This is a genomic window from Sporocytophaga myxococcoides (assembly GCF_000775915.1).
Taxonomy (GTDB): Bacteria; Bacteroidota; Bacteroidia; order Cytophagales; family Cytophagaceae; genus Sporocytophaga; species Sporocytophaga myxococcoides_A.
This window is the reverse complement of the sequence record NZ_BBLT01000004.1, coordinates 461,374-519,044: the sequence shown is the minus strand read 5'-3', so window position 1 is coordinate 519,044 and position 57,671 is coordinate 461,374. Positions and strand designations below refer to the sequence as shown.

The 57,671-nt window shown below is 35.8% G+C and carries 51 protein-coding genes; 30 read left to right on the top strand and 21 right to left on the bottom strand.

Annotation, left to right across the window (positions count from 1 at the left end; translation table 11 throughout):
* The first annotated feature begins 226 nt into the window (after positions 1-226).
* Both MYP_RS12360 and MYP_RS25030 read left to right on the top strand, forming a co-directional pair.
* Positions 227-1,924 carry a hydroxysqualene dehydroxylase gene (locus tag MYP_RS12360; protein WP_045463656.1) on the top strand — a complete coding sequence of 566 codons (1,698 nt, stop codon included), beginning with the start codon at positions 227-229 and terminating at the stop codon, positions 1,922-1,924.
* Positions 1,925-1,965: 41 nt separating this feature from the next.
* Positions 1,966-2,655 (top strand): transmembrane-type terpene cyclase, encoded by a 690-nt coding sequence (locus MYP_RS25030; RefSeq protein WP_052430144.1) that lies wholly within the window; start codon positions 1,966-1,968, stop codon positions 2,653-2,655.
* A 58-nt stretch (positions 2,656-2,713) separates the two neighbouring features.
* Here the strand turns inward: MYP_RS25030 and MYP_RS12350 are convergent, their stop codons facing one another.
* On the bottom strand, positions 2,714-4,174 hold the full coding sequence (locus MYP_RS12350; RefSeq protein ID WP_045463653.1) for a cryptochrome/photolyase family protein: 1,461 nt from the start codon (positions 4,172-4,174) through the stop codon (positions 2,714-2,716).
* Positions 4,175-4,377: 203 nt separating this feature from the next.
* Between MYP_RS12350 and MYP_RS12345 the strand changes: the two genes are divergently transcribed.
* Complete coding sequence (locus tag MYP_RS12345) at positions 4,378-5,268, top strand: sensor histidine kinase (RefSeq protein ID WP_045463650.1); 891 nt, start codon at positions 4,378-4,380, stop codon at positions 5,266-5,268.
* Between the two features lie 48 nt (positions 5,269-5,316).
* On the opposite strand, the gene MYP_RS12340 is transcribed toward MYP_RS12345, so the two are convergent.
* Positions 5,317-6,513, bottom strand: coding sequence for a hypothetical protein (locus tag MYP_RS12340; protein ID WP_045463647.1), 1,197 nt, complete (start codon positions 6,511-6,513; stop codon positions 5,317-5,319).
* On the bottom strand, positions 6,510-7,490 hold the full coding sequence (locus tag MYP_RS12335) for a DUF2157 domain-containing protein (RefSeq protein WP_045463645.1): 981 nt from the start codon (positions 7,488-7,490) through the stop codon (positions 6,510-6,512). The genes MYP_RS12340 and MYP_RS12335 overlap by 4 nt, the downstream gene beginning before the upstream one ends.
* Before the next feature lie 67 nt (positions 7,491-7,557).
* Here MYP_RS12335 and MYP_RS12330 point away from each other — a divergent pair, with 67 nt between their 5' ends.
* On the top strand, positions 7,558-7,818 hold the full coding sequence (locus MYP_RS12330; RefSeq protein ID WP_045463642.1) for a DUF493 family protein: 261 nt from the start codon (positions 7,558-7,560) through the stop codon (positions 7,816-7,818).
* A 204-nt stretch (positions 7,819-8,022) separates the two neighbouring features.
* Complete coding sequence (locus MYP_RS12325) at positions 8,023-9,450, top strand: MFS transporter (RefSeq protein ID WP_045463639.1); 1,428 nt, start codon at positions 8,023-8,025, stop codon at positions 9,448-9,450.
* A gap of 6 nt (positions 9,451-9,456) precedes the next feature.
* Here the strand turns inward: MYP_RS12325 and MYP_RS12320 are convergent, their stop codons facing one another.
* Positions 9,457-9,942, bottom strand: a complete 486-nt coding sequence (locus tag MYP_RS12320; RefSeq protein ID WP_045463637.1) for a nucleoside 2-deoxyribosyltransferase — start codon at positions 9,940-9,942, stop codon at positions 9,457-9,459.
* Between the two features lie 444 nt (positions 9,943-10,386).
* On the opposite strand from MYP_RS12320, the gene MYP_RS12315 reads away from it, so the two are divergent.
* Positions 10,387-13,263: a T9SS type A sorting domain-containing protein gene (locus tag MYP_RS12315; RefSeq protein WP_045463634.1), complete on the top strand. Its 2,877-nt coding sequence runs from the start codon at positions 10,387-10,389 to the stop codon at positions 13,261-13,263.
* A gap of 157 nt (positions 13,264-13,420) precedes the next feature.
* On the opposite strand, the gene fabF is transcribed toward MYP_RS12315, so the two are convergent.
* Positions 13,421-14,662, bottom strand: coding sequence for a beta-ketoacyl-ACP synthase II (gene fabF, locus MYP_RS12310; RefSeq protein ID WP_045463631.1), 1,242 nt, complete (start codon positions 14,660-14,662; stop codon positions 13,421-13,423).
* Between the two features lie 68 nt (positions 14,663-14,730).
* Positions 14,731-15,288: a TetR/AcrR family transcriptional regulator gene (locus MYP_RS12305; protein ID WP_045463628.1), complete on the bottom strand. Its 558-nt coding sequence runs from the start codon at positions 15,286-15,288 to the stop codon at positions 14,731-14,733.
* A 363-nt stretch (positions 15,289-15,651) separates the two neighbouring features.
* Here MYP_RS12305 and MYP_RS12300 point away from each other — a divergent pair, with 363 nt between their 5' ends.
* The 5 genes from MYP_RS12300 (at position 15,652) to MYP_RS12280 (ending at position 22,760) form a co-directional block, all read left to right on the top strand.
* A complete protein-coding gene (locus MYP_RS12300; RefSeq protein WP_045463625.1) occupies positions 15,652-16,233 on the top strand; it encodes an RNA polymerase sigma-70 factor in 582 nt (193 codons plus the stop codon).
* A 72-nt stretch (positions 16,234-16,305) separates the two neighbouring features.
* Positions 16,306-17,313, top strand: a complete 1,008-nt coding sequence (locus MYP_RS12295) for a FecR family protein (protein WP_045463622.1) — start codon at positions 16,306-16,308, stop codon at positions 17,311-17,313.
* A gap of 177 nt (positions 17,314-17,490) precedes the next feature.
* Positions 17,491-19,443 (top strand): STN domain-containing protein, encoded by a 1,953-nt coding sequence (locus MYP_RS12290; protein WP_156140536.1) that lies wholly within the window; start codon positions 17,491-17,493, stop codon positions 19,441-19,443.
* A gap of 52 nt (positions 19,444-19,495) precedes the next feature.
* A complete protein-coding gene (locus MYP_RS12285) occupies positions 19,496-21,874 on the top strand; it encodes a TonB-dependent receptor (protein WP_045463616.1) in 2,379 nt (792 codons plus the stop codon).
* Positions 21,875-22,142: 268 nt separating this feature from the next.
* Complete coding sequence (locus tag MYP_RS12280; RefSeq protein WP_045463613.1) at positions 22,143-22,760, top strand: RNA-binding domain-containing protein; 618 nt, start codon at positions 22,143-22,145, stop codon at positions 22,758-22,760.
* Between the two features lie 112 nt (positions 22,761-22,872).
* On the opposite strand, the gene MYP_RS12275 is transcribed toward MYP_RS12280, so the two are convergent.
* Entirely contained in the window at positions 22,873-24,084 is a 1,212-nt protein-coding gene (locus MYP_RS12275) for a PLP-dependent transferase (protein WP_045463610.1), read from the bottom strand.
* A 278-nt stretch (positions 24,085-24,362) separates the two neighbouring features.
* On the opposite strand from MYP_RS12275, the gene MYP_RS12270 reads away from it, so the two are divergent.
* From MYP_RS12270 to MYP_RS12255, 4 genes are all read left to right on the top strand, one after another.
* Positions 24,363-24,824, top strand: coding sequence for an SRPBCC family protein (locus tag MYP_RS12270; protein ID WP_045463607.1), 462 nt, complete (start codon positions 24,363-24,365; stop codon positions 24,822-24,824).
* Between the two features lie 70 nt (positions 24,825-24,894).
* Complete coding sequence (locus MYP_RS12265; protein WP_156140534.1) at positions 24,895-25,701, top strand: hypothetical protein; 807 nt, start codon at positions 24,895-24,897, stop codon at positions 25,699-25,701.
* Between the two features lie 33 nt (positions 25,702-25,734).
* A complete protein-coding gene (locus MYP_RS12260) occupies positions 25,735-26,799 on the top strand; it encodes a S41 family peptidase (protein WP_081990501.1) in 1,065 nt (354 codons plus the stop codon).
* Positions 26,800-26,853: 54 nt separating this feature from the next.
* On the top strand, positions 26,854-27,321 hold the full coding sequence (locus MYP_RS12255) for a hypothetical protein (protein WP_045463599.1): 468 nt from the start codon (positions 26,854-26,856) through the stop codon (positions 27,319-27,321).
* Positions 27,322-27,338: 17 nt separating this feature from the next.
* Here the strand turns inward: MYP_RS12255 and MYP_RS12250 are convergent, their stop codons facing one another.
* Positions 27,339-29,588 (bottom strand): PAS domain-containing sensor histidine kinase, encoded by a 2,250-nt coding sequence (locus MYP_RS12250; protein ID WP_045463596.1) that lies wholly within the window; start codon positions 29,586-29,588, stop codon positions 27,339-27,341.
* Positions 29,589-29,748: 160 nt separating this feature from the next.
* Here MYP_RS12250 and MYP_RS12245 point away from each other — a divergent pair, with 160 nt between their 5' ends.
* From MYP_RS12245 to MYP_RS12230, 4 genes are all read left to right on the top strand, one after another.
* Positions 29,749-30,309: a YceI family protein gene (locus tag MYP_RS12245; protein ID WP_081990500.1), complete on the top strand. Its 561-nt coding sequence runs from the start codon at positions 29,749-29,751 to the stop codon at positions 30,307-30,309.
* A gap of 105 nt (positions 30,310-30,414) precedes the next feature.
* Complete coding sequence (locus tag MYP_RS12240; protein WP_045463591.1) at positions 30,415-30,960, top strand: NUDIX hydrolase; 546 nt, start codon at positions 30,415-30,417, stop codon at positions 30,958-30,960.
* 202 nt (positions 30,961-31,162) lie between these two features.
* Positions 31,163-32,290 (top strand): CgeB family protein, encoded by a 1,128-nt coding sequence (locus tag MYP_RS12235; RefSeq protein WP_045463588.1) that lies wholly within the window; start codon positions 31,163-31,165, stop codon positions 32,288-32,290.
* 197 nt (positions 32,291-32,487) lie between these two features.
* Positions 32,488-33,120 (top strand): DUF4142 domain-containing protein, encoded by a 633-nt coding sequence (locus MYP_RS12230; protein ID WP_156140532.1) that lies wholly within the window; start codon positions 32,488-32,490, stop codon positions 33,118-33,120.
* 53 nt (positions 33,121-33,173) lie between these two features.
* Here MYP_RS12230 and MYP_RS12225 read toward each other — a convergent pair whose 3' ends face one another.
* Complete coding sequence (locus MYP_RS12225; RefSeq protein ID WP_045463586.1) at positions 33,174-33,419, bottom strand: hypothetical protein; 246 nt, start codon at positions 33,417-33,419, stop codon at positions 33,174-33,176.
* 65 nt (positions 33,420-33,484) lie between these two features.
* On the opposite strand from MYP_RS12225, the gene MYP_RS25025 reads away from it, so the two are divergent.
* Complete coding sequence (locus tag MYP_RS25025) at positions 33,485-35,869, top strand: tetratricopeptide repeat protein (RefSeq protein ID WP_052430141.1); 2,385 nt, start codon at positions 33,485-33,487, stop codon at positions 35,867-35,869.
* Positions 35,870-35,919: 50 nt separating this feature from the next.
* Here MYP_RS25025 and MYP_RS12215 read toward each other — a convergent pair whose 3' ends face one another.
* Together MYP_RS12215 and MYP_RS12210 are read right to left on the bottom strand one after the other, a co-directional pair.
* Positions 35,920-36,228, bottom strand: coding sequence for a hypothetical protein (locus MYP_RS12215; RefSeq protein ID WP_156140530.1), 309 nt, complete (start codon positions 36,226-36,228; stop codon positions 35,920-35,922).
* A gap of 17 nt (positions 36,229-36,245) precedes the next feature.
* Positions 36,246-38,285, bottom strand: coding sequence for an OmpA family protein (locus tag MYP_RS12210; protein WP_081990499.1), 2,040 nt, complete (start codon positions 38,283-38,285; stop codon positions 36,246-36,248).
* Positions 38,286-38,476: 191 nt separating this feature from the next.
* On the opposite strand from MYP_RS12210, the gene lon reads away from it, so the two are divergent.
* The 5 genes from lon to MYP_RS12185 all read left to right on the top strand — a co-directional run bounded on the left by lon (position 38,477) and on the right by MYP_RS12185 (position 45,981).
* On the top strand, positions 38,477-40,987 hold the full coding sequence (gene lon, locus MYP_RS12205; protein WP_045463582.1) for an endopeptidase La: 2,511 nt from the start codon (positions 38,477-38,479) through the stop codon (positions 40,985-40,987).
* 40 nt (positions 40,988-41,027) lie between these two features.
* Positions 41,028-42,074: a type IX secretion system protein PorQ gene (gene porQ / locus MYP_RS12200; protein ID WP_045463580.1), complete on the top strand. Its 1,047-nt coding sequence runs from the start codon at positions 41,028-41,030 to the stop codon at positions 42,072-42,074.
* Positions 42,074-43,471 (top strand): ATP-dependent protease ATPase subunit HslU, encoded by a 1,398-nt coding sequence (hslU, locus tag MYP_RS12195; protein ID WP_045463578.1) that lies wholly within the window; start codon positions 42,074-42,076, stop codon positions 43,469-43,471. The genes porQ and hslU overlap by 1 nt, the downstream gene beginning before the upstream one ends.
* A 135-nt stretch (positions 43,472-43,606) precedes the next feature.
* A complete protein-coding gene (locus MYP_RS25020; protein ID WP_052430139.1) occupies positions 43,607-45,259 on the top strand; it encodes a PAS domain-containing sensor histidine kinase in 1,653 nt (550 codons plus the stop codon).
* Positions 45,256-45,981 carry an SDR family NAD(P)-dependent oxidoreductase gene (locus MYP_RS12185; RefSeq protein WP_045463576.1) on the top strand — a complete coding sequence of 242 codons (726 nt, stop codon included), beginning with the start codon at positions 45,256-45,258 and terminating at the stop codon, positions 45,979-45,981. Before MYP_RS25020 ends, MYP_RS12185 begins: the two co-directional genes overlap by 4 nt.
* 52 nt (positions 45,982-46,033) lie before the next feature.
* On the opposite strand, the gene MYP_RS12180 is transcribed toward MYP_RS12185, so the two are convergent.
* The 5 genes from MYP_RS12180 to egtB all read right to left on the bottom strand — a co-directional run bounded on the left by MYP_RS12180 (position 46,034) and on the right by egtB (position 50,901).
* Positions 46,034-46,657 carry a hypothetical protein gene (locus MYP_RS12180; RefSeq protein ID WP_045463574.1) on the bottom strand — a complete coding sequence of 208 codons (624 nt, stop codon included), beginning with the start codon at positions 46,655-46,657 and terminating at the stop codon, positions 46,034-46,036.
* 61 nt (positions 46,658-46,718) lie between these two features.
* Positions 46,719-47,603 (bottom strand): cysteine synthase CysM, encoded by an 885-nt coding sequence (cysM, locus tag MYP_RS12175; protein ID WP_045463572.1) that lies wholly within the window; start codon positions 47,601-47,603, stop codon positions 46,719-46,721.
* 44 nt (positions 47,604-47,647) lie between these two features.
* Positions 47,648-48,475: a serine O-acetyltransferase EpsC gene (gene epsC, locus MYP_RS12170; RefSeq protein ID WP_045463570.1), complete on the bottom strand. Its 828-nt coding sequence runs from the start codon at positions 48,473-48,475 to the stop codon at positions 47,648-47,650.
* Between the two features lie 145 nt (positions 48,476-48,620).
* On the bottom strand, positions 48,621-49,598 hold the full coding sequence (gene egtD / locus MYP_RS12165; RefSeq protein ID WP_045463567.1) for an L-histidine N(alpha)-methyltransferase: 978 nt from the start codon (positions 49,596-49,598) through the stop codon (positions 48,621-48,623).
* 7 nt (positions 49,599-49,605) lie between these two features.
* Positions 49,606-50,901: an ergothioneine biosynthesis protein EgtB gene (gene egtB / locus MYP_RS12160; protein WP_231570036.1), complete on the bottom strand. Its 1,296-nt coding sequence runs from the start codon at positions 50,899-50,901 to the stop codon at positions 49,606-49,608.
* A gap of 282 nt (positions 50,902-51,183) precedes the next feature.
* Between egtB and MYP_RS12155 the strand changes: the two genes are divergently transcribed.
* On the top strand, positions 51,184-51,426 hold the full coding sequence (locus tag MYP_RS12155) for a YgaP family membrane protein (RefSeq protein ID WP_156140528.1): 243 nt from the start codon (positions 51,184-51,186) through the stop codon (positions 51,424-51,426).
* 11 nt (positions 51,427-51,437) lie between these two features.
* On the opposite strand, the gene MYP_RS12150 is transcribed toward MYP_RS12155, so the two are convergent.
* Together MYP_RS12150 and MYP_RS12145 are read right to left on the bottom strand one after the other, a co-directional pair.
* Positions 51,438-51,935: a hypothetical protein gene (locus MYP_RS12150; RefSeq protein WP_045463561.1), complete on the bottom strand. Its 498-nt coding sequence runs from the start codon at positions 51,933-51,935 to the stop codon at positions 51,438-51,440.
* Positions 51,936-52,139: 204 nt separating this feature from the next.
* Positions 52,140-52,559, bottom strand: coding sequence for a hypothetical protein (locus MYP_RS12145; RefSeq protein ID WP_045463559.1), 420 nt, complete (start codon positions 52,557-52,559; stop codon positions 52,140-52,142).
* An 88-nt stretch (positions 52,560-52,647) separates the two neighbouring features.
* Between MYP_RS12145 and MYP_RS12140 the strand changes: the two genes are divergently transcribed.
* The 3 genes from MYP_RS12140 to MYP_RS12130 all read left to right on the top strand — a co-directional run bounded on the left by MYP_RS12140 (position 52,648) and on the right by MYP_RS12130 (position 53,977).
* Entirely contained in the window at positions 52,648-52,854 is a 207-nt protein-coding gene (locus MYP_RS12140) for a hypothetical protein (protein ID WP_045463555.1), read from the top strand.
* Positions 52,855-52,938: 84 nt separating this feature from the next.
* Positions 52,939-53,193 carry a hypothetical protein gene (locus MYP_RS12135; RefSeq protein WP_045463553.1) on the top strand — a complete coding sequence of 85 codons (255 nt, stop codon included), beginning with the start codon at positions 52,939-52,941 and terminating at the stop codon, positions 53,191-53,193.
* A gap of 64 nt (positions 53,194-53,257) precedes the next feature.
* Positions 53,258-53,977, top strand: a complete 720-nt coding sequence (locus MYP_RS12130; RefSeq protein WP_052430138.1) for a DsbA family protein — start codon at positions 53,258-53,260, stop codon at positions 53,975-53,977.
* Between the two features lie 16 nt (positions 53,978-53,993).
* On the opposite strand, the gene MYP_RS12125 is transcribed toward MYP_RS12130, so the two are convergent.
* From MYP_RS12125 to MYP_RS12110, 3 genes are all read right to left on the bottom strand, one after another.
* Positions 53,994-54,626 carry a hypothetical protein gene (locus MYP_RS12125; RefSeq protein ID WP_052430137.1) on the bottom strand — a complete coding sequence of 211 codons (633 nt, stop codon included), beginning with the start codon at positions 54,624-54,626 and terminating at the stop codon, positions 53,994-53,996.
* Between the two features lie 52 nt (positions 54,627-54,678).
* Entirely contained in the window at positions 54,679-55,152 is a 474-nt protein-coding gene (locus MYP_RS12120; protein WP_045463551.1) for a DUF4112 domain-containing protein, read from the bottom strand.
* Positions 55,153-55,695: 543 nt separating this feature from the next.
* Complete coding sequence (locus tag MYP_RS12110) at positions 55,696-56,844, bottom strand: baeRF3 domain-containing protein (RefSeq protein ID WP_156140526.1); 1,149 nt, start codon at positions 56,842-56,844, stop codon at positions 55,696-55,698.
* Positions 56,845-57,132: 288 nt separating this feature from the next.
* On the opposite strand from MYP_RS12110, the gene MYP_RS12105 reads away from it, so the two are divergent.
* Positions 57,133-57,666: a hypothetical protein gene (locus MYP_RS12105; protein ID WP_045463543.1), complete on the top strand. Its 534-nt coding sequence runs from the start codon at positions 57,133-57,135 to the stop codon at positions 57,664-57,666.
* Positions 57,667-57,671: the final 5 nt, after the last annotated feature.

The window sequence follows — 57,671 nt, the reverse complement described above, 5'->3', positions numbered from 1 at the left end:
ATTATCCAATTATAGTTTATGCTGTGTCGAGAAGGTAGTATAACATAATTGCAATTCCTCCTATTATATATAATACTGTAATGTGAAATATTTCTTGAATTAAGTCCCTTTTTTAATCTTGTCGATTTATTGAAGTGCTTCATCTAGTTTTTGAGGCTAATACAGGTAACTTCTAGTCTTTTCGATCATCCCCATCGTATTAGAAGTATTTTAAATCTGAATTTTTATGGATCCCAAAAAGAAAAGTGTCATCATTCTTGGGGGAGGTATAGGAGGGTTGAGCGCTGCTCATGAATTAATCAACAGAGGGTTTAATGTCATTGTATTTGAATCAAAGGACATTCCGGGAGGAAAAGCAAGAAGTCTTCCTGTGTTAAACTCGGGTAAAGATGGTCGGAAAGATCTCCCAGGGGAACATGGTTTTCGCTTTTTCCCAAGGTTTTACAAGCACATCATCGCCACTATGGAAGAAATTCCATATGGTGATAATAAAAACGGTGTAGCTGATAATCTTGTGGATACCACTCGTATTCAAATGGCAAGGTTTGGAAAAGAACCGGTTTTGATGCCGGCCAGGTTTCCGAGGTCTTTGCGTGAATTTATTCAGATACTTGCCGATGGTCTCGATCTTAACCTTGGTCTTTCCACTGAAGAAAAGGCCCTGTTTGCAAAAAAGGTCTGGCAATTAATGACGAGTTGTAAAGAAAGAAGAAAGCATGAGTATGAAAGGATCAGTTGGTGGGAATACCTGGATGCCGATCAGCAATCTCCTGCTTATCAAAGTATTTTTGCAAAGGGCCTTACTCGTACCCTGGTGGCTGCAAGGGCAGAAGAGGCGAGCACCAAAACCGGTGGAGATATCTTTATCCAGCTTTTATTTGATATAGCTAAACCTGGCATTAGCTGCGACAGAGTGTTATGTGGTCCTACAAATGAAGTATGGATTGATCCCTGGCTTGAATCCCTGAAAATGAAAGGTGTTGATTACAGGTTAAATTCAAAGGTGCTAAGCATCAATTGCGCTGATCATGCAATTAAAAGTGTCACCATTTCCTGTGATGGAAAGCAGCAAGAGTTTACTGCAGATTATTATATTTCGGCAGTACCTGTAGAAGTGATGGTGACCCTGCTTAACGATGACCTCTTAAAGATTGACCCTACATTAAATTACCTCAAAACGCTCAGTCAAAATGTTTCATGGATGAATGGAACACAGTTTTATCTTAATACTAATATTGATTCAGTTCCTGGTCATTCCATATATATAGACACACCCTGGGCTCTGACTTCCATCTATCAATGCCAGTTCTGGAGAAAATTCAATATTGCTGAGCATGGCGATGGAAAGGTCAAAGGTATATTATCTGTAGATGTTTCGGACTGGAATACTCCTGGTATACTTTATAATAAACCAGCCAAAGAATGTTCGAAAGAGGAAATTATTAAAGAGATCTGGGAGCAGTTAAAAAGAAGTCTGAATGTCAATGGTAAGGAAGTTCTGAAGGATGAATATATTCATTCATCATTTATTGATCCTGATATTGTTTTTGAAAGTCCTATGCGTAATGAAGAGCCGTTATTGGTCAATTGTACCAATTCCTGGGATTTGAGACCATACGCATACACTCAGGTTTCCAATCTTTTTCTGGCATCTGATTATGTAAAAACCAATACGGATCTTGCTACTATGGAAGGTGCCAATGAAGCTGCAAGGAGAGCTGTCAATAGTATATTGGATGCATCCGGAGTAAAGGCGCCAAAGTGTAAAATATGGGACCTGCATGAACCTGCCTTATTTGCCTTGCTTAGATGGAGAGATTTGCAGCGATATAAAAAAGGATTGCCATGGTCGCATCAACAGCCATTTTTAATTAAAGTACTTCATAAAATAAGGTTCTGGTTCTATGAAAAATCAGGGCGATAACATGTGAATTTTTTAATTAACCATTTAAATCTTTTATAATTATGGAAAAGCTTTTAAATCTTGAAGTGTATAGTCCCTTAGACTTAAGCTTGTTTGGCATATGTTGTATTTTTTGGTTTCTAGTTTACATCAATGTAATTATAAATATCATTAAATATAAGGTGGTGGAAATCCCTGTAGCTGCGGTGGTAGCCAACTTTTCATGGGAGCTGCTCTGGAGCTGGTGCTTTCATACCAATCTGGGAGAACTCTTTCAATGGGGGTACAGGATATGGTTCTTTATGGATATATTTATCATTTATAGTATTTTTAAATATGGCTATAAGCAATTTCAGCTTGAGCCCTTTAAAAAACAGTCTGTAGTAATTACAGCATTTGGACTCGCGTTTTGGATGATTGGTTTGTACTTCCTGATTCCAGAGCATGATACAGACGGATTTGGAGCTTTTTCTGCTTATCTCATCAATACATATATGAGTGCATTTTACTGCTATCAGATTATCAGGCAGCCTGAATTCGGCATTTCTAAAGCAAATGGCTGGTTTAAAATGATTGGTACTGCAGGTTGTTCAGCGATGATTTATAATCATTTCTGGAATATTCCCGGCTATAAAGGATTAATGGCTTTATGTGCCATTACATTATTCCTTGATCTGTTGTACATTTACTTGCAGTATAGTTTGGTAAGAGAGAGAAGTAAAGATGGTAAGATCAGCTTCATTCCTGCATAAAGGAGTAAAAAGTAAAAAGTTGAAAGTTTAAAGTTAAAGTTCTTTCAACTTTTTACTTTCAACTTTCAACTCCCAAAAACTTATCCGTCTTTTCATAAAACCCCTTAATAGTCTGCTTATCCTTTTTCTCAAGTTGTCTCAGCATTAAAGTCATTCTTGGATTCCTTTGGAATTTCTTTTTATGTAAATCAATAAATCTCCAATATAAACTGTCCCAGATATCTGCCCATGGTCCGCGGGGATAATCGCTCATTTTTAATATATAGTTCGAACCGGAGATATATGGTTTGGTAGTAATAACCTGGCCAGCAGCAAACTGGCTCATCCCATATACATTAGGTACCATTACCCAATCGTAGGCGTCAATATACATTTCCATAAACCATTTGTAAACTTCATCCGGATGTGTTTCGCAGAGAAGCATAAAGTTTCCCATTATCATAAGACGTTCTATATGATGACTATAGGAGTTATTAAGAACATTTGAAATAGTATGATCTACCGGCAAAATTCCTGTAGATGCATCCCAGAAAGATAAGGGTAATTTTCTTTTATGATTAAAATAGTTTTCTGTACGAATTTGATTTCCTTTAAGTTGATATACAGCTCTCATGTACTCTCTCCAGCCAATGATTTGTCTGACAAAACCTTCTAATGCATTGATGGGAATCTCATATTGATGTTCCATGACCTTGTCCAAAACTTCTTCCGGAATTAGCAGGCCTGAATTGAGGAGTGGGCTTAAGACTGAGTGATAGACAAACGGATGTTTGGATGAAATAGCATCCTCATAAGTTCCAAACAAATTTAGTCTTTGACTAATAAAGAACTCCAGCCATGTTTGTGCTTCTCTATGGGTGACGGGGTATAAGAAAGGCATTGCAGTTCCCGGATTAGCACTGAAATTTTTTTCTACATAATTAAATGCCTCCATTACAAATTCATTTGGCTGAGGAAAATGAATTGTTGGAGGTGTGTGATTTTTAGGAAGTCTTTTTCTGTTTTCATTATCAAAGCTCCATTTACCTCCTCTTGGCTTTCCATTATCAATCATTAAATCAAGTCGTTTTCTTTCATGCGAATAAAAATCAGCCATATGAAATTTATTATCGGAAAAATAGTCTTCAAGATTTTTCTTGGTATTGAGAAACATGGGCGAATTTTCCACAACTGTTTTGATTCCATTAATAGATGCATTTTTTTCTATTCGTTTTGATAGCCACTCATCTGTAGGATCTATATAAGTGATCTGACTGATTTTATTTTTTACCAACTCTTTAAATATTTCTTCAGTATCAGGAAATTTTATCTGGTCAAAGTAAATGCAATTGAATCCCTTTGATAAGAGTTGTCCCTCATAAGCTTTCAAGCTGGCTCTGTGAAATATAAGTTTTTGTTTATGAAACTTATATTGGTTAAAAAGCAAAGGCTCTTCTATTAAACAGATAAGCTGGTTCTTCTTTCTGTGAAAGTTAATTTCAAATAACTGGTGAGGAAATATTAAAAAAGCTTGATCCATAGTGTTTTTAAAAGTTATAAAGGGACAATATGATGTCGGATAAATTCGTTATTTTTGTAATTCGGAATTACATTCCTCTCTGCTTACACTGGTGACGGGGGAGTCCGTCACCTCTTTTTTTCTGTTTATCCACATTTTTTAATATATTTTGAATCCTTTTCCCGACAAAACCAGTAATTAGGAGCATTGGTTTAAAGATAAGTATGAAGGAAACCCAGACTTTTGATTATCAGCAATTTTTAGAAATACAAAAAGAAAACGCAAGGCTTAAAGAACATATAACCAATCAGGAGAATATGTTTGGAATGACTTTGCGTAATATGGGTGGTCTTAATCAGGAACTCAAGTTTGCAAAAGAGAAAATTAAAGAACAGAATCTTCTTTTAGAAAAGATAGTTGCTGATCGTACAATTGAGCTTCTTGCAATCAATAACCAGCTGAATGCCTTGTTATATCGGGCATCTCATGATATGAAAGGGCCGGTAAGCACTTCTGAAGGTCTTCTTAATCTTATTGAACTCACTAATGATCAGGAAGAGATTAAGGAAATGTCAAATTTAATGAGATTGACTTTGCGCAAGCTAAGCAGACTACTCGATGGACTTTCATTCCTTGGAAGATTAAAAACTGAAAAGAGTATTATTTCCAGAATAAATTTCGATACGTTCTTTTCTGAATTTAAAGAAAAACTTTACCAAAATCATTCTCACAGATTCCCTGTTATTAATGCTCAACTTCCGGAAAACAGAGATTTCAATTCAGATCCGGACATCCTAAATGTAATCTTCAGAGAGGTATTTGAAAACAGTATCATTTTCGGAAGAAATGCTTTGATTGAAATTACCTTTGTAATGGATATAACACATGACCACATTACTTTTTCAATTACAGATAATGGATATGGAATTAGAGAAGGTGTGCTTAGTCTTGTTACAGAAATGTTTTTCAGAGGAAGTGAAAAGTCTGAAGGTAGTGGAATGGGCTTGTTCCTGGTACAAAGCGCAGTAGAACATTTACAGGGAGAGCTCTTTATTTCAAGCGGAGAAAAAAAGGGGACAACAGTAAAGATTGTTATCCCGAATAGTACTTTCTGATTGTTGATCTAATATGTATAATCTTCTAATGGAAGAGAAAGGAATGTATTAAAACTTTCCTCCGGAACCACCACCTCCGAAATTACCTTCTCCAAATTCAAAACTATCTTGTTGTGCTGAGTCTTTGCCCATTGTCTCTGCAATTACCAGTGCTTCTGCATCAGATAAGTTGAATTTGATTTCTAAATCCTCTTTATTTATTGTTAATCCTATTTTAGGTGTTTTTAAAAGCTTGGTTACAAACCAGGCAATACCAATCATAATGACTCCTGCAAGTGTAATTGTTATTTCATGATGGCCAAGACTGAAATAGTATTTAAAAGTAAATACTGCAAAAGCAATAAGAAGTATCCCCAGCTGAAGTTGTAATCTGTCTTTATGGGTTACACCAGAATATATGTATAGCAAAGGTATTGTAGCTGTAGTGATATAGAATAACCAGGCCAAGGGTATTTGCTTACTTGTATAATCATCATTTAGCAAGGCATTAAGCTCTCTCACGACAAAATAATTGACAGAAAGATATAGTATGAGTAAACAAAGAAATTCAAGAACATTAAAATTATCTTTCCATATTATCCATTTTTCAACTTTAGCGTATTTTTTGATAAGCAGGTATATAAAGAAGGTTGTAAGCCCTATCACAAAAGGGCATATTGCTTTACCTATATTTCCGGTATTGGATACCAGGTAGAAAATAAGGTAAATCAGTACTCCAAATGCTAAGACTGTGATCAGGCGGTCTACATAATGGATGGCAAAAAAAATGAGAACGGGTAGAGAAATTGTAAGTACTTGAATAAGGTTATCACTTTCATTATAGTAAGATTCACCAGCGCGGTTTAAAATATCTATAAATATAGCTATTGAAGAAATAAAGAGACCAACTGTAGCATATTGCAATGCATCATCAACTCCTGCCCTGAAAAACTTTTTTTCTTTTATTGCCATTTCGCTTGTGAAACCTGTGAGTATTGCATAAATCAATGTTCTCAATAGCCCGAAATCTGAGGTGCTGTCAGAAAATGTTATCAGAGTGATAAGACCAAGGCTAGCGCTTATTAAAATTGAGGTAAAGAGGAATAAGCCTGTTCTGATAAAGAAATTAGGAGTATAGAGATCATTTATGTATGTTCCTTTTATCTTTTCAAAGGTGTGTTCGGAAAATAATTGTTTTTCTTTCCATATCTTAGCCTGCTCGAGAAGTCTGAGATTTTTCAGCGATTTTTTGTTATAAATAATCATATTTTTAACAGACTTTTGTGATTTTTAATTAGTAAAACGGCTAAGGCACAACTACCGATGAAATAGAAAAATCCAAAGTAAGCTAATTCCAGGCCTGCTCCGGCTTTAAACATAAAATAAAAAATAATATAGGTTATGCCTATATATAAATATATCATGATGAAAAGCAAGAAATAGTAAGATTCAAGTTTTCTCGCCTGGAAATAATAGACTCCTCCAATTGAAAATAAAATAAGTATAAATAAGAAGTGGTTGATTTCTGAAAACAGACCAGCCAATGCGGCAATAAAGAGGATGTGTATTGCAAAGTTGAGATAAGTAAATGCAAAATGGTTTTTCAGATTGATTCTCTGAAGTCCAAAGACCAGGGCATTAAGGAAAGAACCAAGACCTAAAGCAGTCCATATGTAAGAGTGGTCAGAAAAGTTATCCAGTCCATCAAATACTTCTCTGGGAGTTACGGCTATTCCTGCCCATCCTGCAAGACCTGTCACTCCCATGCTTAATACACCTTTATGATCGAACCTGTAAGCAAGCAGGAAAAATAAAAGAGTTGGGATAATTGTGGCAGTGCCATATTGATTTCCGAATATGGTGTATTGAATCTGTAAATAAGTTTCAAGTGATAAAAAAAGGAGACACCCGAGTAATAAAATATAATCATTCCACGGCGAGGAATTCATTACTTCATTAAAGGAAAAAGGCTCACTTTTTCTGAAAGTGTAATAGAAGCAGGCCATGCAGGCAAGTCCAATAAGAGAAATAATGGAAATGTGACCGATAGTGTCAATGTTGAGATAGATAATAAGGCCTGCGCCAGCTGAGAAAAGTAATACACCCAGGTATAAAAATGTTTTTACTTCCCAAAAGAGCGAAAAAAGCTTGTCTTGCTCATAATTTTCGATCTTTTCTTTGTCTTCGTTGGATATAATTCCATCAGTAAGCAAAGTATTTAAAATGAATTTTCTTTCAGGCATGAGAAAGTTTTACGATTTTTAGCATGCTTTTTGGAACGCAATTTTAATAGTTCCAGTTACCAAATTTATGGAAGATAAGAAATTTAAAGGATTGCAGGAAAGGCTAGAAAAATTGTCATGGCCATCTATTTATATGTTCAAGTTTATTGTTCCTACAGAAAAAGAAAAGGAGTTAGTTGATATTTTTGAGGGGCGTATAACAGAAAAAAAATATTCTCAGAAAGGGAACTACGTCAGTGTTACATCTACATTTGCTGTTGAATCAGGCGATTCCGTATTACACTATTATAAAGAAGCATCCAAAATTGAAGGTGTTGTGGCATTGTAAAATTGTACAATATTGATTCTTTGAAAGTAGCGTCCTTAATTGATGCAATTCCAACAAGCTGTCTGATTAAAGATGGCTTTTGTTTTTATCCCCAAAAGTTTCAGGATTTATCCTTTAAATTTATCTATTTCCTGTCTTGGTAGTTATTGTATGGAGGAAACGTTTTAGCATATTTTCTCAAATCGGGAGGAGTAATTTTTTTAAATGACAGATATCGGAAAAATACCGGAAAATAAATACAAGAATAAGTGGCTTATACTTGCCAATGTAGCATTCGGGGTTTTGATGGCTACGCTTGACGGAAGTATTGTAAATATTGCCCTTCCTACAATTAAGACAGAGCTTCAGGCTGGCAGTGCTGTTCAATGGATTGTAATATCTTATTTTCTTACTACTACCGGTACCCTGCTGATCATGGGCAGGATCTCTGATATCATAGGGGCGAAGCCAATATATGTTTCAGGTTTTATAATATTTACAATTGGCTCTTTGCTCTGTGGTATTGCTCCCGGAATATGGTATTTGACAGCCTTTAGAGTAATTCAGGGAATAGGAGCATCTATGTTGTTTGCTGTCGGTCCAGTGATTATAGCAAATGTTTTTGAACCCAAAGATCGTGGGAAGGCTTTAGGTTTAATCGGTACCATTGTCGCAACTGGTAATAGTCTTGGTCCCGTGTTGGGTGGAGTCTTGCTGGGATCATTGGGATGGAAAAGTATTTTTTTTGTAAATGTTCCGCTGGGCATTATTGCTGTTTTATTTACACTCAGAAATATTCCCGGCGGAGCCGAAAAGAAAAAAGAGTACTTTGATTATCCAGGAGCATTGTTGTTTCTTGCAGGAGCGATATTGTTTCTGATCGGACTTTATCTCGGGCCATTGGATAATTTCGGATGGAATAACAAAACTGTGATAATGAATATTATAGCAGGGGTACTACTTCTAACCTTTTTTTTCTTTTGGCAGAAAAGGGCACCGGTCCCTATGCTCAACTTTACTTTATTTAAAAGGAAAAACTATAGTTATTCAATTATATCCGCATGGTTGGCTTTTACATCTACAGGGGCAAACTTTTTTATTTTACCATTTTACCTTCAACAAATTTTGAACTACCCTCCTGAAAAGGCCGGTTTTATATTGCTTGCGGGTCCGGCAACACTAGGAATTGTAGCCCCTATAGGAGGTTTCCTTTCTGATAAAATCGGTCCGCGATTTATTGCAACTGTAGGGCTTTTGATTACAGCTACTGGTTATTTTTCATTTACTTTTATTACAGAAAACTGGGACTGGCATCAGATTGTATGGAGGAGCGCTTTGATCAGCCTTGGATTTGGATTGTTTCAATCACCCAATAGTTCCAGAGCTTTAAATTCAGCTCCAGCGCACCTTCGAGGTGTTGGAAGCAGCGCACTTGCTTTTATGAGAAATTTAGGGCTTTTGATGGGGGTATCAATAGCAGCGGCTATCTGGTATTCATTTAGAAAGAAAATAGCTTATTCATCAGGTATTGAGGAGTTAAGTAACCATGCTCAGGTTTATGGAATGCACTTTGTTTATTATGCTCTGACGTTTTTTGTACTTAGCGCTGCTGTTTTGTCTTACCTCAATATTCCGGAATATGCAGAGGATTAATGACAATTAACCTAAAGCTTCGATACATTCTTCAAAAGTCCTGAAAATTCTGCCTCCTGACTGAACAATGGCATAGTGTATCATGAGGTTTACGCAATGACCAAAATCTTCTATTTCACTATATTCCGGCTGTTTGGAGATATCAAACATTTTTTTTGTTGTTTCCGGAATGGTACATTCAGGTTCAGTACAGTAGGCATATATTTTTTTCTTTTTACCAAATGCCATCCCGATTTCAAAAGCGGTACCATCGTCCATGCAGGCTCCGCGAAAGGGATCGATGTTCGCTACAACAACATCAGCCATTTCTATCATTTGAATATTTCCATTGAATATCTGTTCACACACCAGCTCGGCTTTTGTCGGATCTATCTGATTGTCTAAAGGTATCAAGGCTTTATGCCCTTTCTGTGAAAGAAAATTATTTAATTTTTCAAAATGCTCTTTTGCATTTTGTCTGAAGACATCAGGTCCGGCAAGGTAGATTTTCATATAGATAGTATAAGAAATAGTAAGGCAAGATAAAGTAAATTTTTTCCTTGTAAGTGAATTGTTTAAATGGATTTTCTGAAAATTCCTTATCCTCGTATTATATAGCCAATTTAATTTATGTGCTTTCTGAATAGTTCTGGATTACAATTGCTTTGTTTCCGAATTGAATAAAAAAAAGATGATTCTAGAAAGCTTGCAAAAGTCTTTTTAACCAACTAGTTATATTTGAGAGTTAAGAAGGATGAAAAAAAGATATGATTTTTTTGTCATAGTTATATTTAATATCAGAATAGTTAAATATTTTTAGAAGATAACTGATTACTTATTTTCCTTTTGACAGTATTTAAGAAGAGTTATTAACTCGTCATTATTTTGCATTTATTGAAGAAAAGACCGCATTCTTCCGAATACACAATCAAATCATTTATAATAGCTTAGAAATTAATGAACAAGCATCTTGCTTTTCTGAGAAATTATGGTCTGTTGCTACTGCTAGCAGCTCTCTCATGTATTCAGCCTTTATCGGCTCAAACACCTTTGGTACTGAACCAATATGCTAAGGTAATTGATTTTCCATCCTGCAGTCCATGTCTTAATCCTTGTAATAAGGTGATTGTTGATGATGTAGCACAATTTGTTGTTGGTGATGAAGTACTTCTTATTCAAATGAAAGGTGCTGATATAAGTTGGTCTCAGGATACTACATTTGGGGACATTATAACTTATGGTAGTACAGGTTTCCATGAAGTACTTTCTATCGCAGCTATAGATGCCGTAACCAAGCTCATAACATTCGCTAATACGATAGGAGGAAATTATTCTGTTGATGGAAAGGTACAGCTTGTCAAAAAGTTTATATCCCCTGGAAATTATAATGTTCCTGTCGGAGGGATTTCATGCGCCCCATGGGATGGAAATAAAGGTGGGGTTTTGTTTATGGAGGTAAACGGGACTTTGTCCCTTTCGGGAAGCATAGATGTTACAGGAATGGGCTTCAGAGGAGCGGTAAACCCTAACAGCAATCTAAATATTACCGAATGTGGAACAGGAGGACCTGCAGGTGATGAATTTGCGAATGGTATATTTTTTCTCGATGGTGCTAACCTTCAATGGGCAGGAAGAAAAGGTGAAGGTATAGCGGAGTTCAGAAATCCTCAATATGAACTTGGAACAGGTAACCTTGCGAATGGCGGTGGAGGTGGATTGAATCACAATGCTGGAGGGGGAGGAGGTTCTAATATGGGAGCAGGAGGAAGAGGAGGGAATTCCTATATAGGAATATCCAATGAAATTTGTGGTGTAATTTCGAATGGATCAGGTGGCATTGCTCTTGATAGAATGGGTGGTTTGCGCCTGTTTCTTGGCGGAGGTGGTGGTGCAGGACATGAGAATAACCACAGAGGAAACTCAGGTGGTGATGGAGGGGGGATCATTGTGATCAAGGCAGACAAGATTGAAGGTAATGGAAATAAAATTATCTCCGATGGTTTTATCGGATTCAACTATGATCTTATTCAGGGGGGAAATGGTGAAAATGATGGAGGTGGAGGAGGTGGAGCCGGTGGTTCTATTAAAATAGAATGTAATGATTTGGGTACCACAGCGCTTACTATTCAGGCTAGAGGCGGAAATGGGGGAAGCCTTACCGCACAGGAACATGGTCCAGGCGGAGGCGGTGGGGGAGGCCTTGTGTGTTTTAATGCCTCTTCAATTGCTAATCCGTTGGTAAAAGTAGTTTCAGAAGGAGGAAATCCTGGAATTACCATAACAGACTCTTCTGCGTATGGAGCGCAGGCAGGCTCGCCTGGTATAACTGGTTTTTCCTGTACTACTATTTCTTCTCAACCTCCGAAAGTTATTCTGTTTTCAGCTGGTAGTGATCAAACTCTTTGCAATCCTGGGGTAGCAGTTCTTGATACCAAACTGGAAAAGACAGGAACTACCTTTACCTGGTATAAAGACGGAGTGGAACTGACAGCAGAAAAAGATTCGGTATATACAACAAATGCTCCAGGTATATATGTGGTGAAAGTGACAACAGCCAATTGTTCTTCTACAGATACTGTAGTGATCAAAAAAATAGGAAATGAGGTGCCCGTAAATCAGTATTTCTGTGATAACGCTGGTCCTGCAACAGTAACGCTTGAAGTAGGGAATCCGGAAACAGCTGCTAAATATGGCTGGTTTTCCGAGCAGACTGGAGGTTCGCTTGTACACGTGGGAAACAGCTATACTGTAACGGGACTAACCAAGGATACAGTTTTCTATGTTGTAGATACTGTAAAAGTAACTACTGTTTTCGGGCCTACCGGAGCAGGAGCAGCTCAGGAGTATTATATTGCCGATGGAAGTAACAATGATATTACAATTCAGGAAGAATTAAGAAAGTTTAATGTTACAGCCCCTATAAAGCTCAAATCAGTAGAAGTAAGAGCAGCTTTGAATGCTGGTGGTTGCGGGTATAACAATACATTTACTAGAAGTATTACTATTCAGCTTTTTCAAAATGGAATTGCTACGGGACAAACTGCAACAGGCACAATACAATGTGATGTTCCGACAAAAGTTGTTTTGAATTTTGACATTCCTCCTGGAAATAATTACGAATTAAGAATTGAAGATATAGATAAAGCATTTTTTAAGATCAGCGATGAAGAAGAAGGGTATTCTATTCCTGTTGTAATGACCATACTTCCAAATCAGAAGAAATCAGGAGCATTCTTTAACTGGGAGATAGAATACGGTGCTCCATGCGGAAGAATGCCAATCTGGGCTAAAAAGAGCTGTCCGCTTCCTTTGATGCTCTTATCATTTAGAGGTGTTAGTCTGGATGGTAAATCAAATCTTTATTGGTCTACAGCATTAGAGAAAAATGTTGAAGGTTTTATAATTGAAAGCAGTAGTGATGGATTCTATTTTGAATCCAAAGGGTTTGTATCGGCTAGTGGTCTTGGTCATTACCAATTTCAGGATGCGAATTGGGAAAAAAGTCTTTATTACAGACTTAAAATCGTAGATAAAGATGGTTCTTTTGCATACAGTCCTATCATACATCTGAAGGGCGGTAATGAAAAGTTTTTTAACCTTTTTCCAAATCCTGCTTTTGAAGTGTTGTACCTTCAAATTGTGACTTCCGAAAAATCATCTGTGCTGGTTGAATTAACAGATGTTGTAGGAAAACAAATTTTAACAAAAGAGCAAAGTTTTGAAAAAGGAGTTAATACACTTTCCTTTAACATAACCTCATTACCAACCGGAGTTTACTTCCTGAGCATATTAACGCAAGAAGGGATTGAGGTAAGAAAGTTTGAGAAGAGATAAAAAAAATCTATGAAAGTGGAATTAACCTTGAAGATTTAAGAATAGATATTTCTTGATAACAAGCGTCTCCCCTTGATCTGAATGTTTAAATATCTAACAATTAAGTTGACTTAATAAAAGAAGAAAAGTAAAAACTTTCTTCTTTTATTAATGAGCTTTATTCTGCAAATCTTCTGAATATTGCAATAGCATTATGCCCTCCAAAACCAAAGGTATTGCTCATAGCCACTTCTACATTGCTTGGTTTATACTTACCTGTTATAATTTCTACGTCCGATGATAGATTAATTTCAGAAAGATCATTTGTATTGATAGTCGGAGGAATAATATTTTCCTCAATACTTTTAATTGCTATGATAGCTTCCACGGCTCCAGCGGCTCCGAGCAAATGACCCGTCATTGATTTGGTAGCACTTATATTTATCTTTTGTCCATTGAATAATCTGTCAATTGCTGCAAGTTCGCTCGGATCTCCCAGTGGTGTAGAGGTCGCATGGCAATTAATGTAATCCACTTCTGAAGGTGAAATGCGTGCGTCTTCCAAAGCATCCTTCATGGCAAGGTAAGCACCGATTCCTTCCGGATGAGTAGCTGTAATATGATAAGCGTCCGCTGCAAGTCCACCTCCAATGATTTCTGCATAGATTCTGGCCCCTCGCGATTTCGCATGTTCCAGTTCTTCAAGAATCAGGGTGCCACTGCCTTCTCCGAGTACAAAGCCATCTCTTGTTTTATCAAAAGGTCTGGAGGCCTTTGAAAATTCTTCATTATTTTCAGATAAAGCTTTCATCGCATTAAAACCACCGATACCTGCGTCAATAATGGGAGCTTCAGAACCGCCGGCTATAATGATATTTGCTTTTCCTAACCTCAAGTAGTTAAAGGCATCGATGATTGCATTTGTTGATGAAGCACAGGCAGAGACTGTTCCGAAATTTATCCCACGCAAACCAAACTTTATGGATATATACCCCGGCACGATATCCGAAATCATTTTGGTGATGAAAAAGGGGTTAAACTTAGGTAATTTGCTTTGAGCATATGCCAGCACTTCTTCCTGAAAAGTGACAAAGCCACCAATTCCTGAAGACCATATTACACCTACTTTGTCTTTATTGATTGTGTCAAAGCTGATTCCTGCATCTTTTATAGCTTCCTCTGTACTGGCAATTCCATATTGACAAAACAGGTCCATTTTACGGGATTCTTTTTTATCAAGAAAATCCAAAGGATTAAAGTTCTTTACTTCACAGGCAAATTTTGTCTTGAAGTGCGTGGTGTCAAATCTTGAAATATGGTTAGCTCCGCTTATACCTTGCTTTACCGAATTCCAAAAATCGTGGATAGAATTACCGATTGGAGTAATCGCTCCCATACCTGTTACTACAACTCGCTTCATATGAGTGGATTTTAATTTAAATTGTAAATTATACTTATTAGTAAGTAAGTATGTTTTGTAAATTTTTTTTATTGTCGGTTTAGTTCATTAATAATTGCATTTTTAACACTTTTGAAACTTGCCGGCCCCAATATTTTGGCCATTTGAGCTGCTGCCATAATGGAAGTGATGATGAGCAAAGCCCTGGTTCGGGGATCTCCTTTAAATGTCAGACTTCCTTTCTTAAGTCCTTCTTCCATAACGGCTGATAACCAGTCTCCGACAATGCCTACGAATACAGTAAGTTTCTGCTGGATTTTTTCATCAATAGTATCCCAGTCTGTAGCAAGTGTTCCTACAAGACAGACTTTATTATTTGTCTGAATCTGCTCATATATATTGAGAAATGCTTCTACTTTCTCAGGTTCGGAAAGAGGGTTTACAGCTTTTATAAAATGATCAATTTTCTGAATATGGAGATCTATAACAGCAACCCCAAGGTCGGATTTGGAAGGAAAGTGATAATGTATGGCAGCATTTTTTACAGATAAGACCTTTGATATGTCATTGTAGCTGAATGCATTATAACCTCTTTTTCTGATCAGGTCATCTGCAATATTTATAATAGACTCTTTAGTGGAAGTCATTTTATTGGTTTTGTTATTACAAATATACTACTTACTAGTAAGTAAGTGGCAATAAGATCTAAATATTTTTTAAATAATAATTTAGAGAAAGATGAGTAATATTTATGTATTGCCAGTGCCTCTTTACCTGCAAGTGTATTGCAACCTTTAAACCTTTGATAATCTTTACAATGGTTGATCAAAACATTAAAGGGAAAAAGAATTAAATGTGCTGTTAGGCAGCTTTAATTCATATATTTTAAATTAACATAATCGATATATTACTTTGTAACAACTTCCCGGAATATTGATTAAAAGAATCATACATCTGTAGTTGGAAAATCAAATTAATATTTCCGACCTTTAGGCCGAGTTTAGTTTAGCATGTCTGAAAGCATAAATAAAGTAGGTACAAAAGAAAGTTTTTCTGATCCCGAATCTTTTGAAAGGATTTTCAGAACATACTACGCTCAGCTTTGTCGCTCTGTTTATAGAATAGTCCAGGATAAAGACGCAAGTGAAGATATTGTGCAGGAGGTCTTTATGAAAATCTGGACCAAAAAGGATGAACTCTCCATTCATCTTACAATAAAATCTTATCTCTTTGCTGCAGCCTACAACAGCTCATTTAATTATTTAAAACAGCAGAAAAAATTTTCGGATACGGAAGAGGAAACCTGGATTAATATTGCCGGCAGTGATAGAGCAGACCAATCTCTTCATTCAGGGGAGCTTGACGAGCATATCAATCAGGCGATCAATAGTTTGCCTCCGGCCTGCCGTTCTGTTTTCATATTAAGCAGGTACGAAGAACTTAGCTATAAAGAAATTGCTGAAACTTTACAGATTTCAGTTAAAACGGTTGAAAATCAAATGGTAAAAGCTTTGAAAGTCCTCAGGGAAAAATTAGCTCCTTTTCTGAAAGATGCTATCCTGGCTTTGATTTTTGTGCTAAATATTTTCTAAAAAAATTTAAGTTAGCGTAGGGGTAATTTAAAATTCAATTGTCATAGTATCAGATTGGCCAATTAATTAAAGATGGAAAGAGAACATCAGGAACTTATTCTTAAGCACTTAAGGAAAGAATCTTCGGGTTTCGAAGAACAATTGCTTTCCGAATGGCTGCAGGAAAATCCTTCTAACAGAAAGGAATTTGAAGAGTATGTCCGGACGTGGGATTTTTCCGCTAGAGCCACTGTTGACTTTGAACCCAATGTTGACGCTGCCTGGATGAAGTTTAAAGCAAAGGCCGGTTTTGAGCCTCAGCAGACAGCTCCGCAGAAAGAAGTAAAAGTCGTCAAGCTCTTCGATTATAACCTTATTTTGAAAGCTGCAGCAGTTTTATTGGTATTTGCCGGCATTAGCTATGTATCAATGAAGTTGTTTAATCAAAAGGAGATACAACAAATTTCTTTTGAAGCAGGAAATGAAAAAAGGGAACTACAACTTCCAGACAGCAGCAAAGTGTGGCTGAATGCGCACAGTAAAATTTCTTATGCCGACGATTTTAAAGGCGATATGAGAAAGGTAAAACTTGAAGGAGAAGCCTTCTTTGAAGTAAAGCGAAACGTTGAAAAACCATTCAGTGTAGAGGGATTATCATCTGTCACTCAGGTACTGGGTACTTCATTTAATGTTAAAGCAATAGCAGGTCAGGCCGATGAAGTAGAGGTCGTTACCGGCAAAGTCTCTTTCGCATTGAAAAATAACGAAAACAGGAAAGTCATTTTGACTCCTGGGATGAAAGGCAGAGTAGATAACAATAATGTTGTTTCAGACAAAATTGATAATCCGAATTTCCTGGCATGGAAACAAGATAAGCTCGTCTTTGAAAACAGTACTCTTGAAGAAGTAGCATCTGCTGTTGAATCTTATTTCGGGACAAAAGTGGAATTTGCGAATCCGGAACTTGGCAATTGCAGATTTACTGGAACTTTTGAAAAACCTAAATTGCAGGAAGTACTGGATGTAGTTTCTGAATCAATGAGTCTAAGTTCTAAAAGGGAGGCTAATGGCTTTATCCTGGAGGGGTCAGGTTGTCAGTAAACAATCAACAAAGCATGTTAACTACTTGTTTTGGTTAATGTCGCGCAGTTAAAAAATCATTTAATTTATTAATTCATTTCACTAATGAGGCTTATTCAAATCCTTATCATACTATTACTTTGTCTTAACTTTTCCTTACAGGCGCAGTCATCGCTAGATACAAAGGTTACGCTTAAGATGAAGGCCAAGCAAAGCGAAATTCTGAAAACCATTACCGAAAAATATGGAATCAGGTTTTCTTATTCGAATAACATGGTTTCGCTTGACAAAGATGTGTCTTTGAATGTTCAGGGTAAATCTCTAAAAGAAGTTCTGGACCTTCTCTTTACTGACCATAATGTAAATTATTCTGTAGTTGGAAATCAGATTGTGCTGAAGAAAAAAGCTGTAAAGAAAACTGCTGACGCCTCTGCTGATTCAAGAAAGGGCGCTTCTTCATTCGTGATCGTGGAAAATGCGAATTCTATTACCCTTAATAGTGTATCTAATGAAAAGGAAGAAGAAATATCGGAAGATGACTTTGAGGAGGTACAATCGGATAGCAGTGACAAACTTGAAGAAACCCTTATGGTATCTTCGGACACAACTGTAAAGGCTCCCGTATTGAAAGCTAAGAAACCTAAGGGAGATGATGTTGTAAGTCTTCGGAAGCAATATTTATTGGAGAAAAGACGATTGAGAGATGAATATTTGACCAAAATGGACAGCTTGACTTCAAGGGGAAATAAGGAAACAAAAGAGGACTTTAAAAGCAGCTTTAAAACGATTTCTCAGAAACTTAGGGAAGAGTTAAACGAAATTGCTGATAGTATAGAAAACAGGGCGCCAGTAGGCGTGTGGAAGCGCTTACAAAAGTTTGACAATACTTCTGATTCTCTCTCTGGTAAAGAGGGTCAGAATTCTGACTCTGCAACTTATACGACGGTGCCGCTTTCAGTAACCTTTGTTCCTCCAATGGGTACCAATGGTATGCAGGGTCCGAAAATTGTAAACAAAACTTCATTAAATATCCTGGCAGGTACTTCCAGGGGATTAGATGGATTTGAAATTGGAGCTCTTGTAAATGTTGAAAAAGAATTTGTCAATGGAGTTCAGATTGCCGGTTTGTCAAACATCGTGGGAAAGAATGTTAATGGAGTTCAGATTGCTGGCCTTACCAATTCATCTTCCGGATATGCTGAAGGGGTGCAGGTAAGTGGTCTTACGAATGTAGTCAAAGACAGCATGTATTGCTTTCAGTTTGCTGGACTGGTAAACAGTTCGGGAGGAAATAGCCTTGGGGGACAATTTTCCGGTTTAGTGAATTTTAGTAACGGGTACATGTATGGTCCCCAGTGTGCAGGATTAGCAAACGTTGCCAATGGCATGATGACAGGACCTCAGTTGGCTGGCTTCATTAACGTTGCAAACGGAAGTCAGAAAGGTATTCAGAGCGCCGGATTCATGAATGTCGCAAAACATAATTCAGAAGGTTGTCAGCTGGCTGGCTTCATGAATACTACCGGTGATTTAAGAGGAGCACAGGCTGCTGGTTTCATCAATGTCGCAAAAAGAGTAAAAGGTGTTCAGATAGGGGTGATTAACATTGCTGATACTGTTGCTGGAGCTCAGATTGGTATTCTTAACATAGCAAAGAAAGGTTATCGCAGATTAGAGATCTGGGGCTCAGAAAGCTTATATGGAAATATCGCTTTCAAAATGGGAGGATCAAGGAGCTTTTATAACATCTTTGCAGTTGGCGCACAAATATATGATGGAGGCAAGTTAAGAACAGGCTATGGGATAGGATTTGGTTCAGAATTAAAGGCTAGTCAGACAATATGTGTAAATATAGATGCTATATCTTACAATATCAATGAAGACGGACTATGGACCAATAAGCTCAATTTACTGAATCAGCTTAGAGTAAATGTTGGGATAGCATTAGGAGAAAGAACTACAATCTTCTTTGGTCCTACTTTTAATGTAATGGTGTCTCAGATTTACAATGCTGATAAAAACGAATATGGCTCCAACATTGCTCCGTGGACAGTTTTCAATGAGACCTATGATGGTCGTGTTGATAAAGGACGCAAAGAGAATACGAATGTGAAAATGTGGCCAGGATTTAATGCCGGTATCAGATTTTGATTTTTAGGTACAACCAGTAAACTCAAGTAAAACATTTTAAAAAATTAAGACTATGAGACTAATTTTTAGCCTTATAATGGCTTTGCTATGCCTAAACTTTTCAGCAAGAGCACAACAGGTAACTCAGACAATAAGAGGAACCGTGAAAGATAAGCACCTTCAAACCCCGTTGCCAGGGGTAAATATAGTAATCACAAGTACAGATCCTCCAATGGGAACTGCAACTGATGAAAATGGTAAATTCAGATTTGATAATGTTCCTCTTGGAAGACATGAAATAAAGATAATGTATGCCGGATATAAAGAAGGTATCTCTGCAAATATCCTTGTTACATCGGGAAAAGAGGTTATCCTGAATATGGACATGGAAGAAGAAATTGAGAATGTAAAAGAAGTTGTTGTAGTCGGACAGAAAGATAAATCGCAAGCCAACAACCAGCTTGCAGTAGTTAGTGCAACGAACCTTCGTACAGAAGAAATTAACAGATTTGCCGGATCCAGGCAGGATCCCAGCAGAATGGCATCTAACTATGCCGGAGTTGCCGGTGGAGGAGATCAAAGGAATGACATCATTGTAAGAGGAAATTCTCCAATTGGAGTATTGTGGAGACTTGAGGGAGTTGATATTCCCAATCCAAACCACTTTACTTTTACAGGTAACAGCGGTGGTGCATTCAGTGTATTGAACAACAACCTGCTTGCAAATTCTGATTTCCTTACCGGTGCCTTTCCTGCAGAATATGGTAATAAAACTGCGGCTGTATTTGATGTGAAGCTGAGGAATGGAAATAATGAAAAGAGAGAACATACATTTCAGGTTGGACTGAATGGACTGGAGTTCGCTACAGAAGGTCCTATATCAAAGAAATCAGGAAGTTCATATTTGGCAAGCTACAGATTACTCTCTTTTGAGGCATTGAATAAAATCGGGGTAGGCTTTGGCGTAAACGGTGTACCACAGTTCCAGGATTTTGCCTTAAAAATTAATGTACCTACAAATAAAACCGGAACCTTCACATTGTGGGGGATTGGGGGGAAGAGCAAAATTTATATCAAAGATCCTGAAATGGAGATCGATCCTACAGATCCCTATAAGTTTACTACAGATAATTTTTCATCAGACATGTATGCTGCTGGTATTTCCAATTCACATAATATAACTCCTAAAACAACTGGTAAGGTAATAATTAGTGCCTCAGGAAGTCGAATCAAAGTGATAAGTTCAAAAATATACGATGTCAAACCTGAGTTTTTTGAATTTGATATGTCAAATTTAGAAGGACAGTACATTGCAAACTATACCATTACCCACAAGCTTAGCAGAAGAAATCTTGTAAAAGGAGGAATCATTTACAGAAGTATTTTCTACAACAACAACTCAAAGTATTTCGATGATTCTGACAGTTTATTTAAACAAGGATTACAGCAAAAGGGTAGTACAGAATTATTTCAGTCATTTGCACATTGGCAATTCAGAGTTACTGAAAAACTAACCTTAAATTCAGGATTGTACTATCAGCGCCTGACACTCAATGGCAGCCAGTCTTTGGAACCAAGATTATCTGCGACCTATATGGTTACAGAAAGGGACAGAATAAGCTTTGCAACAGGTCTTCATAGTCAGGCTCAGAACCTGTTTATTTATCAGTACAGATTCTATGATGAGAAAACAGGAAACTATAATCAGCCAAACAAGAATGTCGGATTAACCAAAAGTCTTCACTTGGTCGGAGGTTACCAAAGAGCTCTTAGTAAAAATCTGAAATTCAAAACAGAAGCTTATTACCAGCATATGTATAACGTGCCTGTCAGCATTTCCCATGAGAATGGTGCCGGAGTATATTCGATTTTAAATACCGGAGCGGAATATGGGTTCTATGTTCTTGACAGTACTGTAAACACAGGAAAAGGAAGAAACTACGGACTAGAGCTGACTTTGGAAAGGTACTTTAATAAAGATTTCTATTTCCTGACCAACTTGTCTATTTTAAAATCTGAATATCAGGGATCAGATGGAGTTTGGAGAAACTCGGCATTTAACATTGGGTATGTTGTAAATGCACTTGCCGGAAAGGAGTTCCATCTTGATGCAAATAATAAAAAGCTGATATCAGTTGATTTCAAAGTAACCGCCTCAGGAGGAAGAAGAATTATACCTGTAGATGTTCAAGCATCTCTACAAAAGGGTGAAGCAGTTTACGACTATAGCAGAGCATATGAAACTCAGTTAAAAGATTATTTTAGAACAGATTTGAAGATTTCATACCGACTTAACAAGGCAAAATCAAATCATAATTTCTTTATAGCTGCCGATAATCTGCTTAATACTCAAAACGTACTCACACAAGACTGGGATAATAAGGCGAAAGAAGTGAAAACTTATTATCAGCTTGGTTTATTCCCATATATGGGGTACAAGGTGCAGTTTTAAGTTATAAGTCTAAAGTTATAAGTCTAAAGTTATAAGTCTAAAGTAAAAAGTAAAAAGTAAAATTAAGGTTTAAAAGCCTGAAGACATGTCAGTATATTGAATTGTCTGCAGGCTTTTACGCATAAAGGAACTTATACTTTAAGTTTTTGCTTAAAATCATTAATATAGTATAATGAAATAAGGCGAAACTATCATGGATATGGCTACTTAAAAGTGCTATCCTTTAAATTTCTACTTTAAACTTTTAACTTTCAACTTATAACTTAATATGAATCTCAGGCAACAGATAAGGCAGGGGGAAAATGAAGTGCTTGATTTTAAACAAACCATTGGCAGTGTTCAAAAGATTGCCAAAACAATTGTAGCATTTGCTAATACAAAGGGAGGCAGGATAATGGTAGGGGTGAGGGATAATGGCAGTATCGCCGGCGCGAAGGCGGAGGAGGAACGGCACATGCTCGAAGGAGCGGCTTCTTTTTTTTGTAAACCGGAGATAAAAATAAATTTTACCGAAGAGGTCATTGATGGTAAAAGTATATTGATTGCAGAAGTTCCGGAGAGTGATGACAAACCTCATTATTCAAAAGGTGAAGATGGAAAATGGTGGGCTTATATCCGTGTCAAGGATCAGTGCCTGCTTGCTAGTAAGGTTATGCTGGATGTAATGAAAAGTGATACCAAAGGTTTTGACGCTCAGATTACAATTGGAAAAGCGGAGAAGATTATTTTGGAATATCTGGAACATAATGACAGAATAACTTTAAAGGCTTTTTGTAAAATAGCCAATATATCAAGGTGGAGAGCTAGCAGGATTCTGGTTAATCTTGTCCGGATGAAACTCATTAAAGTCCTTTCTCATGAAAAGGAAGATTATTATTCTTTATAAGGAACGAAGGTGAAAGTACTTTAGAGCAAAAATAAAAAAGAGGTTCGTTTAAACCTCTTTTTTGTTGGGGAATTATACAGCCACTTCTGGTTGAAAGAAGTTAAGAATTTATTTATATAATTTCATTTAGATTACTAGTCAATTGAAGGGCTTGCGCTTCGACAATAGGTCTTTTTAAATTGTTTAAAGCATTTTCAAGGGCAACTACTGTACTAATGGCGTCTTCTGAAGCCGAGAATATTATAAGCGGCCCGTTTTCATTCAATACTATTTTCAATTTTATTCCCGGGGTTTTCTCGTTGATTGATTTTACAAATGCTCCGGTTTGGGTTCTGTCTTTTAAATAAAACCCGATTCTGTTTCCGAATCCATTTCTCATATTAATAAATGCTGGTAAATAACTCTCAGAATTTGGCAAACCTGCATAAACGACTTTGGCAATATGGTCATTAGAGTTGAGATATTTAGCAATCTGTAATGCGTTCTCAGACCTTTGGGAAGCTTTTGAATAGATAGTTTCCAGTTTATGTATAAGACTTAAAGGATCATTGGGGATTTCGTATTTATTGTAATTTGATGCTGATTTTCTGAGAAGATCTATTAAGGTCACTTTTGAAGAAGCGCTTATGTTTTCAAGTCTGATCAAGCCATTGTCTAAAGTAAGGTAAGATATTTCTTCAGGGGAGGTTTTTATATTGAATTTTGACCAATCAGTATTTCCTTCAATAATAACTGCCTGAGGAGTGTTTGATGCGTTGTCGAAATATTCACCTGTACTTTCAATAACTATCGAAGCACCTTTGCTTAATGGTTTTATAAAATAACCAGCAACACCATGACTATTATCCACCACAACAGGTACGTTCTTTTCCTTCGCCACTGCAATGATTCTGGCAAAATCAGGAATGCTCAGATCATTTTCACCTATTGTTTCAAGAAATATGATCCCTGTTTTATTATCAATTAAACTTTTAAATGCCGGAAGACTATATTTTGATACTGTTTTAACCGCAATTCCCATAACCTGTAGCTTGGATTTTTCTTTTCCCTGGAAGGTAGATGGATTAACAGTTACTATATTTTGTCCTGCAGTTAGTAATGTTTTAAATAAAAGGAATTTGGCAGCATGAAGAGATTTCACCACTAAAGCATTTGTTCCACCTTCTAATGCTGCTATGCGTTGTTCAAAGAAAGTTACTTTGGGATTAGTGGTAGAATAATCCTGACCATATTCTTCAGCTTTTTCTGAAGGATTTAAATATTCCTCAAACAAATCAGAATTGTTTTCAGATAAAATGTATGGGTTGTTAAATGAGTTTTTCATGGCTATATCAGGATTAAATGATTACTTGATTTTATACTCTATTAAATCTATAGACTAAATTAGGTTATGGTGAAGTAAAATCCAAATCATTGAAGGAAAAAATTTTACTCCCAAATGCGGCTTTTGATTTAAGTATTTGAAATTCAGTTGTTTATTTAAAATGTGAAATTGGAAAAATGTTTGAAAAAAAGTTGAATACTGCAAAGTATACCATCAATAAAGCTTACTTTTAACATTTGAAGAAAACAAAACCGATAGTTTTACATTGAAATTACTGAATGAAAATATATACTTTAAACAGGGTTCAGATATTACCGGTTAAAATAGAGCGAGCCTGGGATTTCTTTACTTCTCCTCATAATCTTTCAAAAATTACTCCTACCTCATTGGATTTTAAGGTCTTGTCAAAAAACGATGGTCCTATACATCCCGGGATGATCATTCGTTATACAGTAACTCCGATATTAGGAATTCCTCTGAACTGGGTCACTGAAATAACCCATGTTGAGTATCAGCATTTATTTGTTGATGAACAACGGTTTGGCCCTTATGCTTTCTGGCATCATTTGCATAAGTTTAAAGAAGTGGAGGAAGGGGTTGAAATGGAGGATCTGGTACATTATGCTCTTCCGTTTGGTCTGCTAGGCGCTATCGCTCATGAACTCCTTGTAAAAAATAAATTGAATGACATATTTGATTTCAGAACTAAGGTGCTCAGAGAAATTTTCGGAGCTCCTTAATCAATAAATTCATTTTAAAGTCCGAATATTGACAGGCCAAACAATGTATAAGGCACTTTCTTATAATCAAATGAATCTGAAAAAAGCTCATTCCTTAGCGATTCTCCTAATATTCATGACTTTTGCAATATCTTCAAAAGGTCAGGAAAGCTTCAATAAAATTTCCGTTAGCAGTGGTTTAGTTGGGAGTACTTTAAAAGACAGAGTAATTTCTTCTTATGTCTACAAAAAGAAAAGTATTCCAGTAACAGGAGAATATTCTTATAAGGGATATAATTCTTTCCTTGGTGCTAGGTTATACTTTTTAAGCAGTAAACTTAAAACGGATGAGAATAAAGGTTTCTCTTATTCGGGCGATCTTGGGACTTTTATTCCTGATCAGGTTAAAGGCCTTACGCAAAGTCAGGTTAAATTTATGATGTTCCAGACCAGGGTATATTATCTTGGAAGAATACATTTTGATGACCGTTTCAGTCTCGGACTTGGTGGCTTTGCACAATTTGATGTCATCAACAAAAAATTTCTGGTTTTGGATTATGAAAATAAACTTAAAGACCGTTTCCTTTCTGTTGGTCCTCAGATTATGCCTGTTTATATTTCTGGTCAACACGAGTTTCAATATGCTCTTTCGGCATCAATTTTCAATACCGCTTCAAGAAAGTTAACTCCTGAAGAGGGCGAGGCTACTAAAGTTTCCGGGGCATCTTTATTCAAAAACTATTTTGGCCTTGAAAGCAGACTCACTTATAGTTATAGTATCTCCCAAAACATCGGATTCGACATTAACTATATCTTTTACTATTATCAATACAAGGAACCAAGAAAGGAGCAAATGGTCATTCAAAGCCTGACCTTAGGGCTTGCTATAATGTTCTAATATCCAAGTTATAAAAGCTAAAAAACTTATTCAGTGAAACTCATTCAAATAAAATATATTTATTCATTTCTGTTGTTGATTATATTTTTTTCGGCCTGTGAAAAAGCTTTGATAGAACCCAATAAAAGTTCCTCGGCAGAAAAAAACTTTGAAATCTTTTGGAACGATATCAATAATACATATCCCTTTTTCAGTTACGATAAGGTCGATTGGCAGTCTGTATACAATTCAAACAGACCCTTAGTAAATGCCTCAACAACAGACGATGAACTTTTTGAGATTTTTAAAAATATGCTGCGTCCTTTGCTTGATGGACATATTTCATTAAAAAAGCCTAACGGAGTAACCTGGGCAAATGAGAGGCATTATGAATATTCCTCTAATTTTAGTTCAAGTCTGGTGAGGGGCAGATATCTTAATAATAAGGTAAATTTTGTAACAGCTCCTGATTATTCAGATAAAAACAAAACAGATACTATCATAAGATACGGCTTTATAAACAACAATATTCTCTACTTTCATGTGGGCACATTTCTTACTAATCTTCCGGTCAGAGATACACTGAGAAATATAGTGAATAGAAATCCCCAACTGATTGGAGTGATTATGGATATGCGGAACAATGGGGGAGGTGTCCTTTCTTCTGCTCAAAAACTTGCCTCTTATTTTACAGGTACAACACAATTATATGGCTATCTCAAAAATAAAACAGGACCTCTCGATAATAATTTTTCAGATGCCTATGGACTCTATACTCAGGGAGATGGCCGTGGATCATTTGGCACTAAGCCAGTAGCCATTCTAACTAATCGTTATGACTTTAGTGCAACAGAGCACTTTGTAATGGCAACCAAAGATTTGCCTAATGTTACCTCTATAGGTGATACTACTGGTGGAGCCTTCAGCCCTATCATTCAAAGAAGTTTACCAAATGGAATTCAGTATACTGTTGTTTCCAGCATCACTACAGATAAGCATAATAATGTTTTTGAGAAAACCGGGTTGGCTCCGGAAATTTATAAAACACTTACTACTACAGATTTCCTTGCAGGAAAAGATCCGTTAATAGATGCAGCCATTAAGAATATAACAAAGTAAGCACTAATAAGCATCAGGCTTTGTTTTTAATGAAAGAATTATGAATTATTCGTTATGAACAGGGAAGATTTGAAAGAAGGGGTTTACGCAGGTTTGATTGCAGGTTTGTTTTTCCTTGTAATTCAAATGCTGTTAATGGCATTGTATCTGAAAACCAGTCCTTGGGTGCCACCAAGAATGATTTCTGCAATGATACTTGGAAAAGGAATTCTAAGTAATCGGGAATTTAATTTAGGAATAGTTTTGTTGGCCGGAATTATTCACTTTAGCGTCTCAATTCTCTATTCCCTTATTTTGGTTTTTCTTATTCGATTCCAGTCCCTGGTTACAGGAACTCTAATAGGTGTAGTTTTCGGACTCGTACTGTATTTTATACATTTCTACGGATTTGCCATGATTTTTCCCTGGTTTGCAGAAGGAAGAAATGTTGTAAATGCCTTTGCCCACATGGTTTTTGGAGGTGTTTCAGGATTTGTCTTTAAAGAACTTCAAATCAGTTACCATTCCAAAATGGAATCCTGAAATTTATCAAAGTGAGGTTATTGCCTATGAATAGTCTCACTTTGATTATTATCAATACAAGGAAGAAAAATCGAAAATCTACTTCCCTTATTTGGCTCACTTTTAACATCAATAGTACCCCCGACTTTATCAACAGAAGACTTTACTATATATAATCCTAGCCCTGATCCGGTAGATTTATCATGTCCTCTGTAAAACATTGTAAAAATTTTGTCTCTGATATCTTCACCTATACCAATACCATTATCTTCAATATCAATTCTTATACCATCAGCTTCATTACTCATGCTTATTGATATTCGAGGGGATTCCACAGACTGCTTGAAATCGATACTGTTTTCTATAAGATTATGGAGAATACTGGTTAATATGAATGGATCATAAAAAAAATCCTTAAAAGGAAGATTCTTATGAAATTCAATGTTAGATAGACCGGATTTATTTGTAAGACCATCAATGATTTCATTTACAAGATCTTCAGCAATAATGTGTTCTGGTTCCAATACTTTTTGTTTGATTTTTGCAAGATCAAGCAGGTTGGTTAAAGTATCGTTAAGTCGCTCTGTACGGTTCCTTATAAGTTTAATAAACTGCAATGTCTGATCTTCTTTGATTTCCATTTCGGCAACCATTGTCAGACCTATTATAGAAGCAAGAGGCCCTCTAAGGTCATGAGAAGCTTTATAGATATAAGCTTCAAGTTCTGCATTGGTTTTCTTTAGTTCGGATTCACTTTTTTTCAAAGCTTCTTCAAAATCTTTACGCTCTGTAATGTCTATCATCACGCCTTCCAATGAGCCGGAAAACCCACCGTTGTTAACTAGTCTTCCTTGTTCCCAAACCCACTTGATTTTGCCTTCTTTAGTAATAATCCTGTATTCCACAAGGTAATTGCCATCAGAATCTGTAGCACTTTGAACTTCTTCCCAGAGTCGTGCTCGATCGGCCGGATGTATAAGTTTCTGATATGAAAGTACATTGTTATAAAGAAGCTCATTTACTTCATATCCTGTGAGTTGTTTTACTCCATCACTAATGAATTCCATAGTCCAGTTTGGGTCGTTTTTGCATTTAAAAACAACACCTGGAATATTTGACATAATGCTTGAGAGCCGGTTTTGATTTTCAAGAAGCTGGTTTCTGACTTTTTCAAGTCCTGTAGTTTCTCTGGATATCATCAGCACACTGCATACTTCACCGGTGCTTGAAAATTCAGGTGTCAGTCTTATAGAAAATGAAATGATCCCCTGACGAGATTTGTAATCATTCTCAAACTCTAATGGGGTTTTTTCTTTTATTGAAGTACGCGCCTGCTTTTCGAAAATTTCATACTCCTGAGGATCCATCCCAAGTTCAAGGTAAGTTTTTCCAATAAAGGAAGATGGTTGGGATGAACTGATTTTTCCTATTGTTCTGTTGATATAAGTAATCTTCAAATCAAGATCGAGTCTTGCTATTATATCCGGAGAATTTTCAAGAAGTGTTTTTAGTTCCAGCTCATTTCTTAATCTGATGTTATCATTTTTGATTCTTTCAGTAATATCGATGCTAAGACCTACTATGGCCATAACTTCCTGGTTCTGTTTAACCGGTGTGATGATAGTGTAAAAGTGCTTTTCTTCCTGATTGATGAAAACGTTTTGTTCTCTCGTCACCGTTTCTCCTTTGCGTAATTTTTCAAAATCTGTTTTCCATTTTGTCGGAAACTCAGGAGATATGGTAAGATCTTTAAAATATTTTCCTTTCAGGTCACCAAAGTTTTGAATGGAGTGATTATTCTGTAAGATAAATTTCCCTTCAGCATCCAGAAGCCAATAGTCATACGGTGTGCTGTCAAAGGCAGTTTTTATAGTTTGTTCAAGCAGATCAAGTTGTTTTTTTACAGAATTACTCTCTGTAACCTCATTAATAATTACAAGCCCCCCTTCTACCTCTTCGCCACTTTTGATAGGAAAATATTTCGCGTCATAAGAAATATTCTGACCTAGTTCGCCCGAGATAAATATTCCGTTTTGAGAGATGGAATTTTTACCTTTAAGGGTCTCGAAAAACTTCTTTCCTGTTTCCTCCGGAAAAAGATGAGGAAGTACATCAAAAATAAATTTCCCTAAGCATTCTTCAGCCTTTTTGCCCGTCTTTTCCTCCATGGTTTTATTCCAGACCGTTAATTTTAATCCTGTATCAAAAGCTAATATTCCTTCGGAACTGCTTTTTATCAGAATCTGAAACATTTCTTGATTAAGATTCAGATTTTTTTCTTCGATCATATCAGGAAAACAATATGAATTTTTTAAATGATTAGGGCTATTAAAGGCTGAAAATAAAATATTTATTTAATTTCTTTTTACTTAGTTTTTATTATTTTGGTTTAACCTTGATAACAAGGCAGGACAGATAAGTGTTAGTTACTTAGAAAAGAATTGTCTTATGATGAATAAAAAAGTTATTTCCCTATTTCTTAATCCGTTTTTCTTCTTTTATTTATTATTAAACAATGTCAATGCCCAGACTTTTACAACAGAAAGCGGACATGCGGAATTTAAGGCAAAAGCTTCATTGAACAGTTATACAGGAAATTCAAACCAGCTCAAAGGAACAATTAATCTCAAGCAAAAAACTGTTTATTTCTCTGTCCCTTTTGAAAGTATAGATACAGGAATAAAAAAGCGAAATAAGCATATGAAGGAGTTGATTGAAACAGATAAATATCCCAATGCTGAATTTGAAGGAAAGATAATCTCAGATCTTAATGCAGAAAAAGATGGAAGTCAGAAAGTAACAGTCAAAGGCAATTTTAAAATGCATGGAGTATCAAGAGAAATAACAGTAGAAGGTTCTCTACGAAGAAATGGTGATAAACTGACAGCTGAAGCTGAGTGGAAGGTACTTATCACTGATTATAAAATTACTCCTCCGAAAATATTTGGAAATAAAGTACAAGATGAGCATACCATAATTATTAAAACTGATTTGGAAAAAAAAGATTAGCCTGTTATCAAAAGCGGATCGTATCAAATTTTCTGTCAATTTTATTTTTAATAAAAGCATTTTTTTTATGACATCTTTGTCAATGCTTATTTATATTATTGCACTATGATTGAGAAATGGAAAACACTGGCTTCTGAAATAGTATTTAACCATAAATGGTATAAACTGCGAAAGGATCTAGTTCAACTCCCTGATGGAAAAATTGTAGATGATTATTTTGTTAGTGTAAGACCAGAGGTAGTAATTATTTTTGCCCTTACTAAAAATAAAAAAGTTGTCCTTGTTAAGCAATATAAGCATGGGTCTGGTGAAATATTAATTGAGTTACCCGGAGGAATCTATGACCCTGAAACTGAAAGCCCGGAAGAAGCGGCTTTAAGGGAACTTAATGAAGAAACCGGATACTCTGGTAAAGTAGTAAAGATCGCAGAACTGATAGACAATCCAACGAAAGACACAAACAAGATTCATTTATATGGAGTAAAAAATGCTAATAAATCAGGAGATCAGCATCTTGATGAAACTGAGGCAATAGAAGTTCTTTTGGTATCGATTGAAGAGCTTAAAACAATGCTTTTTCAGGGAGAAATCAAAGTTTCAGGTTCTGTGGCAGGTGCAATGCTTGCTCTACATAAATTAAATATTGATTAAAAATTTTTAGATTGGCGCTTTTAACATTTTTTCTATTTGAAGGTTAAAACTTCTGCATACTTTATCTGAATAAAATAAAGCTAAAAAATCTGCAAGGTGGAACACTCTGATGTTTCATTCTGAAATCACACAGTGCATTGGTTGAGCCGGTGAAGTACGCCGCTCGTTTGGTCTAAATAAACATTTTAACATATAATATTATATGAAAATCGTAATGTTTTATCAATCCCTCATATCTGACTGGAATAACGGGAATGCGCATTTTTTAAGAGGAATAATTTCGGAGTTGAAATCCAGAGGGCATGATGTTAAATTATATGAACAGGATGGAAATACCTGTATACAGAATCTGGTATTAGAGCATGGGCAGAAAGCAGTTAAAGAGTTTTATTCTTTTTATCCTGACTTAAGTACCAACTTTTATAATCCCTTAAAATTAAACCTGGATAGTATTTTAAAGGAAGCTGATCTTGTAATAGCCCATGAGGCAAACGATCCTGAAATGATAGCAAGAATAGGTGAAGTAAAAAGTAAACATAAATTCAAACTTTTATTCCATGTTACCAATCACAGGGTTGTAACCGACAAGGAAGCCATAGAAAAATATAATCTAAGTAATGTAGATGGAGTGCTGGCACTTGGTGATGTTATAAAAAATATTTTTCTCATAGAGGGTTGGGCCAAAAGAGCCTGGGCATGGCATGAAGCAGCTGATACCCGGATGTTTTATCCGAGAAGTAAATCTTACGAAGGAGATCTTGTCTGGATCGGAAATTATGATGAAGAAAGAAGTGTTGAACTACAAGAGTTTTTGATCAATCCAGTAAAAGAACTGCAGCTAAAAGCTAAAGTTTATGGAGTAAGATTTCCGGAAAGTGTTATCAAAGCTTTTAAAGATGCAGGCATAGAATATGGAGGATGGCTGCCGAATTTTAAAGTGCCTGATGTATTTGCCAAATTTAGGGTTACAGTTCACATACCGCGCAGACCTTATGTACAGCTATTACCTGGTATTCCTACGATTAGACCTTTTGAGGCACTCGCTTGTGGTATTCCTTTGATTAGTGCACCATGGAGTGATTGTGAAAACCTGTTTTCACCAGGGAAGGATTACCTGGTAGCCAGAACAGGAAAACAAATGGTGTTACATCTTGCAGCTGTGTTGAACACAAGTATTAATGAAGCGCTTTCTATTTCAGGGTTGAGAGCGATTAATAAAAAGCACACTTGTTTTCACAGGGTAAACGAACTTGAAAAAATTTGCGAGGAGATAGGAATTGATAGATCCAGATTTTCATCTAGCAGACAAGAGATATATGTTGCTAAATAAATTGTTCTTGTTTTAATTGTTTAATTGTGAGAGAGCCTTTGTAAAGAAGGCTTTCTTTTTTTTAAGATCTTTATACCCAATATATTTTGTAATAGAATTGAAGTATAAGGGATGATAAAACTTTTTCTTTGAAAGCTTTAAACAATCAAGGATCATGACTGGTTAGTTGTTTGAAAAGAGAAAACTCCAAACAAAACATGAAAAAAATAATGATTTTTGCAGGTTGCCTAAGTATAATATTATATACTACGGCATGTAATTCAGGTAATGAAAAACAAACTGCCGAAGTGAAGCAGGCTGCCATTGAACCTAAAAAAGTGGTGGAAGTGACCGTAATGGACTCTAAAGAGTTTGTTGAGAAAGCTGCTAAAGGCGGAATGGCTGAAGTGGAAATGGGCAAACTAGCAGTTAAAAATGCCAAAGATAAGGAAGTTAAAAACTTCGCTCAGATGATGGTAGATGATCATACCAAGGCCAATAATGAGCTGAAGAAGATAGCTACCAAACAAAATATTACAGTGCCAACCTCTGTTGGAGAAGAGAATACCATGATGCTAAATGATCTGAAAAAGAAGACAGGTGCAGAGTTTGATAAAGCATATATCAAGCATATGGTAGATGGACATAAAAAAATGCTGGATCTTTTTGAGAAGGCATCTACAGAACTTAAAGATACTGAGCTGAAGAACTATGCTGCTACTAATGTTAAAACGATTCAGATGCATTATGATAAAGCTACTGCTTTAGAATCAAAGCTTAATGCGACAAGCAGCTCCAAAATGAACAAGATGGATGATAAAATGAACTCAGGTTCAATGAAGAGTCATTAACAAGTTTAGATTTACTTTTCTTAAAAACCTGTATTTTTTTAATACAGGTTTTTTTATTTGGGAAAATCACATTTTTTTTTAACCTCTTCGTATTCATCCTCAGTAATTGAAATAAAATGTCCCTGATTGTTTTCAGTCAAATCTCTGATATAATTTCTCTCCGGAAGCTGTGTAGCTTCAATTGTGTAAAACAGATATTTTTTACCTATTCGTTTAATCTCTTCAAAGTACTCATAAGAAGATATTTTATAATAAGTATTGTTATTTCCAGTCTTCTTGAATAAAGGAAAATTTACCATTATGATTCAATATTATTTAGCAATAAATTTACCTGTAAAAGGTTATTTTAGGTATAATTTAGTTTATGAGTATTGTTTTTGAAAAAGACAAAAAACAGAATTTAAACTTTGTTCTCTTTATTATCCTGATAGGATTTCTAACTTATTGGAGTTATGCTCCTGTTCTGAATAATAAATTTACAAATTGGGACGATCCTAATTATGTTACTGAGAGTCCATATATAAACCTTATAGAGAGGGGAGATTATAAACCCTATTTTACAGAAAATCATATGGGCAATTACCATCCATTTTCTCTGATTTCTCTGTCATTAGATTATCAATTAGATAAATATAATCCTTTACCCTATCACAGAACAAATCTTATTCTACATATTTTAAATTCTTTTTTGGTATTTCTGTTGATATACAGGTTGCTTGGAAATAGTTATACTGCATTTTTTACTGCATTATTATTTGGAGTTCATCCGATACATGCAGAATCTGTAGCCTGGATAGCCGAAAGAAAAGATGTACTGTTCACTTTCTTCTTCCTTATTTCATTATGGTTTTATGCAGGATTCGCTAAAGACAAGAATTATGTTTATTACGGACTTTCCCTGGTCTTGTTTATTTTTAGTCTGTTGTCAAAGGGAATGGCAGTTTCTCTTGCACCTACTCTGGTTTTGGTAGATTATTTTTATGAAAGGAATATAAAATCAACACGAGTAATTTTAGAGAAGGTTCCATTTTTTCTACTTGCTCTGTTTTTTGGCATTTTAGCTGTTTATGCCCAAAGTTTAGGTCCCGATACAGAAGGGATTCCTGATTATAACTTATTTAAGCGTTTGGTTTTTGCAGGATATGGATGCTCTCAATATGTTCTAAAACTTTTGTGGCCATATGATCTGGTTGCTTTTTATCCATATCCCAGAGCAGAGATACCATTTTACTACTATATTGCTTCTATTGCTGTCACAGTCTTTTTTACATGTCTAGTTATTTTCTTTAGAACTAATAAAATAATAATATTCTCTGTCTTTTTCTTTATACTGAATATTTTACTGGTACTTCAAATTCTTCCTGTAGGTAAGGCTCTTATGGCTGACCGTTATGCATATCTTCCTTCTATTGGATTTTTTCTTTTGCTGGTATTTGCTACTGAAAGAGCTCTGAGTTTCAAGAAGGGATACCTGGTTGCAGGTGGAATATTATCCTTTTATATTCTGTGTCTTGGAGTTTATAATTATAAACAAGTACAAGTTTGGAAAGACAGTGTTTCATTGTGGAACTATGCAATAGACCATATCCCTTCTGATGTGGCTTATAATAACAGAGGTGTTGAGTTTAACAGAAGCGGGGAGTACAACCAGGCGATTGAAGATTTTAACAAAGCACTGGAGTTCAATCCAAGTCACAAGGAAGCTTATAATAATCTTGGTGTAGCCCTTGCAAATCTTGGCAAAAATAAGGAAGCAATATCAGCTTATGATAATGCTTTAAAAATTCAACCGAACTATGTTAATGCACTTTATAACAGAGGAAATTCTTACGCAAAGCTCAACAAAGCAAAAATAGCTTTAAAAGACTATGATCAGGTACTAAAACTTGATCCTAAGTATTTATCTGTTTACAATAACAGGGGACTTGTCCTTAAAAGTCTAGGCAGACTAAACGATGCATTGAATGATTTTGATAAAGCTATCCTTCTTGACCCTTTTAACGCAGATGCTTACAGCAACAGAAGCTTGATTAAATATGCATTGAATGATATAAATGGGGCAATGGAAGACAATCAAAAAGCTATATCCATTAACCCTAATGTGACTGCTTCATACCTTCATAGCGGAATTGCAAAATGCAGGGTTAATGATTTTAAAGGTGCATTGGAAGATTTTGATAAGGCAATTGCTATTAACCCTTCTGATAAAGAAGTTTATCTTAACAGAGGTATCACATATTATCACATTCAGTCTTTAGACTTTGCTCTTAAGGATTACAATAAAGCTATTGAGCTGGATTCTTCATATGGTGAGGCATTATTGAATAGGGGAATATTAAAGGCTAATACAGGAAATATAAATGGTGCATTAAAAGATTATGCTAAAGCAATTGTATTTATTCCCGATAATCCTTTAGTATATGGCAATCGTGCCATCCTTAGATTTGCATCAAATGATTTTAAGGGTGTTATAGAAGACCTAAATAAAGCTATACTTCTTGATTCTGCTTATGCAGATGCTTATTGTAACAGAGGTCTTGCTAAGGCTAATCAGGGAGATAAGGAGGGGGCGATGAAAGATTATAACAAAGCTTTGGAGTTGAATAAATCTTTCGGACTGGCATACAACAACAGAGGTGTGTTACGCTATCAATCAGGAGACAAGAAGGGTGGATGTGAAGACTGGCATGAAGCACTTAAACTTAATTTTGAGGGTAGTAAAGCATTTATTCAGGCATACTGCAAATAGGTGGGAAAATTGGGTTCAAAAGTGAAATCAGTAACTACTTATTTTCTCTTTTATGAATTTAGAAAATAAGTAACGAACTCTAAAATCAATGTTTTGGCTGCTGGTTGAAGTTCTATAGAATTTGTGGCAAGATGAGAGGAGAAATCTGCGAGTAATTCATCTATCCGAAGAAGCTGATCTTTTCTTTCCAGATTTTTGTGAAAAGAAATATATTCAATGAAAAGATTTAATCTTAATACTTCCGTAGATTTTGGAATATCATCTGTATCTGCCTTTAAGTCCAGAAACTTTAATATCGCATCTTCCAGCTCTTGCTGAAAGAATTCATAAGGGGGCATATCGTCCAGAGATGAAGACATATCGTTATCAGGATATTTTATTTCTTTTCAGGTCTGATAATTTCAAATTCAACCCTTCTGTTGATTCTTTTATCTTCATCAGTCTTTTCTTCTATAATTGGCTTCTGGTTTCCGAAACCTAGCGCTTCAATTCGGTCAGGCTCAATTTGCCCTTTGGCAATGATATAGTCTTTGATAGCCTGAGCCCTTTTCTGAGATAATTTCAAATTTAGGTCAGAGTTTCCATCAGAGTCAGTATGGCCGGAAATTCTAAGCTTAAGAGTAGGATTGTCCAGGAGAAAATTTACAACCTTATCAAGATCAGGCCCCATTTCTGTAAGTATTTTGGAACTTCCTCCTTCAAACTCAATAGAGGCAAATTTCCATTTGTTATATTTCAGCCCTGGCGTATGAAGGTTTAAAGTGGTATCGCCATCCAAGTGGAATTTTTGCTCCACTCTAAAGAAATCTTCACCCTGAATCACCAGCAAGTAATCATTGTTATCGATCAGATCAAATTCAAATGATCCATCAGGCCTCATAAACTTTGGTGCTACTTCAATCCCATTTGTCAAATCGATAATAGAAACAATTCCTTTATAAGGATTACCTGTGGTAGTATCAATTAGAGATCCTGAAAATTTAATATTGGCAGTGGGCTGTGCTTCCATCGGAAGAGGAAAGCTGTATAGATCCAGATTCTTGGGGTCTATTACTTCAGTCTTAGCATAAAACAGATCTTTGGACTTTGGGTCAATTGTAAAATAATATTCTTCTCCTTGTCCATTTACAAGCGGACCTATGTTTTTAGGTTCACTCCATCTTCCGTTTTTCTTTACGGATTTATAAATATCCATTGTACGGAAGCTGTAATCTGTAGAATCAAGATCGCCGAAATTCAGCAGCTGACCATTTGAACTAAAATAAAATACATCGTGAGCAGCATGGTAAAAAGGGCTTACCTCGTTGCCTCTGGTATTGAATATTGGTCCCATATTCTGCGCAGGTGCCCAGCCTTTGGGAGTCTTATAGGTATAGTAAATGTCAGAAAGTCCAAATCCACCGATTCTATCAGATGCAAAGTAAAGTGTATCTTCAGTATGTGATAGGGTAGGATGCGAATCCCATGAAACACTGTTCACTTGTGGCCCAAGATTTTCAGGTACTGTCCATGTAGAATCCTTAAAGTAGCTGACATAGATATCACAGCTTCCCATACAGTCTCTACAGTCGTATTTATATTCTTCTACAATGCACCTGCTGAAGAAAAGCGTTTTGCCATCTCTGCTGAGGTAAGCAGAACCTTCATTACAATGAGAATTTATGACATTGGAAAAAGGATAAGATTCATCCCAGAAACCATCATAATTTTTGCTTACATACAATTCTTCATTTTCTCTGAAAGACAATTTTGTGGCACTCAGCTCCTTTTTTCTTTTTGTAAATACAAGTAAATCCTGCTCTGCATGGTAGCTTGGACCATAATCTGGGAATTTATTGTCATTCACAAGCTCTCCCATGTTAAGAAATACACTTTTTGGAGGTCTCAGTGTATCAATGGCTTTTCTATATTCCACAAGATCATAATAATACTGAAGCGGAACATAATATTCCTTTTTGTCAGTATTCAATGTGTCATAATGCAGTAATATTTTTCTGAGTTCTTTACCTCTATGGTGTTTGAGGATGATACGATAAAGGGATTTAGCTTTATGCACACTGCCGAAATGTTCATACAGCTGAGCTAGTTTCCACAGTAATACAGGATTTTGAGAGAAATTATCTATTCCGAAATTGCTTACATAGTTTTCAAGGACAGGAAGTAATGCCGCATAGTTTTTCTGGTCCTCTAGTTTCCGGATCAAAGCCAATTGCTTAGGATCTTGATAGAAGGGGATTTTGTTGAGATTTTTAAATTCAATGGAGAAATTTTCATCAATGGTTTTCAAAGAATCAGGATTTCCCAAAGAAATATCTCTTGTAGTATAATTTTTTTTATTTCTCTGTGCTGTAGCAGTTTGAAAACTAAAAAAAATAAACTGGGTTATGATTATGATTAATAAAATATGAGACCTCATTAAGCGCTTCAAAATAAATTCTGCCTCAGACACTAACGACAAAGTACATGATATATGATATAAAAATCAAGTTTGAAAACGAAATAATTGGCACGAGGGTTGTAAACATTTAATTCTGCATATTATTTTGCGAAAAACTAATAACTTGTGCCATCTTGGCAACAAAATCGTAAAAAGGGAAGGGATAGAAAATGAATAATAAAAAGAAGGAGAGCATATCAATTTTTTTACCTAAGTTTTTAGAAGGTGATACCGGGGAAATGATACCCCTCTTATCTCCTGAGGAAGAAGAGGAACTGAATAAAGAAGGAACACCTGATGAATTACCTATACTACCTGTCAGAAATACAGTATTGTTTCCCGGTGTTGTGATCCCGATTACGGTTGGAAGACAAAAATCGATAAGACTCGTAAAAAAAGCCTACAAAGGTAATAGAATCATTGGTGTTGTAGCTCAGGAAAATGCTACTACTGAAGAACCTCAAATACAAGATCTTTATAAAGTTGGAACTGTTGCGAAAATCCTGAAAATGCTGGTCATGCCAGATGGCAATACTACTATTATCATACAGGGGATGAAGAGGTTTCAGATAGAGGATGTATTTCAGCAAAATCCATTTATTATTGCCAAAGTCAAAATTCTTGAAGAAAACTTTCCTGATATCAAAAAGAAGGAAGTAAAAGCACTTCTTCAGTCACTTAAAGATTCCGCAAACAAAATTTTAAAGCTAAATCCTGAAATTCCTCAGGATGCGCAGATAGCTCTGAATAATATTGAAAGTCCCTCTTTCCTTACTCATTTTCTTTCTTCGAATATCAATACAGAGGTAAAGGAGAAGCAAAATCTGCTGGAGATCAATGATGGTCTGAAAAGAGCAACACTTTTGCTGGAGTACATGATGAAGGAGATACAGATGCTTGAACTGAAGCAGGAAATACAAAGCAAAGTTCACTCTGATATTGATCAGCAGCAAAGAGATTATTATCTGCGTCAGCAAATTAAAGTATTACAGGATGAACTTGGATACGAATCGTCTGATCAGGATATTGAAAACCTGAAAAAGAAGGTAGAAAACAAACAGTGGCCTGAGGCTGTAGCTAAGCATTTCCACAAGGAACTTGAGAAAATTGAGCGCATGAATCCTATGGCGTCCGAATATCCTCTTTCCATGAACTATGTGGAATTTCTTGCAGAACTACCCTGGAGTGAATACAGCAAAGACAATTTCAATCTTAAAAGAGCCAAGAAAATCCTTGATGAGGACCATTTTGGATTAGAAAAGGTAAAGGAAAGGATTATTGAATATCTGGCAGTTCTGAAGTTGAAGAACAACATGAAAGCACCAATCCTTTGCTTATACGGCCCTCCAGGTGTTGGAAAAACTTCTTTAGGGAAGTCCATTGCTAAAGCTTTGAACCGAAAGTATGTCAGAATGTCATTAGGTGGTGTTAAAGATGAGGCAGAAATTCGTGGCCATAGAAAAACTTATGTCGGTGCAATGCCTGGCAGAATTATCTACAATATTAAAAAAGTACAGAGCTCTAACCCTGTATTTATTCTTGATGAAATAGATAAAATCGGTTCGGATTTCAGAGGAGATCCTTCTTCTGCTTTGTTGGAAGTACTTGATCCTGAGCAGAATTCTACATTTGTAGATAATTATCTTGAAGTAGAATATGATCTTTCAAAAATCTTATTTATTGCCACCGCAAATTCTCTTGATACTATTCATCCTGCTCTTCTGGACAGAATGGAAATCATCGAGATCAATGGATATACTCTTGAGGAAAAGGCTCATATTGCCAAAGATTACCTGATTCCGAAGCAGAAAGAGGAGCATGGTCTGAAAGAGGAAGATGTTCAGTTCAGTAAAAAAGCGATAAATAAAATTATAGAAGATTATACCAGGGAGTCTGGGGTCAGAAATCTTAACAGAAAAATAGGTGCAGCAGTAAGAGGTGTGGCGAAGTGTGTTGCAATGGAAGAAAAGTATAATAAGCTGCTGGAACCGGAAGATGTTGTGAAATTGCTAGGACCTGAAGATTTTGAAAGAGAAATTTATCAGGATAATGAATTGGCGGGTATAGTTACCGGGCTTGCATGGACCTCACATGGTGGAGAGATCTTGTTTATCGAGTCCAGCCTGAATAAAGGCAGAGGAAAAGTGATACTGTCAGGCCAATTGGGAGAGGTAATGAAAGAGTCCGCAACTGCAGCTTTGTCGTATCTGAAAGCCAATTCTGAAAAATTCGGTATCAACCATAAAATTTTTGATCATTACGATCTCCATATTCACGTACCCGCAGGAGCAGTTCCAAAAGATGGGCCGTCCGCCGGAATTACTATCTTTACCTCCCTGGCCTCAATATTTACCCAGCGAAAGGTAAAAAGAAATATAGCAATGACTGGTGAAATAACACTGCGAGGGATAGTATTACCTGTCGGCGGTATCAAAGAGAAAATTCTGGCAGCTAAAAGAGCTGGAATTAAGGAAATTGTGCTTTCTACAAAGAACAGAAAAGATATATTGGAAATAAAACCTGAATATATTAAGGATTTGATAATTAATTATGTAGATAATGTAGATCAGGTACTTGAAATCGCTTTGCTTAAAACCAAAGTGAAAAAACCGATAGATCTTTCAATAATTGAGCCACCGCTTCCTGGAGCTGGCAAAATGTCAAAAATTGAAATAAACTAAATTATTGTTCGTTTATGGACAAAATAATTTTTTTAAGTAAATGACAATAAGGTTTACATCGCTCTTTTTATTAGTTTTCGGATTTTCTTTTACTAATGCCAATGCGCAATTAGGCGGAAGAGCATCTTATCAGTTTCTGAATGTCCCTGTAAATGCAAGGGTTGCCGGATTGGGAGGTATCAATATCTCTCAACCTGGTATTGACATCAATCTGATGACTCAAAATCCTGCAACGCTTTCTGATTCACTCAGGAATTATCTTTCTATAAATTATTTACCATACCTTGCTGATATAAAGGCTACTATGGTAAATTATGCATTTAATGCAGGAAAGACCGGAACCTGGGGGGTAGGTATGAGATACTTTGATTACGGTACCTTCAGCGGAGCTGATCTTGCCGGAAATAGTACTGGAGATTTTAAATCAAAAGAGTATGTTTTTACTGTTGCGAAATCTCATACCATTAATCATTTCACATTAGGAGCCTCGTTAAACCTGGCTTTTTCACAAATTGGAACTTATAATTCAGCTGCTCTGCTTACTGATGTGGGAGGTATATTCAAACATCCTGAAAAGGATTGGGCAATAGGACTTGTAATTAAAAATGTAGGTGTGCCTTTGAAAAAATACGTGTCCGGAGAAACTGTTGATTTACCCACAGATGTTCAGTTAGGAACTAGCTTCAAGCCTGAACACATGCCGGTAAGGCTGTCACTGACAGCTCACCACCTTCACAAATGGGATATAGTTTACGATGATCCAAATCAAAAAGGAAAAGTAGATTTGAATGGTAATGTCATTAAGGAGAAGGTTTCTTTTGGAAGTAAATTACTAACTCACTTTGCGGTCGGAGCTGAGTTTTTGATGTCTAAAAATTTTCAATTGAGAGCAGGTTATAACTTTTTACGAAGAAAAGAATTAAAAGAAGAAAGTAAATCTGGAGGAGCCGGACTCTCATTAGGTGGTATGGTCAGGATAAAATATTTTGAATTCGGCTATACCAGATCATTTTATTATATCGGAACAGGTACAAACCATTTTACTCTAACTACAGATTTTAACAGAATATTTAAAAAGAGGATCTGATGATTGATAATAACAGCTATTTAACTCCAAGACAAATTGTAGAGGAGCTTGATAAATATATTATAGGTCAGCACGAAGCGAAGAGGAATGTTGCTATTGCCTTAAGAAACAGATGGAGGCGTATGAATGCCGGACAGGATATGCAAAGGGAAATCGTTCCTAATAATATTCTGATGATTGGTGCAACAGGAGTTGGAAAAACAGAGATAGCCAGAAGATTGGCAAAAGTTGCTGATGCTCCTTTTACTAAAGTGGAGGCTTCGAAATTTACAGAGGTTGGATATGTAGGAAGAGATGTTGAGAGTATGGTAAGAGATCTTGTTGAACAATCTGTAAACATGGTGAAAGCCCGCAAAAAGGAAGATGTTAAGGCTAAGGCAGCACAAATAGTTGAAGATATTATCCTTGATGCTCTAATTCCTCCATTAAAAAAGAGTCCATCCGGAATTTTTACAGGTGAAGTTCCATCTCCGTCTTCTTCTGACGATGACCATGAGCTGAATGAAAGAACAAGAGAGAAGTTCAGGGAGAAAATTAAATCGGGAGAACTAGATGAAAGGAAGATTGAAATAAATGTTTCTTCGAATAGCAATCCTGGGGTAGGCGTAATCGGTGGAGGTATGGATGAAGTTTCCATGATGAATATTCAGGAAATGATTAGTGGCATGATGCCCAAAAAAACCAAGAAGAGGAAAGTGTCTATTGGTGAAGCCAGACAACTATTGCTGGAAGAGGAAGCTGCCAAGCTTATAGATATGGATGAGGTGAAGGAGGAGGCTATTAGAAAGGCAGAAAATACAGGAATCATTTTTATTGATGAAATTGATAAAATAGCTTCAGGTTCCAGAAAAAATGGAGGAGGAGGCCCCGATGTAAGCAGAGAAGGGGTGCAGAGAGATCTGTTACCGATCGTAGAAGGTAGCTCAGTAAATACAAAATATGGGGTAATTCAGACGGATCATATCCTTTTTGTAGCAGCAGGAGCATTTCATATCTCCAAGCCATCAGATTTAATTCCGGAATTACAAGGAAGGTTTCCGATCAGGGTAGAACTGAATAGCCTTACCAAGGAAGACTTTTTTCAGATATTAAAAGCACCTAAAAATGCTTTGACAAAACAGTATCAGGCTATGTTGAATGCAGAGGGAGTAGAGCTTACATTTATGGAAGATGCTCTGGAGAAAATTGCTGAAATAGCTTTCAACGTAAATACTGAAGTGGAAAATATCGGGGCAAGACGGCTTCACACGGTAATGAGCCATCTTTTAAATGAAATAATGTTTGACGTCCCTGAGAAAATTGGCCCAAATGCAAAAATTTTAATTACTAAAGAAATTGTATCTGAAAGGTTGTCAGGATTAGTCAAAAATCAGGATTTAAGTCAGTATATATTATAACAAAAGAAAAAAAGCAAAAAAAAAGGCAGATAAAAATTATCATGCCTTTTTTTATGACTAAATTGTTGGTAAACTCGTAACTCAAACAGTATTAGGATTTTTGTGCATGTTTTATAAGACGGGTTGCAGATTTTTATGACGATTTTTCAAGGCGATATAAACAGGAATACAGTAATTTTAAGGTTATTTCTTCTATCCGGAACTAGCCTTGCTTTTGCATTTTTTATTTTTACCAATAGCTATGAAGACTCGTTTTACAGCTATTTAATATTTACAGCACTTATAATTGCTCTTGTAGTTATTAATTTATTGTCCCTAAGAGTATTTACTCAAAGCAGGAAGGATGTTATCAATAAGGTCAATGCTGACAATATGGTAACTCTGCTTGACAATATTTCTGACATTTGTTGCATATGCGATAAAGATTTCAGGTTTATTTATTGGAATAAGGCTGCTGAGGAAATCTCCGGGTATAAATTTGAAGAAATTGCAGGCAAAAGATTCGATGATCTTTTTAAATCAGCATCCACTCCGGAAAGAGATAAACTGATCGGCCAAATGATTATGGAGAAAAGAAAGTCTCTGACTTTTTCTTATGAAGCCTTTATGAAAGGTATTCTCAATCAGTTTGAAATAACCGTTTTCCCTTCAGGTGATAATTATATTTACCTGGTGCGGAATATTACCGATAAATTATTAATAGAACAGCAGAATAACAGAACAAACAAAATTCTGGAAGCAACTTCTGATCTTGTAGCAATGGTTAATGTGCAAGGGCAGAATGTTTATATGAATAATGCCGGAGTGAGGCTGCTGGATGAAAAAAATGATGATAGTAATGTCAGAAGGAGTTTAGTAGAAATGCATCCTCCGGATGTTTATAAATATTTGATTACAGAGGCCATTCCATATGCACTCAAACATGGCACCTGGCAAGGAGAAACCAGGTTTATTACATCTGAAGGAAAAACTATTCCTGTATCTCAGGTAATTATTGCTCATCTTGATTCTCAGGGGCATCTTGAATATATATCTACCATAGCCAGAGATATTTCCAAGGAAAAACAAGCTGAAGAAGAACTAAAGAAAATTAATTTTGAACTGGATCATTTTGTCTACAGAGCTTCACACGATCTAAGAGCTCCTTTAACTTCCATTCGAGGATTGGTAGAAATTTCTTTGGAAGAAAGGGACACACAAAAACTCAAGCAATACATGTCTTTTGTGGGAGATTCGGCTAAAAAGCTGGATAACTATATCATTAACCTCCTTTCAATTTCAAGAAATGATCGTCTTGAAATGGAGCAACGGCCAATTGATTTTTCCATACTCATACAAGAAACCATCGAAGAACTGAGATTCCTGAAAAATGCAGACAGGATAAATATTTCCTGGGATATTTCATGCGAAGGGCAATTCTGCTCAGATCTCATCAGGTTAAAAATTATTTTCAAAAATATCATTTCCAATGCCATAAAGTACCAGCGTGTCAATATAACTAATTCATTTCTTTCAATAAATATCAGCGGTGATCCTCAATTGATACGAGCCGTTTTTACTGATAATGGAATTGGAATCCAGGAAGATTCAAAGGAAAGGATTTTTGACATGTTTTACAGGGGAACTGAGTTGTCAGATGGTTCAGGTCTCGGCCTTTATATTGTTAAAAGTGTCATTGAAAAGTTAAAAGGACGGATACAATTACATTCCAAAATTTCTGAAGGTACCACAACTATAATTGAGATTCCTGGTTATTCCATGAAAAAGGATACCGATCAGGAACTATGAAATATTATATAATAACAGGAACCAGTAAAGGATTAGGAAAAGCAATTGCAGAGCGTATATTATCCGATCCAGGCAATTTTGTGATAGGAATTTCCCGTACTGTCTCTATTCACCACGATAATTACGAGCACCTGTTTATCAACCTTTCTGAAGTTGATTCACTCCATAAATTTTATAATAGTATTTTCCCAAATTTCAGAAATCCATCAAAGATATGTTTGATTAATAATGCGGGTAATATTGGTGAAATTACCTATCTGGGAAAGCAACATGATCGAAAGATCATCGAAGGTTATAACTGTAATGTTATAGCGCCAGCTTTGCTCATGAATGAATTTGTTAACAGGTATAGAAATAATGATGCTTCAAAACTTATTTTAAATATAAGCTCCGGTGCTGCGAAAAAACCTGTAGATGGCTGGTCTGTTTATTGCAGTTCAAAAGCAGCTCTTGATATGCAGACTGCTGTAGCAGCAAACGAAGCTAAATTTTCTCATAGCAATTTCAGATTTTTCTCTCTTGCTCCAGGAATACTAGATACACCTATGCAGACAGAAATTAGAAAAGTTTCTCCGGAAGATTTTAGTCGGGTGGAGGAGTTTATTAACTATAAAAAGGAGCATATGCTGGTATCGCCAGAAAAGGTTGCTGAGAAAATATGGCGGCTGCTCGAAAATGAAAGTGATTACAAAGGAGTGGTAATGTCAGTTAATGAAGTTTAAGAGAGTCGAACAAGACTCTCATTTTTACAGGAAGCTCATGCTGGTTTTGTAATTACTGACTGTGACCTTTAGTAATCAAAATACCTGCTACTTTAGCAGAGTCAGACAAAGTTTCAACATCTATATTTTTCCTTGCCGTTGCAGGTAAAGAGGTGGAATCAATTAGAAAGGTTATACCTAGTCGCTCAAGTCCAAAGGCAGGACCGTCTTCCGTATTTCCTGCCCAGTCAATATAGTGATAGCTTTTTATTTCACCTACCTTGGAACCTATTCCCAATCCTGATCTTGTCTTGTATCTTTTGTCGTATACTTTAATTCTCCATATTTTGCATGAGTCCGTGCATATAGGGTCAATTCTCAGATATCTTGAGGTATCTCTGCTGGTTTTAATAAAATAGGCTTCAAATTTTTGTCCCTCGGATGTAAAAGCAGATTTTTTTACCTGGGATTTATCATAATAACTGAAAATATTTCCAATGGGCATATCAATGGTCAAATTTCCAACCCGCTCTTTAGAAATGGCATATTCGTCCGGAACTTCAATATTCCCCTTTTCATTATAATTTGTTGTTTCAGAACCTGTAGATGTTTTTTTAGAACTTTCACAAGAGAAAAGGTAAGAAACTACAACCAGCAACGCTATCCTTTGATGAATATAAGAAGATGAAAAAGACATTTGACCTTTTAAATTGATTTCAGAAGGAAAACTGATATCAATCTAAAAGGTTTTTAGAGTTTTACTGGCCAAATAAATCAGTAGAAAGATATCTATCGCCGCGGTCACAGATGATGCAGACGATAACTCCTTTATCCAATTCAGAAGCAAGTTTTATTGATGCTGCCATAGCACCTCCGCTGCTCATTCCGCCAAAAATTGCTTCTTCTTTACTAAGTCTTCTGGCTGTATTGGTGGCATCCTCCTGGGAAACATCAATTATTCTGTCTATCCTTGAAGGGTCAAATATTTTAGGAAGATATTCCTTAGGCCATCTCCTGATGCCCGGTATTTGTGAACCATCCAAAGGCTGAACACCTACAATTTGAATGGATTTATTTTTTTCTTTTAGAAATTTAGAGGTTCCCATAATTGTCCCGGTCGTTCCCATTGAAGATACAAAATGAGTTATCTTTTCATCTGTATCTTTCCAGATTTCAGGTCCTGTGCCATAGTAGTGGGCCATATAATTGTCGGGATTGGCAAACTGGTTAAGCATAAAATACCCTCCGCCTGCAACCTTCTCATGCGCAAGGTCAATAGCTCCTTCCATTGATTTCTCTGAAGGAGTAAGGATTACCTTTGCTCCGAAAGCTTCCATGGTAAGTACTCTTTCCCTGGTTGCATTAGAAGGCATGATGATTTCAATTTCCAGTCCGAATAAACGTGCAATCATAGCGAGAGCAATTCCGGTATTTCCACTGGTTGCTTCTACAAGCTTCATTCCCGGTTTTAATTCACCTCGGGAAAGGGCGCCTTTAATCATTCCGTAGGCTGCTCTGTCTTTTACACTTCCTCCAGGATTGTGTCCTTCCAGCTTAGCAAAAATTTTTACAGCTTTGTTCGGGTTAATATTTTTTATTTCGACAAGTGGTGTATTTCCTACAAAGTCAAGAAGTGATGCCATTGATATAATACTTTATAATCTTTTAATCTATAATATTTTGAATATCAGTATCCGGGAAGTCCTTTGATGTCTTCAAGTTTACCGATTTCAATCTGAGCTTTGTGATATACTGTGGAAAATGGAGGTACGGATTTGGTCAGCCACACATTTCCTCCAACAATACTGTGATGACCAATGATAGTATCGGCGCCAAGGATGGTTGCTCCGGCATAGATTACCACGTGGTCTTCTATTGTTGGATGCCTTTTTTTGCTTGCCATACTTTTGTTAACGCTAAGTGCTCCAAGGGTTACCCCTTGATATATTTTAACATGGCTGCCGATTATGGAAGTTTCACCGATAACAATTCCTGTCCCATGATCTATGCAAAAATGCGAACCGATTTCAGCTCCGGGGTGAATATCAATACCTGTCTTTGAGTGAGCAAATTCAGTTATAATTCTTGCCAAAACCGGAATTGACATCTTAAAAAGTACGTTGGCCATTCTGTACATGGCGATGGCATAAAAACCAGGATAAGCTTTTATAACCTCATAAGCACTGGTAGCAGCAGGGTCTCCAACAACAATTGCCTCAACATCTGATTTTAACTTGTCATATATGCCAGGAAGGTAATCCAGAAATCCATTGGTAATTACTTCAGCTTTTTTAGGTAGATACCTTTGCATCGATTGAAAAGTAGATAAAAGTTGAAGTTTTAATTCTTTATATCTTGCTTCAACCTCTTCGATGTTTCCATATTGTTTCTCAGATAATTCCGGAAACATCAGCTTTAAATATTCGTTCAGAATTTCATATATGCTTTCAGGCTGGGGATTAGGTTTCGCCAGTTTGTAAGAAAGAAATACTTTGTTAATAAATTCGCTTTTCATCTTGCTTAACAAATTTCAAAATCGCTTACCTACGTAAGAGTCTATCCCTTATTTTTTACATAAAGAATTATAAAGTATATGTAATTTTAACATTTTTATTCTTTAGTGTGGTTCGCGATGCAAATTAAGCAAAATGTGGTAACTTTTATTTTTTCACCCAAAGAGAGTCTGTGAAATATTTATTAGCATCATAAAAGTTTTGAATTCTAGCGAATCCTGTAAGATCAGCCAGATCTTCTATTTCTTTTTCTGAATATTTTTTTGATACTTCTGTCTGTATACTTTCCCAGGCTTTGAAACCAATAGTAAGATCAAGCGCCTTTAATCTGACACTTTGGTTTATTCTACTCACTAAAAAGCTTTTGCATTCTCCTGTAGCTGGGTCGTAATAAGGAAAATGAATAAAATTTTCTGTTTTAAAATCACCTGCAAACTCTTTGTTGATTCTATGCAGTAAGTTGAAATTGAACTTAGCAGTAATACCTTCAGAATCATCATAAGCTTTTAAAATCAGTCTTGGGTCTTTTTTAAGGTCAAAACCTGTGAGAACGAGATCTCCTGGTGCTAAGCACTTGCTGAGTTCTGCAAAGAAGTTAAAGCTTTCATCCTGACTGAAATTGCCTATGTTACCTCCCATAAATAACACTACTTTTCTTTTTCCCTCAAATCTTTGTAATTCTGACATAGCGCCGAAATAATCATTGCAAAGAGGTTTTAGTATCAGATCAGGAAACTCTTTGTTTAGCTCTGAAGATAATAATCTGAGTATATTTTCTGAAATATCTACAGGGATGTATTGAAAGGCGGCTTTTTTATCCATTAGAGATTTAAGGAGTACCCTGGTCTTAAGGCCATCACCAGCACCTAATTCGATAAGATCAAAAGGTTTATTGTAATGAATAAAATAATCCAGAAGATCTTCACTGATATTTTGCAGAATTTGAAACTCAGCTCTTGTAAGATAATACTCATCAAGGTTCATTATTTTTTGAAATAAGGCATCTCCTTTATCATCATATAAATATCTTGAAGGAAGATATTTTGGACTGCTGCTTAGCCCTTTAATCAGGTCTTCCGCAAAGTTCTCCTGGTTGGTAGTTTTCACGATATCTGAAATGTCCATTACAATTTTATGATATATAATCTGCCAATCTTATTCCTGTATACTGCCACCTTTTTTCTGTCTGAAAAAAATTCCTGTAGGTGGGACGGATATGTGATAAAGGAGTTGCGCAAGAACCTCCTCTGAGTACCATCTGGTTTATCATAAATTTACCATTGTATTCGCCAAGGGCTCCAGGTTCTTTTTGATAATATGGATAAGGGAGGTAAGCACTGTTTGTCCATTCCCAGCAATCTCCGAATAACTGAAGACTGTTTTCACTTTCCCTTGGTTTTGGCTCAAAAGCCTGGCTTTCCATAAAATTATTATTACTACTCGGATTAGGAGTGTAAAGCAAACATGCGCTTTCCCATTCCTGTTCAGTAAGCAATCTTTTATTCTTCCATTTGGCATAAGCTTCAGCTTCATAAAAGCTGATATGGGTAACCGGACTATTTTTGTCAATTTTTGTAAGCCCTTCGGTAAGTGTGTAATAAAACCAGTTATTATCTATCTTATGCCAATATAACGGTGATTCTATCTGACTCTGTTTGATCCAGTCCCATCCTTCTGAAAGCCAGAAGTTGAAATTTTGATAGCCTTTGTCTTCAATGAAAGCAAGGTATTCTCCATTCGTTACAAGCCGGTTAAGAAATCGAAAGGGGTGAAGATATACTTTATGCTTAGCTCTTTCATTGTCGTAAGAAAAATAATCTGTATCAGATGTTCCTATCTCATAAAGGCCTTCTTCTACTTCCAGGTATTCCTCGACAGATTTATGGCCGTTACCTGAACTAAGAGGTATTTGTTTTTGAGGAAATAAAGGAGGATATAAAGGGTTATGTCCCAATATGTATTTGATATCTGTAAGCAACAGTTCTTGATGCTGTTGTTCATGATTTATCCCAATGGTGATCAGTTTTGAAAGTTCTCCCGATGGAAATGGGATAGAATCTAATAGCATAATAATAGCTTCATCGACCACATTTCTATATTGATATATTTCTTCCACCGAAGGTCTTGTCATGTTACCTCTGTCCCCCCTGAATACTCGGTTTCCAAGGCTTTCATAATAACTGTTAAAAAAATAGGCAAATGATGGATTGTATTCTTTATAATTATCTGCATAACCCATCAAAATAAAGTATTCAAAGAACCATGTAGTATGACCAAGATGCCATTTGGGAGGACTGACATCCAAGATTGGCTGCGCAACATAATCTTCAGTTTTAAGGTATTTACAAAGTGTCAAAGTTGAATTTCTGGTATTCAGATATTTCTCTTTAAGTACCTCCTTAGTCGGTGATACTATATTTTTTTCCAAAATGGAATTTTTCCCCTTCATATTTATAATTAAACCAGCTTATATTCCTCTTTGTTAAAGAGCGCTGCAATACTTTCGAAGTAAAGAATTATAACTTAGCAGGGAATGTTATTTTAATAAAGTAACTATGAATAAAAGAAAGTACCATCTTTAAAGTATGGATGATCTAATATCTAGGGAAGCAGTGTCTTTTTTATCTGATAAGGAAGAAGGAAAGAGGCTTTTAAAACCTATGGTTGATAAGGATTTAAAATAAATGGAGATTTTAATAAATTATAATTTGTGAATTTTAAAGTTATGGCTGCGAATGTATGTGGTAGGGAAAAGACAGCACGATGGATTTTTGGAATTATATTATTTGTTGCGGGAATCATTGTTGCTGGTACTGCTGGATGGATAATGGGAATAGGAGGAGTGATATTGATTTTAACAGCAATGTTCTCATATTGCCCGGTAAATGCTATGTTTCACAGAAACACTTGTATGGTACGAAGTCCTGGAAACAGGGATATTAATGATTTATAAAAAAGAAGTGGTTATTCACCACTTCTTTTTTTAATTTTTGATTCTTTTGAAGTATTTTTTACAAGTTTCGCATCTCTGGGTGCCGGCGCGGATGTTGCCCGGGCAATAGGGATTTCAAATTCCAGAGTGGTGAGTAAAACCTGCTCAATGGGTTTTTGAGGAAGTCCCTCAATTCTACTTATTTCTTTTCCATCCTGTTCAATGATATAAGTAGGTATCTGCGCAATCTGATAATTTTTTTCTAACTCTTCCGGACTTTTTAGATTTCCATCTACAAGATAAATCTGAATCTGGTCTTCTGTAAATCCTGCCATATCTGCTGTTTTATATAATTTTGCCAAGGCCTCCTGAGTCTTATCTTGCCATATACTTCCGAAAAAAACTACTTTTATTCCGGAAGGTAACTGTTGAAGTGAAGCAATTTCATTTTCAAGAGGAATATATCTATTGTAAACTTTTTGAAACCATCTGGAATCTTCAAGATAATAAACATCAACAGTACCAATCATTCTGTTTTCTGAAGACCCCTGATTACTAACACAAGATAAACACACGCTAATTAAACATAATAGTAAAATCTGTCTCAAACTTTTCATACCAACAATTGAATATTGCACTTCTGATACAATTGTAACAGCTTGTTTTGATTTCTTGTTAAATAAAAAAGCCGGCTCTCAGTCCGGCTGTGGGTTTTAGAAGAAGTATGTTTGAAGTTATCTGTTCTTTTCAATTAATTCATAATTATAAACGAAGGTGTCTAATTCTTCCTGATCAACAATATTACCTGTTGTAATAATTTCCTGCTCTGTATCTAATAAATCAGGAAGGCCATCTGGCAAAATAAAATCTTCATAGTTATTTCTCTCGTCCTGAAGATAAAGGTGCGGTAAGTCTGGATATTCAGGGTCGTCAATGATGTCTATTAAATAGAAATGTCCTGTTCTGATTACTTCAAAAGTAGTATCGCCTGATTTTTCTTTAATTCCTTCTGTTTGTATAAGATACTCATAATCTCCAGATACATTCCAGAAGTATTTTTCATTTTTTATGACCGAATTGATCAGTAATAAAAGCCTTCCTTCCACGCTTTTGAGCAATTCAAAATTTCCCTGATTTAGCACTTTACCTCTCATAATATAGCCCTCCTTTTCTATTACTACCTTAACAGAATAAAAAAAATTATAGTTTTGTATCTGTAATCACTCAAGAATAATTAGAATTATGGCACTTTCATTTGAAAATATCAGAGTAGGGAAGAAATACATCTTGAAAAATTATGGTGAAAAAGCATTATTTCAGGTTTTAGAGAAAACTGCTGATAATGACTTTCGGGTAAAAGACCTTCAAACCCTTGAAAGTTATATGATATCTGATCTTATCAGGTATGGAAAAGGTAAGGATTATGATTTTTATGAACTTGAAAAATAGTAAATCAGTAGATTTGTCAATAACTTAAAGAGGGCTTTGACATGTACCTTAAGCTTCTCTTTGTAGTAAACAATCAATTATTTTATGCGGTTTAATAAAGGAAGGGAGAAAGCTGTTATGAGGAATTTAATCATCATGTTAGCGATGTTGGGATTGTTATCTTGTAAAGATTTTACAATTGCGGGGAGTGCAGACCATTTTGGTACTGGAACCATAAATGAACCTGGGACAGCTGTGAATCCACAACCTGGAAGGGATCTCTACGAAGAAATTAACAGAGAGAATTACGATAATGTTAATGCTGAAAATATAGTAGATTCATTGCAACAAGGGTCGTAAATTTGAAAATTGATGCTACTTTTTTTTACTTATAGTTAAATCCATTCATTCATACATAAGAAATATGTCATTCAGATCTTTTATTGTTACGGCCATTGTGCTTGCTCTAACTGTTATTTCTACAATGGCCTTTAAAATAAGGCAAAAAAAGGATTCAGAAAAGCCTGAATTGATTTATGTAGGTGATGCCATGTGTTCCTGGTGTTACGGCTTTTCACCGGAAATAACTGCGACAAAAGAACACTTTAAGAATAAACTTGAATTTAAACTTTTAAACGGTGGATTGAGGCCTTATACAAAGGAACCAATGGATGCGGAGATGAAGAGGTTCCTGAAAAAGCACTGGAAGGAGGTTTCAAAGGTAAGTGGACAGCCTTTTGCTTATAATATTCTGGCTGATTCCAGCAGCTTTATTTATGATACTGAACCTGCAGCAAGAGCAATAGCAACGGTTCGTAAATTAAAGCCAGGTTCCGAATTTGAATTCTTTAAAAAGGTTCAAAATTCATTTTATGTGAAGAATAGAAATACTTCAGATATTAATACTTATTTGGAACTACTTCCGGAGTTTGGTATCGATAAGGATTTGTTTAGAGAAACCTTCAACTCTCAACAAATGAAACAGGCAATTGCAGCTGAGTTTAAACAGATTGAGGTACTTGGAGTGACTGGATTTCCCGCAGTATTATTAAAAGTAAATGGTCAGTATATAATGATCAGTAGTGGATATTCGAAAAGTGGAGAAGTGATCAATGAAATTGATAAAGTTTTAGCAAAAAAATAAGGGAGTAAAACTCCCTTTATAGCGTATCTTCATCAGTTGTTGTCTCTTTAATCAAAGCATTCAGTCCTTTCTGCTGCCAGTCGGCTTTATTCCAGCCTTTTTCAATAGCGTTCAGTCTCGACTTTTTCCCTGGATGAGTAGGGAATTCTTTCTCTCTGCATAATTCGTTTACTGCTGCCTGAGCTTCTTTCAGAGATGCACCCATTTTTCTTAATATAAATCCTGAAAATTCATCGCATTCCAATTCGACCTTGTGATTGCTTCCTCCTCTTACCAATGTATGTCCGTTAAGATGATGTCCTATTTCATGAGCAAGAATGCTAATGGCAGCCCAATTGGTGCGTACAGAATTGTTTATTGAAGAAATAAAACTAGGATTGTATAATATGTACCTTTTGTCCTTCTGAATAATAGCGGTAGCATTAGGTACGTTCGCCTGTTTTATTTCAAAGTTGGCTTTTAATCCTATTACGTTAAGTATTGCTTTAATAACCGTTCTGGTATCTTTATCTGAATTTATACCTGTTTTAAAGATAGATTCAATACTTGTATTTTCGACAGTATTTCCAGGTGAGTTAGCATACGAACTAAAGATCGCTGCAGCACAGAATAGCAGTGTTAAAAGAGAGAGACGGATATTGTTTTTCATGTTTCTTAAACAAAGTTCGAGGATGAAATCGTTCAGGTGGTTTTTAAGTTATTTAGAATATTTGAATGATAAAACTAACTAGTTTATATAAGGAAAATAACAGTAATGCAAAAAGGCATATTAATGCAAGCATAATTGTCCATACAATACCATTACCGTTTCCTTGGTGCTTGCCTTCATAATAATGTTCTTTCAGTAATTCGATATTTCTTTTATTTGCCTTAAATCCGAAATCAAACAAAGTACCTACAAATGGAATACTACCAATCATTGCATCCAGCAATACGTTAAGGCTCATGACGATAACTACTTTTCTGCTGGCTCCATATCTCGTCATATAAAGCATCAGAATGGCAGATATAACAAAACCTGCAAAATCGCCTATTCCGGGAATGAGCCCTATTAAAGGATCCCAGCCAAATCTTAGTTTGGTTCCAGGTATTCTGAATTTACTATCAAGAAAGTTTGATATTTTTTCTACCCAGATAAGATTGGGAACTTCCGCTACATTTGGATTTTGAATCATTTATTGAATTAATAATTTTTTAATAGGCAGGTAATCATTGAATTATTCTATAGCCTTAGTTTTGGATTAATTTTAATTAATCAAACTATCTATGTCTCTTCTTTTATCATTACCCGACCCTCGTTCAGGAAACATAAAAAAAAATATATGGATAAAGTTCATTTTGTCCTGGGTTGTATTATTCCTCACTTTTCTTTTTTGCTGGGAAATGCTAATTTTTTATACTCTTAAACCTTGTACCATTATGCTGGGATGCATTTCGTTTGGATTGGTTTATTATTTTAAGGGAAGAGGATCAATTTTCTATATCGCTTTAGCGTCTGGCATTTTCGCAATTTTCGGATATTTAGTTGCAATGTATACCTATTGCTCAGTAGTGATACCTTTAGATTTCTATGCAATTAATTTTTATATTTTATTTGTACAAGAGCATTTTTCATCAATAGAATATTGCCTATTGCTAGCTGGATTATATTTTGCATACTCATTAAAAAAATAGCCGGTTCTTCCGATGCGGAAAAACCAGCTATTATTTGGAAAGAATCAATATCTGAAAACTGCAACCAAAGGTTGACCAGCTTCCGGCATTTCTTCCGGATTTACCTCATATACAAAACCCCCATTCTCAATAGTAAATGCGGCAGCTTTAGTGGATAAAGAGATACTGTCTTTGTCTGAAGCTCTACCCATTTTGGTTTCTTTTGATTGTTCATTATAGGTTCCCCATAAATGATTATTTTTTTCTATAAACAAAGTATCAACTCTTCCTGACTGAGCCTCTCTTATGATTTCATCGATTGAATAAGATGTCTTACCTGTGCCTGCAAAAGCATTATAAGTTTCAATTTTCTTTTTAAGTGGTTTGAGCATTTCAGATCTCATTACATCCAAAGATCTTTCAAATATCTCTTGGTCAAGAAGGTGGTCTGGGTTTCCATTTACACCTTCTTTGAAAAGGTTTGGATATGAATTAGCCTTCTGATATACCGAATGCATTGAATCAACAGCATAAAGCACTAAAGGTAGTTTTTCTTCATCCCTTAATGCTTCATTCACACCTATGTTGACCTGCCTAAAAAACTCAAGGGTATACTGATCATTGTAAAAGCTATCGGTATGGGAATGATAAATTGTTCCACCTCCCATGTTTTTACCCTGCATGGTTCTTTTAGTAAATTCGTAAAGGGATAATATATCATCTATATTTTGAGGAACAGAAGAGGGAAGGGGAATCTCCTCAAAGTGATATCTGCTATTCTTGAATAATTTCACTTTTTTCTGACTTAAAGCCAGTGTGTAAAACTTTCCTTCTTCTCTGAAGAAGATTAATAAAGGATCAAGTACAAATGCATTACCTACATAGTTTTCAGCTTCAAAAGATACCGGCAAACGAAAGTACCTGATGTTCTCATCATTCATGAACACTGCAAGACCTTTATCCTGAAGATGCCAGAAACCAGTATCGTTCAAAAGATTAAAGCCTGGAGCTAAAAGTTCTGTAACATACTTTTCCTGGTAATTCTTTTTCAAAAGTTTATCTCTTACTTCTGTCAATTGATTTTTAAACTGCAGCCAGTCCAGACCTTCATTTACCTCCATCCCTTTTTTGTGAGTTGGAATAAATATTGAAATACAGTTTTGGCTTTTAATACCTGCAAGTCTCTCGAAATCTTCCCTAGTTAATCTATCCATATCCGTCATCATTCACCCATGTTTCATCATCAAAACAACACGCACCTTCCAATTAGTTTGATTATTAATAAAGCAAAAATAGTTCTGCAATTGTTGAATTTTTGTGGATAAAATCCCTTGGGAAGCTTAGAAACAATTTTATTTTTATATTGTTAAAATCAAACATTTACCGCCCGATTGAATAAAATAGCGATAGAATTGAGCGAGTGCTAAACGTGATTACTCCTAAGCTCGTTCTCTCTATCTGTACTAATAAATTTGTTTATAGACTTGCTAATCTCAGGCTATATGGAAAGAAAAGAATTAGTAATGGTTTTCTGGAATGACCTAAAGCTCTCCTTTGAACAGCTTGAAGCTATTATAAAGCTGTTGAAGCCAGTGGTTTCTGAAATATTTGTATTTTCTAAAACAGAGGAAGGGCGTCTTGCTGCTCAATGTCTGTGCCATGGCAGCTATGTGCAGTTTGGAGATACATTTCCTGAAAAGGTACATAATGCTTTTCTAAAAGCGTATATGAAAAACTTTGATAATACGATATTTATTGATTATACAGAGGTATCACTTACTTTAAATCCTAGAATAATCAGAGAGGCATTTAGTTTTCTTGAAGAAAAAAAACTTGTAGTTGGACGAAATGAGGTAAATAGAATGGTCCTCCTGGGTATGGCAGGTTTTCTTCCACATGTTTTTGAAGAGAAATTTTATTTTGAAATATTAGGTGAACCAATTCTGGAAGAGGGGTCTTTCAAAAAAAAGAATATTGTTGAATTAGGAATCTTTCCAGATAAACGTACTTCTTTTGTTTATTCATTTAAAAAATAAACATG

Bases quoted from the DNA above. Each gene is read 5' to 3' on its own strand.
- MYP_RS12225 (WP_045463586.1), bottom strand. From the start codon at position 33,419: ATGGTAAATTTTCCTTTATTCAAGAAGACTGGAAATAACAATACTTAT.
- MYP_RS25030 (WP_052430144.1), top strand. From the start codon at position 1,966: ATGGAAAAGCTTTTAAATCTTGAAGTGTATAGTCCCTTAGACTTAAGC.
- MYP_RS12240 (WP_045463591.1), top strand. From the start codon at position 30,415: ATGATTGAGAAATGGAAAACACTGGCTTCTGAAATAGTATTTAACCAT.
- MYP_RS12180 (WP_045463574.1), bottom strand. From the start codon at position 46,657: ATGTCTTTTTCATCTTCTTATATTCATCAAAGGATAGCGTTGCTGGTT.
- MYP_RS12140 (WP_045463555.1), top strand. From the start codon at position 52,648: ATGGCACTTTCATTTGAAAATATCAGAGTAGGGAAGAAATACATCTTG.
- MYP_RS12345 (WP_045463650.1), top strand. From the start codon at position 4,378: ATGAAGGAAACCCAGACTTTTGATTATCAGCAATTTTTAGAAATACAA.
- MYP_RS12210 (WP_081990499.1), bottom strand. From the start codon at position 38,285: ATGAGGTCTCATATTTTATTAATCATAATCATAACCCAGTTTATTTTT.
- fabF (WP_045463631.1), bottom strand. From the start codon at position 14,662: ATGAAGCGAGTTGTAGTAACAGGTATGGGAGCGATTACTCCAATCGGT.
- MYP_RS12235 (WP_045463588.1), top strand. From the start codon at position 31,163: ATGAAAATCGTAATGTTTTATCAATCCCTCATATCTGACTGGAATAAC.
- MYP_RS12245 (WP_081990500.1), top strand. From the start codon at position 29,749: ATGATGAATAAAAAAGTTATTTCCCTATTTCTTAATCCGTTTTTCTTC.
- MYP_RS12280 (WP_045463613.1), top strand. From the start codon at position 22,143: ATGAATCTCAGGCAACAGATAAGGCAGGGGGAAAATGAAGTGCTTGAT.
- MYP_RS12215 (WP_156140530.1), bottom strand. From the start codon at position 36,228: ATGTCTTCATCTCTGGACGATATGCCCCCTTATGAATTCTTTCAGCAA.
- MYP_RS12300 (WP_045463625.1), top strand. From the start codon at position 15,652: ATGTCTGAAAGCATAAATAAAGTAGGTACAAAAGAAAGTTTTTCTGAT.
- MYP_RS25020 (WP_052430139.1), top strand. From the start codon at position 43,607: ATGACGATTTTTCAAGGCGATATAAACAGGAATACAGTAATTTTAAGG.
- MYP_RS12325 (WP_045463639.1), top strand. From the start codon at position 8,023: ATGACAGATATCGGAAAAATACCGGAAAATAAATACAAGAATAAGTGG.
- MYP_RS12295 (WP_045463622.1), top strand. From the start codon at position 16,306: ATGGAAAGAGAACATCAGGAACTTATTCTTAAGCACTTAAGGAAAGAA.
- MYP_RS12135 (WP_045463553.1), top strand. From the start codon at position 52,939: ATGCGGTTTAATAAAGGAAGGGAGAAAGCTGTTATGAGGAATTTAATC.
- MYP_RS12130 (WP_052430138.1), top strand. From the start codon at position 53,258: ATGTCATTCAGATCTTTTATTGTTACGGCCATTGTGCTTGCTCTAACT.
- MYP_RS12110 (WP_156140526.1), bottom strand. From the start codon at position 56,844: ATGGATAGATTAACTAGGGAAGATTTCGAGAGACTTGCAGGTATTAAA.
- MYP_RS12265 (WP_156140534.1), top strand. From the start codon at position 24,895: ATGAATCTGAAAAAAGCTCATTCCTTAGCGATTCTCCTAATATTCATG.
- epsC (WP_045463570.1), bottom strand. From the start codon at position 48,475: ATGAAAAGCGAATTTATTAACAAAGTATTTCTTTCTTACAAACTGGCG.
- MYP_RS12270 (WP_045463607.1), top strand. From the start codon at position 24,363: ATGAAAATATATACTTTAAACAGGGTTCAGATATTACCGGTTAAAATA.
- MYP_RS12360 (WP_045463656.1), top strand. From the start codon at position 227: ATGGATCCCAAAAAGAAAAGTGTCATCATTCTTGGGGGAGGTATAGGA.
- MYP_RS12320 (WP_045463637.1), bottom strand. From the start codon at position 9,942: ATGAAAATCTACCTTGCCGGACCTGATGTCTTCAGACAAAATGCAAAA.
- cysM (WP_045463572.1), bottom strand. From the start codon at position 47,603: ATGGCATCACTTCTTGACTTTGTAGGAAATACACCACTTGTCGAAATA.
- MYP_RS12305 (WP_045463628.1), bottom strand. From the start codon at position 15,288: ATGACTTCCACTAAAGAGTCTATTATAAATATTGCAGATGACCTGATC.
- MYP_RS12145 (WP_045463559.1), bottom strand. From the start codon at position 52,559: ATGAGAGGTAAAGTGCTAAATCAGGGAAATTTTGAATTGCTCAAAAGC.
- MYP_RS12330 (WP_045463642.1), top strand. From the start codon at position 7,558: ATGGAAGATAAGAAATTTAAAGGATTGCAGGAAAGGCTAGAAAAATTG.
- MYP_RS12125 (WP_052430137.1), bottom strand. From the start codon at position 54,626: ATGAAAAACAATATCCGTCTCTCTCTTTTAACACTGCTATTCTGTGCT.
- MYP_RS12105 (WP_045463543.1), top strand. From the start codon at position 57,133: ATGGAAAGAAAAGAATTAGTAATGGTTTTCTGGAATGACCTAAAGCTC.
- MYP_RS12275 (WP_045463610.1), bottom strand. From the start codon at position 24,084: ATGAAAAACTCATTTAACAACCCATACATTTTATCTGAAAACAATTCT.
- MYP_RS12315 (WP_045463634.1), top strand. From the start codon at position 10,387: ATGAACAAGCATCTTGCTTTTCTGAGAAATTATGGTCTGTTGCTACTG.
- MYP_RS12350 (WP_045463653.1), bottom strand. From the start codon at position 4,174: ATGGATCAAGCTTTTTTAATATTTCCTCACCAGTTATTTGAAATTAAC.
- MYP_RS12285 (WP_045463616.1), top strand. From the start codon at position 19,496: ATGAGACTAATTTTTAGCCTTATAATGGCTTTGCTATGCCTAAACTTT.
- MYP_RS12250 (WP_045463596.1), bottom strand. From the start codon at position 29,588: ATGATCGAAGAAAAAAATCTGAATCTTAATCAAGAAATGTTTCAGATT.
- MYP_RS12120 (WP_045463551.1), bottom strand. From the start codon at position 55,152: ATGATTCAAAATCCAAATGTAGCGGAAGTTCCCAATCTTATCTGGGTA.
- MYP_RS25025 (WP_052430141.1), top strand. From the start codon at position 33,485: ATGAGTATTGTTTTTGAAAAAGACAAAAAACAGAATTTAAACTTTGTT.
- porQ (WP_045463580.1), top strand. From the start codon at position 41,028: ATGACAATAAGGTTTACATCGCTCTTTTTATTAGTTTTCGGATTTTCT.
- MYP_RS12290 (WP_156140536.1), top strand. From the start codon at position 17,491: ATGAAGGCCAAGCAAAGCGAAATTCTGAAAACCATTACCGAAAAATAT.
- MYP_RS12150 (WP_045463561.1), bottom strand. From the start codon at position 51,935: ATGATTGGTACTGTTGATGTTTATTATCTTGAAGATTCCAGATGGTTT.
- MYP_RS12255 (WP_045463599.1), top strand. From the start codon at position 26,854: ATGAACAGGGAAGATTTGAAAGAAGGGGTTTACGCAGGTTTGATTGCA.
- MYP_RS12340 (WP_045463647.1), bottom strand. From the start codon at position 6,513: ATGATTATTTATAACAAAAAATCGCTGAAAAATCTCAGACTTCTCGAG.
- egtD (WP_045463567.1), bottom strand. From the start codon at position 49,598: ATGGACATTTCAGATATCGTGAAAACTACCAACCAGGAGAACTTTGCG.
- MYP_RS12230 (WP_156140532.1), top strand. From the start codon at position 32,488: ATGAAAAAAATAATGATTTTTGCAGGTTGCCTAAGTATAATATTATAT.
- MYP_RS12335 (WP_045463645.1), bottom strand. From the start codon at position 7,490: ATGCCTGAAAGAAAATTCATTTTAAATACTTTGCTTACTGATGGAATT.
- MYP_RS12185 (WP_045463576.1), top strand. From the start codon at position 45,256: ATGAAATATTATATAATAACAGGAACCAGTAAAGGATTAGGAAAAGCA.
- hslU (WP_045463578.1), top strand. From the start codon at position 42,074: ATGATTGATAATAACAGCTATTTAACTCCAAGACAAATTGTAGAGGAG.
- lon (WP_045463582.1), top strand. From the start codon at position 38,477: ATGAATAATAAAAAGAAGGAGAGCATATCAATTTTTTTACCTAAGTTT.